53 protein-coding genes and 1 pseudogene (2 of these 54 cut by a window edge) are annotated in these 56,019 nt (G+C 62.1%); 41 read left to right on the forward strand and 13 right to left on the reverse strand.

Annotated features, from left to right (window positions below; genetic code table 11):
* The 5 genes in view from BLU15_RS20740 to BLU15_RS20760 are tightly spaced (at most 22 nt apart) and all read left to right on the forward strand, a layout consistent with a single transcriptional unit that may run on beyond the window.
* On the forward strand, positions 1-803 hold the 3' portion of the coding sequence (locus BLU15_RS20740; protein ID WP_090297669.1) for a sugar ABC transporter ATP-binding protein. The gene continues 703 nt to the left of window position 1, outside the view; 803 of the gene's 1,506 nt are visible here — the last part of the coding sequence; its start codon lies off the left edge, out of view; its stop codon occupies positions 801-803.
* A 7-nt stretch (positions 804-810) separates the two neighbouring features.
* Positions 811-1,752 (forward strand): ABC transporter permease, encoded by a 942-nt coding sequence (locus BLU15_RS20745; protein WP_034801563.1) that lies wholly within the window; start codon positions 811-813, stop codon positions 1,750-1,752.
* Between the two features lie 10 nt (positions 1,753-1,762).
* Positions 1,763-2,797, forward strand: coding sequence for a zinc-dependent alcohol dehydrogenase (locus BLU15_RS20750; protein ID WP_176960319.1), 1,035 nt, complete (start codon positions 1,763-1,765; stop codon positions 2,795-2,797).
* Between the two features lie 22 nt (positions 2,798-2,819).
* A complete protein-coding gene (locus tag BLU15_RS20755; protein WP_090297672.1) occupies positions 2,820-4,316 on the forward strand; it encodes an aldehyde dehydrogenase family protein in 1,497 nt (498 codons plus the stop codon).
* Entirely contained in the window at positions 4,316-5,911 is a 1,596-nt protein-coding gene (locus BLU15_RS20760; RefSeq protein ID WP_090297848.1) for a GMC family oxidoreductase, read from the forward strand. Before BLU15_RS20755 ends, BLU15_RS20760 begins: the two co-directional genes overlap by 1 nt.
* A 52-nt stretch (positions 5,912-5,963) precedes the next feature.
* Here BLU15_RS20760 and BLU15_RS20765 read toward each other — a convergent pair whose 3' ends face one another.
* Entirely contained in the window at positions 5,964-6,782 is an 819-nt protein-coding gene (locus tag BLU15_RS20765; RefSeq protein WP_090297675.1) for an aldo/keto reductase, read from the reverse strand.
* Positions 6,783-6,917: 135 nt separating this feature from the next.
* Here BLU15_RS20765 and BLU15_RS20770 point away from each other — a divergent pair, with 135 nt between their 5' ends.
* Genes BLU15_RS20770 through BLU15_RS20780 form a run of 3 tightly spaced genes read left to right on the forward strand, consistent with a single transcriptional unit; the run spans position 6,918 to position 10,565 of the window.
* On the forward strand, positions 6,918-8,489 hold the full coding sequence (locus tag BLU15_RS20770) for an acyl CoA:acetate/3-ketoacid CoA transferase (protein ID WP_090297677.1): 1,572 nt from the start codon (positions 6,918-6,920) through the stop codon (positions 8,487-8,489).
* Positions 8,486-9,259 (forward strand): enoyl-CoA hydratase/isomerase family protein, encoded by a 774-nt coding sequence (locus BLU15_RS20775; protein ID WP_090297680.1) that lies wholly within the window; start codon positions 8,486-8,488, stop codon positions 9,257-9,259. Before BLU15_RS20770 ends, BLU15_RS20775 begins: the two co-directional genes overlap by 4 nt.
* Positions 9,260-9,305: 46 nt before the next feature.
* Positions 9,306-10,565: a glycerate kinase type-2 family protein gene (locus tag BLU15_RS20780; protein ID WP_090297683.1), complete on the forward strand. Its 1,260-nt coding sequence runs from the start codon at positions 9,306-9,308 to the stop codon at positions 10,563-10,565.
* A 33-nt stretch (positions 10,566-10,598) separates the two neighbouring features.
* On the opposite strand, the gene BLU15_RS20785 is transcribed toward BLU15_RS20780, so the two are convergent.
* A complete protein-coding gene (locus BLU15_RS20785; protein WP_060610162.1) occupies positions 10,599-11,615 on the reverse strand; it encodes an aldo/keto reductase in 1,017 nt (338 codons plus the stop codon).
* 155 nt (positions 11,616-11,770) lie between these two features.
* On the opposite strand from BLU15_RS20785, the gene BLU15_RS20790 reads away from it, so the two are divergent.
* The 8 genes from BLU15_RS20790 (at position 11,771) to BLU15_RS20825 (ending at position 19,924) form a co-directional block, all read left to right on the forward strand.
* Positions 11,771-12,913, forward strand: a complete 1,143-nt coding sequence (locus BLU15_RS20790; protein ID WP_090297686.1) for an acyl-CoA dehydrogenase family protein — start codon at positions 11,771-11,773, stop codon at positions 12,911-12,913.
* Positions 12,910-13,689, forward strand: a complete 780-nt coding sequence (locus BLU15_RS20795) for a 3-ketoacyl-ACP reductase (protein WP_060528847.1) — start codon at positions 12,910-12,912, stop codon at positions 13,687-13,689. The genes BLU15_RS20790 and BLU15_RS20795 overlap by 4 nt, the downstream gene beginning before the upstream one ends.
* Positions 13,690-13,696: 7 nt before the next feature.
* A complete protein-coding gene (locus tag BLU15_RS20800) occupies positions 13,697-14,845 on the forward strand; it encodes a dihydrodipicolinate synthase family protein (RefSeq protein ID WP_090297688.1) in 1,149 nt (382 codons plus the stop codon).
* Between the two features lie 2 nt (positions 14,846-14,847).
* Complete coding sequence (locus BLU15_RS20805) at positions 14,848-15,705, forward strand: sugar phosphate isomerase/epimerase family protein (protein WP_090297691.1); 858 nt, start codon at positions 14,848-14,850, stop codon at positions 15,703-15,705.
* Between the two features lie 32 nt (positions 15,706-15,737).
* On the forward strand, positions 15,738-16,502 hold the full coding sequence (locus tag BLU15_RS20810) for an electron transfer flavoprotein subunit beta/FixA family protein (protein WP_090297694.1): 765 nt from the start codon (positions 15,738-15,740) through the stop codon (positions 16,500-16,502).
* A 22-nt stretch (positions 16,503-16,524) separates the two neighbouring features.
* Entirely contained in the window at positions 16,525-17,466 is a 942-nt protein-coding gene (locus BLU15_RS20815; RefSeq protein ID WP_090297702.1) for an electron transfer flavoprotein subunit alpha/FixB family protein, read from the forward strand.
* A gap of 7 nt (positions 17,467-17,473) precedes the next feature.
* Positions 17,474-19,138: an electron transfer flavoprotein-ubiquinone oxidoreductase gene (locus BLU15_RS20820; RefSeq protein WP_090297707.1), complete on the forward strand. Its 1,665-nt coding sequence runs from the start codon at positions 17,474-17,476 to the stop codon at positions 19,136-19,138.
* Positions 19,139-19,453: 315 nt separating this feature from the next.
* Positions 19,454-19,924, forward strand: a complete 471-nt coding sequence (locus tag BLU15_RS20825) for a GNAT family N-acetyltransferase (protein ID WP_060610992.1) — start codon at positions 19,454-19,456, stop codon at positions 19,922-19,924.
* Positions 19,925-20,028: 104 nt separating this feature from the next.
* On the opposite strand, the gene BLU15_RS39565 is transcribed toward BLU15_RS20825, so the two are convergent.
* Complete coding sequence (locus BLU15_RS39565) at positions 20,029-20,187, reverse strand: hypothetical protein (protein WP_156624186.1); 159 nt, start codon at positions 20,185-20,187, stop codon at positions 20,029-20,031.
* Positions 20,188-20,447: 260 nt separating this feature from the next.
* Here BLU15_RS39565 and gabD point away from each other — a divergent pair, with 260 nt between their 5' ends.
* The gene (gene gabD, locus BLU15_RS20830; RefSeq protein ID WP_090297710.1) at positions 20,448-21,908 is read left to right on the forward strand and encodes an NADP-dependent succinate-semialdehyde dehydrogenase; all 1,461 of its coding nucleotides are present in this window, start codon (positions 20,448-20,450) and stop codon (positions 21,906-21,908) included.
* Positions 21,909-22,000: 92 nt separating this feature from the next.
* Here the strand turns inward: gabD and BLU15_RS20835 are convergent, their stop codons facing one another.
* The gene (locus tag BLU15_RS20835) at positions 22,001-22,987 is read right to left on the reverse strand and encodes a transketolase family protein (protein ID WP_060582016.1); all 987 of its coding nucleotides are present in this window, start codon (positions 22,985-22,987) and stop codon (positions 22,001-22,003) included.
* Position 22,988: 1 nt separating this feature from the next.
* The gene (locus BLU15_RS20840) at positions 22,989-23,876 is read right to left on the reverse strand and encodes a transketolase (protein WP_090297713.1); all 888 of its coding nucleotides are present in this window, start codon (positions 23,874-23,876) and stop codon (positions 22,989-22,991) included.
* Positions 23,877-24,073: 197 nt separating this feature from the next.
* Here BLU15_RS20840 and BLU15_RS20845 point away from each other — a divergent pair, with 197 nt between their 5' ends.
* Both BLU15_RS20845 and BLU15_RS20850 read left to right on the forward strand, forming a co-directional pair.
* The gene (locus BLU15_RS20845) at positions 24,074-25,081 is read left to right on the forward strand and encodes an amidohydrolase family protein (protein ID WP_060605037.1); all 1,008 of its coding nucleotides are present in this window, start codon (positions 24,074-24,076) and stop codon (positions 25,079-25,081) included.
* Complete coding sequence (locus tag BLU15_RS20850; RefSeq protein ID WP_090297717.1) at positions 25,081-25,377, forward strand: NifU family protein; 297 nt, start codon at positions 25,081-25,083, stop codon at positions 25,375-25,377. Before BLU15_RS20845 ends, BLU15_RS20850 begins: the two co-directional genes overlap by 1 nt.
* A gap of 157 nt (positions 25,378-25,534) precedes the next feature.
* On the opposite strand, the pseudogene BLU15_RS40870 reads toward BLU15_RS20850, so the two are convergent.
* A pseudogene (locus tag BLU15_RS40870) lies at positions 25,535-25,855 on the reverse strand (Fic family protein); the annotation flags it as partial.
* A 314-nt stretch (positions 25,856-26,169) separates the two neighbouring features.
* The gene (locus BLU15_RS20860) at positions 26,170-26,373 is read right to left on the reverse strand and encodes a hypothetical protein (protein ID WP_176960320.1); all 204 of its coding nucleotides are present in this window, start codon (positions 26,371-26,373) and stop codon (positions 26,170-26,172) included.
* 583 nt (positions 26,374-26,956) lie between these two features.
* Here BLU15_RS20860 and BLU15_RS20865 point away from each other — a divergent pair.
* Together BLU15_RS20865 and BLU15_RS20870 are read left to right on the forward strand one after the other, a co-directional pair.
* Positions 26,957-27,421, forward strand: a complete 465-nt coding sequence (locus BLU15_RS20865) for a mobile mystery protein A (RefSeq protein ID WP_034798540.1) — start codon at positions 26,957-26,959, stop codon at positions 27,419-27,421.
* 5 nt (positions 27,422-27,426) lie between these two features.
* Positions 27,427-28,020, forward strand: coding sequence for a mobile mystery protein B (locus BLU15_RS20870; RefSeq protein WP_090297719.1), 594 nt, complete (start codon positions 27,427-27,429; stop codon positions 28,018-28,020).
* Between the two features lie 1,090 nt (positions 28,021-29,110).
* Here the strand turns inward: BLU15_RS20870 and BLU15_RS20875 are convergent.
* Positions 29,111-30,040: a LysR family transcriptional regulator gene (locus tag BLU15_RS20875; protein WP_051659442.1), complete on the reverse strand. Its 930-nt coding sequence runs from the start codon at positions 30,038-30,040 to the stop codon at positions 29,111-29,113.
* A gap of 92 nt (positions 30,041-30,132) precedes the next feature.
* Between BLU15_RS20875 and speB the strand changes: the two genes are divergently transcribed.
* The 7 genes from speB to betA all read left to right on the forward strand — a co-directional run bounded on the left by speB (position 30,133) and on the right by betA (position 36,954).
* Positions 30,133-31,104, forward strand: coding sequence for an agmatinase (gene speB, locus BLU15_RS20880; protein WP_060582008.1), 972 nt, complete (start codon positions 30,133-30,135; stop codon positions 31,102-31,104).
* Between the two features lie 4 nt (positions 31,105-31,108).
* Positions 31,109-31,891 carry an SDR family NAD(P)-dependent oxidoreductase gene (locus BLU15_RS20885; RefSeq protein WP_060582007.1) on the forward strand — a complete coding sequence of 261 codons (783 nt, stop codon included), beginning with the start codon at positions 31,109-31,111 and terminating at the stop codon, positions 31,889-31,891.
* Positions 31,888-32,625 (forward strand): SDR family NAD(P)-dependent oxidoreductase, encoded by a 738-nt coding sequence (locus BLU15_RS20890; RefSeq protein WP_090297722.1) that lies wholly within the window; start codon positions 31,888-31,890, stop codon positions 32,623-32,625. Before BLU15_RS20885 ends, BLU15_RS20890 begins: the two co-directional genes overlap by 4 nt.
* Entirely contained in the window at positions 32,622-33,512 is an 891-nt protein-coding gene (locus tag BLU15_RS20895; RefSeq protein ID WP_090297725.1) for a polysaccharide deacetylase family protein, read from the forward strand. The genes BLU15_RS20890 and BLU15_RS20895 overlap by 4 nt, the downstream gene beginning before the upstream one ends.
* A 102-nt stretch (positions 33,513-33,614) precedes the next feature.
* Entirely contained in the window at positions 33,615-33,785 is a 171-nt protein-coding gene (locus BLU15_RS20900) for a hypothetical protein (RefSeq protein ID WP_090297727.1), read from the forward strand.
* 1 nt (position 33,786) lies between these two features.
* Entirely contained in the window at positions 33,787-35,250 is a 1,464-nt protein-coding gene (locus BLU15_RS20905; RefSeq protein ID WP_090297729.1) for a cytosine permease, read from the forward strand.
* Between the two features lie 18 nt (positions 35,251-35,268).
* Positions 35,269-36,954, forward strand: a complete 1,686-nt coding sequence (gene betA / locus BLU15_RS20910) for a choline dehydrogenase (protein ID WP_090297732.1) — start codon at positions 35,269-35,271, stop codon at positions 36,952-36,954.
* 116 nt (positions 36,955-37,070) lie between these two features.
* Here betA and BLU15_RS20915 read toward each other — a convergent pair whose 3' ends face one another.
* Entirely contained in the window at positions 37,071-38,582 is a 1,512-nt protein-coding gene (locus tag BLU15_RS20915) for a MocR-like pyridoxine biosynthesis transcription factor PdxR (RefSeq protein WP_176960321.1), read from the reverse strand.
* Positions 38,583-38,809: 227 nt separating this feature from the next.
* Here BLU15_RS20915 and BLU15_RS20920 point away from each other — a divergent pair, with 227 nt between their 5' ends.
* From BLU15_RS20920 to BLU15_RS20945, 6 genes are all read left to right on the forward strand, one after another.
* Entirely contained in the window at positions 38,810-39,928 is a 1,119-nt protein-coding gene (locus tag BLU15_RS20920) for an ABC transporter substrate-binding protein (RefSeq protein WP_090297738.1), read from the forward strand.
* Between the two features lie 79 nt (positions 39,929-40,007).
* The gene (locus BLU15_RS20925; protein WP_060520830.1) at positions 40,008-40,892 is read left to right on the forward strand and encodes an ABC transporter permease; all 885 of its coding nucleotides are present in this window, start codon (positions 40,008-40,010) and stop codon (positions 40,890-40,892) included.
* The gene (locus BLU15_RS20930; RefSeq protein ID WP_060520829.1) at positions 40,889-41,677 is read left to right on the forward strand and encodes an ABC transporter permease; all 789 of its coding nucleotides are present in this window, start codon (positions 40,889-40,891) and stop codon (positions 41,675-41,677) included. Before BLU15_RS20925 ends, BLU15_RS20930 begins: the two co-directional genes overlap by 4 nt.
* Positions 41,678-41,679: 2 nt before the next feature.
* Entirely contained in the window at positions 41,680-42,738 is a 1,059-nt protein-coding gene (locus BLU15_RS20935; protein WP_060644218.1) for an ABC transporter ATP-binding protein, read from the forward strand.
* A 42-nt stretch (positions 42,739-42,780) separates the two neighbouring features.
* Positions 42,781-43,812 carry a sugar phosphate isomerase/epimerase family protein gene (locus tag BLU15_RS20940; protein WP_060520827.1) on the forward strand — a complete coding sequence of 344 codons (1,032 nt, stop codon included), beginning with the start codon at positions 42,781-42,783 and terminating at the stop codon, positions 43,810-43,812.
* Positions 43,809-44,600, forward strand: coding sequence for an inositol monophosphatase family protein (locus BLU15_RS20945; protein WP_060520826.1), 792 nt, complete (start codon positions 43,809-43,811; stop codon positions 44,598-44,600). The genes BLU15_RS20940 and BLU15_RS20945 overlap by 4 nt, the downstream gene beginning before the upstream one ends.
* A 326-nt stretch (positions 44,601-44,926) precedes the next feature.
* On the opposite strand, the gene BLU15_RS20950 is transcribed toward BLU15_RS20945, so the two are convergent.
* The 3 genes from BLU15_RS20950 to BLU15_RS20960 are packed head-to-tail and all read right to left on the reverse strand — an operon-like array spanning position 44,927 to position 47,130.
* Positions 44,927-45,982, reverse strand: a complete 1,056-nt coding sequence (locus tag BLU15_RS20950) for an HTH-type transcriptional regulator GntR (protein ID WP_234824553.1) — start codon at positions 45,980-45,982, stop codon at positions 44,927-44,929.
* Positions 45,979-46,203 carry a tautomerase family protein gene (locus BLU15_RS20955; protein ID WP_034798561.1) on the reverse strand — a complete coding sequence of 75 codons (225 nt, stop codon included), beginning with the start codon at positions 46,201-46,203 and terminating at the stop codon, positions 45,979-45,981. The genes BLU15_RS20950 and BLU15_RS20955 overlap by 4 nt, the downstream gene beginning before the upstream one ends.
* A 15-nt stretch (positions 46,204-46,218) precedes the next feature.
* Positions 46,219-47,130, reverse strand: coding sequence for an SMP-30/gluconolactonase/LRE family protein (locus BLU15_RS20960; RefSeq protein WP_060644216.1), 912 nt, complete (start codon positions 47,128-47,130; stop codon positions 46,219-46,221).
* A 350-nt stretch (positions 47,131-47,480) separates the two neighbouring features.
* Here BLU15_RS20960 and BLU15_RS20965 point away from each other — a divergent pair, with 350 nt between their 5' ends.
* The 7 genes from BLU15_RS20965 to BLU15_RS20995 all read left to right on the forward strand — a co-directional run bounded on the left by BLU15_RS20965 (position 47,481) and on the right by BLU15_RS20995 (position 55,123).
* Complete coding sequence (locus BLU15_RS20965; protein WP_034798635.1) at positions 47,481-48,605, forward strand: sugar ABC transporter substrate-binding protein; 1,125 nt, start codon at positions 47,481-47,483, stop codon at positions 48,603-48,605.
* Between the two features lie 70 nt (positions 48,606-48,675).
* Positions 48,676-50,217 (forward strand): sugar ABC transporter ATP-binding protein, encoded by a 1,542-nt coding sequence (locus BLU15_RS20970; RefSeq protein ID WP_090297741.1) that lies wholly within the window; start codon positions 48,676-48,678, stop codon positions 50,215-50,217.
* Positions 50,214-51,194, forward strand: a complete 981-nt coding sequence (locus BLU15_RS20975) for an ABC transporter permease (protein ID WP_090297744.1) — start codon at positions 50,214-50,216, stop codon at positions 51,192-51,194. The genes BLU15_RS20970 and BLU15_RS20975 overlap by 4 nt, the downstream gene beginning before the upstream one ends.
* An 11-nt stretch (positions 51,195-51,205) precedes the next feature.
* Positions 51,206-52,177 carry an ABC transporter permease gene (locus BLU15_RS20980; protein ID WP_090297747.1) on the forward strand — a complete coding sequence of 324 codons (972 nt, stop codon included), beginning with the start codon at positions 51,206-51,208 and terminating at the stop codon, positions 52,175-52,177.
* 160 nt (positions 52,178-52,337) lie between these two features.
* A complete protein-coding gene (locus tag BLU15_RS20985; RefSeq protein ID WP_090297750.1) occupies positions 52,338-53,339 on the forward strand; it encodes an alpha/beta fold hydrolase in 1,002 nt (333 codons plus the stop codon).
* Complete coding sequence (locus BLU15_RS20990) at positions 53,326-53,757, forward strand: DoxX family protein (RefSeq protein WP_244546790.1); 432 nt, start codon at positions 53,326-53,328, stop codon at positions 53,755-53,757. The genes BLU15_RS20985 and BLU15_RS20990 overlap by 14 nt, the downstream gene beginning before the upstream one ends.
* 175 nt (positions 53,758-53,932) lie before the next feature.
* Positions 53,933-55,123, forward strand: coding sequence for an MFS transporter (locus BLU15_RS20995; RefSeq protein WP_090297756.1), 1,191 nt, complete (start codon positions 53,933-53,935; stop codon positions 55,121-55,123).
* Positions 55,124-55,217: 94 nt separating this feature from the next.
* Here the strand turns inward: BLU15_RS20995 and BLU15_RS21000 are convergent, their stop codons facing one another.
* Positions 55,218-56,019, reverse strand: the 3' portion of a protein-coding gene (locus BLU15_RS21000; protein WP_090297851.1) for an SGNH/GDSL hydrolase family protein. Its footprint extends 482 nt past the window's final position; only the last 802 of its 1,284 coding nucleotides appear in the window; its start codon lies beyond the right edge, outside the window — the gene reads right to left on this strand; the stop codon is at positions 55,218-55,220.

A 56,019-nucleotide genomic window follows, 5' to 3' on the forward strand; every position in this document is an offset into this window, starting at 1 on the left:
TCCAGCACAAGATGGTCGGTCGCAATGTCGACAAGCAATATTACCGCGAGCATCTGCAAAAGCCGTTCGAGGCCGCAAAGGCACTCGTCGAGATGGACCAGGTGGGCCTTCCTGGCCGCATCCAGGACATCTCGCTCAAGCTGCATGCCGGTGAAGTGCTTTGTCTTGTCGGTACGGAAGGTTCGGGGCGCGAGGCAATCCTCAGGACGATCTACGGCATGCTGACGCCGAGCACCGGCCGTCTGCGCATCAAGGGAGGCGATGCGACCGATCTTTCACCGCGGCACGCGGTTTCTCGTGGCGTCGGCTATGTGCCCCGCGAGCGCAAGATCGAGGGCATTGTTGCTGGCATGAACGTCTACGAAAACATGACGCTTTCGCAGATGAAACACCGCTCGAAAGGTGGTGTGCTGCGCGTCGGCGAGGAGCGGGCGCTTGCCCGTGAATGGATCAAGAAATTGTCGATCAAGGCCCATTCCGAGTTTGCGGATTGTGGCAATCTTTCAGGCGGAAACCAGCAGAAGGTGGTTCTGGCCAAGTGGCGTTCGGCCGGTTCCGACATCATGCTGCTCGACCATCCGACGCGCGGTCTCGACATTGGCGCCAAGGAAGATGTCTACGACATGATCCGCGCCATGAGTGCGGCGGGCGTCGGCATCGTGCTGGTTGCCGACACATTGGAAGAGGCAATCGGCCTTTCGCACACCATCATCGTCGTCAAGGACGGGCGCATCCAGAAACAGTTCGCCTGCGAACCGGGTTCCAAGCCCACGCCCTATGACCTTTTGCACTACATGATCTGAGGGACCAATGGATATTCAGCGCCTCAAACCGCACCTTCCCTGGATAACGCTCCTGGTGCTCGTCGCCGTCGTCGGCATCACCGATCCCGGTTTCCTGCGACCCACGAACCTTCTCGGCATTGCCGGCGACATCGTGCCACTCTTCATCATGGCGCTCGGTCTCACTTTCGCCATCTATATCGGCGGCATCGACCTGTCGGCCCAGTCGATGGCGAACATGGTGACGGTCATCGCCTCGGTTTACCTTGCCTCGCTCGGTGCCTGGGTTGCCGTACTTTGCGTCGTTGCCGGCTTTCTCCTTGGCACGCTATCCGGCTTCGTGACGACACGGCTTTTCGTGCCGTCCTTCATCTCCACGCTTGCGGTCGGCGGCGTTGCGTTCTCGGTTGCGCAGTGGCTTTCGGGTCAGCGCGCGCTCAACATGGACGCCGCTCAGCGCAACGAAACCTTCGGCTGGATGATTGGTCATACTTGGGGCGTCCCCAACGAACTCTTGATTGCCGCGGGGCTCGTGGCTCTCTGCCTCTTCATCGAACGGCGCACGACGCTCGGCCGCGTTTTGAAGGCGGTCGGTGCCGGCGAATTGGCCGCCGCCGCGTCCGGTATCGATGTTGCGCGCTACAAGATCCTTGCATTCGCGATCTCCGGTGCACTTGCGTCCATTGCCGGCCTGCTCTTTGCGGTCAAGCTCTCCGGCGGCGCACCGACGATCGCCAATGGATTCCTGTTGCCGGCAATCGTTGCCGTGCTGGTCGGTGGCACGCCTTTGACGGGCGGTGTCGGCGGCGTGATGAACACCGTGGTCGGCACCTTGATCGTTGCGGTCATCCGATCGTCGATGCTGTATTTCGAGATCGACGCGACCCGGCAGCAGATCGTCTTCGGCGTCGTGTTGATCATTGCCATTGCCCTGACGATCGATCGCGCCAAGCTGCGCACCGTGAAGTAGGAGAGTTGCAATGACGACCATGCGCGCCGCCGTGCTCACTGCCCCGAAACGCTTCGAGGTTCGGGAGGTCGCCTTGCCGATCGTCGGACCGGACGATGTGCTCGTCCGGGTCGCGCGCACGGGCATCTGCGGTACGGACATTCATATCTTCAACGGCCACTACGCGGCTGACCGGATTCCGCTCGTCCCAGGACACGAGTTCAGCGGAACGATCGCCGAGCTTGGCGCCAACGTCCGCCATCTTGCGGCCGGAGCACGCGTGGTGGTCGATATCAACATCGGCTGCGGCAGCTGCTATTGGTGCCGTCGCAACGAGGTTCTGAACTGCGCCGAGGTTACGCAGGTCGGTATCGGTCGGGACGGCGCCTTTGCCGAATATGTAGCGGTTCCGGCGCGACTGGCGATCCCGGTTCAGGCTGACATCGCCGATGCGGTGCTTGCGCTCACGGAGCCGGTCGCCTGCGTCGTTCGTGCGGCGCGTAAGGCGCAGGCGACGTTCGGCCAATCGATCCTCATCTTTGGCGCCGGACCGATCGGAAACCTGCATGTGCAGATGATGCGCCTTGTCGGCGCGGCGCCGATCATTGTCGCCGACCTTTCGCCAGACCGTTGCCGCATGGCGATCGAGGCCGGGGCGGATGCGGCGGTGTCGGATCCAACCGAACTGAAAGCCGTGGTTCGCAAGATGACCGGCGGACGCGGGGCGGATCTCGTGATCGAGAGCGTCGGCAACCGGAAGCTCTACGAACAGGCATTCGATCTTGCGCGACGCGGCGGCCATGTCGCCTTTTTCGGCATCACCCCGCCCGGCGAGACCGTAGCTCTCGACAGCCTGCGAACGGTGTTGGAAGAAGGGAGCCTCAAAGGTTCTGTTGCCGGGATGGGCGAGGATATGCACGACGCACTCACGCTTCTGTCGCATGGCCGGTTCCGCACGCAGGATTTCACCAAGGCAAGCTATCCGCTGGAGGCCATTCAGGAAGCCTTCGAGACGATCGGCGAGCGGCCGCAACACCTGAAGACCCAGATCGCCATCGCGGCGTAAACTATCGAAGTGGAGGTACCAGATGGACCAGACGAAGACGTTTCTTGCTCCCCCGTCCGCAGCGCGCAGCTTCGGGTTCTTCATCGACGGGCAGTGGAAAGAAGGGACCGACCACTTCGAACGCGCCTCGCCAGGCCATGGTACGCCGGTCACGCGCACCGTTCGCTGCACGATCGATGATCTGAACGCGGCGGTAGCTGCGGCGCGCAATGCCTTCGAGGACCGCCGCTGGTCCGGGCTTTCCGGGGCTGCGCGCGCCGGCGTTCTCTTGCGCGTCGCCGAAATCCTGCGTCGCCGCCGGGACGAGATCGCCTATTGGGAGACGCTCGAAAACGGCAAGCCGATCTCGCAGGCGCGCGGCGAGATCGATCATTGCATTGCCTGCTTCGAGGTCGGCGCCGGTGCCGCCCGCCTCCTGCACGGCGACAGCTTCAATTCGCTCGGTGACGACCTGTTCGGTATGGTGCTGCGCGAGCCGATCGGTGTCATCGGCCTGATCACGCCCTGGAACTTTCCGTTCCTGATCCTGTGCGAGCGCGTGCCTTTCATCCTGGCGTCCGGCTGCACCATGGTGGTGAAGCCGTCTGAAGTCACCTCCGTGACCACGCTGCTTCTGGCCGAGGTTTTGGCCGAAGCCGGCCTGCCTGCCGGCGTCTACAATGTCGTCACCGGTTCCGGCCGCTCGATCGGGCAGGCGCTTGCCGAACATCCTGACGTCGACATGCTTTCCTTCACGGGATCGACGGCCGTTGGGCGCTCCTGCGTCCACGCTGCCGCCGACAGCAACTTCAAGAAGCTGGGCCTCGAGCTCGGTGGCAAAAACCCCATCATTGTCTTTGCCGACTCCGACCTTGAGGATGCCGCTGACGGCGCCGCTTTCGGCATCAGCTTCAACACCGGACAATGCTGCGTTTCGTCGTCGCGCCTGATCGTCGAGCGTTCTGTCGCGGCGGAGTTCGAAAAACTCCTGGTCGAGAAGATGAAAAAGATCCGGGTCGGCGATCCCCTGGACGAAGGCACCCAGGTGGGCGCCATCACCACTGAGGCCCAGAACGCCACGATCCTGGACTATATCGCCAAGGGCAAGGCGGCAGGCGCCAAGCTTCTCACCGGTGGCGAGACGATCGATCTTGGCCACGGCCAGTACATCGCGCCGACGCTTTTCTCCGATGTTTCCCGCGACATGGCGATTGCGCGCGACGAGATTTTCGGCCCGGTTCTGTGCTCCATGCATTTCGACACGGTCGAGGAAGCCATCCAGCTCGCCAATGATACGGTCTACGGCCTGGCGGCGAGCGTGTGGACGAAGAACATCGACAAGGCGCTGACCGTGACACGGAAAGTGCGTGCCGGCCGCTTTTGGGTCAACACGATCATGGCGGGTGGCCCTGAGATGCCGCTCGGTGGTTTCAAGCAGTCCGGTTGGGGCCGTGAGGCCGGCGTCTACGGGGTTGAGGAGTATACGCAGGTGAAGTCCGTTCACGTCGAGATCGGCAAGCGTTCGCATTGGATTGCATGATGTCGCAAGGCTATGATTATGTGATCGTCGGAGGCGGTTCCTCCGGTTGCGTATTGGCGGCGCGACTCTCTGAAAATCCGTCGGCGCGCGTCTGCCTCATCGAGGCCGGCGGGCGCGACAGTCATCCGCTGATCCACATGCCCGTCGGCTTTGCCAAGATGACCGCCGGTCCGTTGACCTGGGGACTGAAGACCGCGCCCCAAAAACACGCCAACAACCGTGAAATCCTCTACGCCCAGGCAAAGGTGCTCGGCGGTGGCTCCTCGATCAATGCGGAGGTGTTCACGCGTGGGCATCCTGGTGATTACGACCGCTGGGTCGAGGAGGGGGCTGACGGCTGGGGGTTCAAGGATATCCAGAAGTACTTCCTGCGCTCCGAGGGCAATACGATCCTCTCGGGCACATGGCACGGAACGGACGGCCCACTCGGCGTGTCGAACATTCCCGAGCCGCAGCGCATGACGCGCGCCTTCGTACAAAGCTGCCAGGAACTCGGCATACCCTACAATCCTGATTTCAATGGTCCGCTCCAGGAAGGATCTGGCGTCTACCAGACAACAACCCGGAACAACCGCCGTTGCTCTGCAGCGGTCGGTTATCTCAGGCCGGCCCTGAAGCGCAAGAACCTCACGGTCATGACCGGGGCGCTCGTGCTGCGTGTCGTCTTTGAAGGGCGACGCGCGGTCGGCGTTGACTATCAGGTCGATGGCAAGCGGATGACCGCGCGCGCCGACAGCGAGGTGCTCTTGACCTCGGGTGCGATCGGCACGCCGAAGCTGATGATGCTTTCGGGCGTCGGTCCTGCCGCGGCACTTCGCAGCCACGGCATCGATGTGATCCAGGATCTGGCCGGCGTCGGCGAAAACCTGCAAGACCATTTCGGCGTCGATATCGTCGCGGAGTTGAAGGATCACGACAGCCTCGACAAGTACAACAAGCTGCATTGGTCGATCTGGGCGGGTCTTCAATACACACTGTTTAACTCCGGCCCAATCACCTCCAACGTGGTTGAGGGCGGGGCATTCTGGTACAGCGACAAGACGAGTCCCTATCCGGATCTGCAGTTCCATTTCCTCGCCGGTGCCGGCGCGGAAGCCGGCGTGCCCAGTGTGCCAAAGGGTTCCTCCGGCATTACGCTAAATTCCTACACGCTGCGCCCGAAGTCGCGTGGGACTGTCACTCTTCGCTCAGCGGACCCGCGCGATCTTCCGATGATCGATCCGAACTTCCTTGCTGACCCCGAAGACGTGAAGATCTCGGTCGAAGGCGTCAAGATCAGTCAGGAGATCTTCGCTCAGCCTTCGCTGGAGAAGTACATCAAGATCAGGCACTTCCCGAGCCGGGATGTCCGCACGGAAGCGGACTACATCGCCTATACCCGCCAGTACGGTCGCACATCCTATCATCCGACGTGCACGTGCAAGATGGGGCGCGACGAGATGTCGGTGGTCGATCCGCAACTGCGCGTGCACGGGCTTGACGGCATCCGCATCTGCGACAGTTCCACCATGCCGAGCCTTGTCGGGTCCAACACCAACGCGGCAACGATCATGATCGGGGAAAAGGCCGCAGACATGATCCGCGGCAATGCCTGATCAGGCTGGCCGATCGTAAAAAAAGGGCGGCTCGTGGGCCGCCCTTTTTCTATCAGTCCCATTCAGGAACCCAGGGAAGTTGTCCTGGTTTGATGATGCGGTAACCGGTGGCCGTCAGCGCGTCGATCCTTTGCATGTCGATCGACGAGAGAGTGAAATCCATGATCTCGAAGTTCGCGCGGATGTTTGCCGGCTTGGTGGACATGGTATTGAGCGGAACGCCTTTCTGGATAATCCAGCGCAGCGCCACTTGTGCTGCGGACTTGCCGTAGGTCTCGCCGATCTCGGAAAAAAGGCCGTGTTTGAAGATCTCTCCACGGGCGATCGACGCATAGGAGGTGATCGGGATTCCTGTTTCCGCGGCGGCCGCGAGCAGTTTCTCCTGGTTGAGAAGCGGGTGGAATTCCACCTGATTGGTCACGAGCGGAACGTCGATGATGGATCGCGCTTCCCGCATCATAGCCGCCGTGTAGTTCGACACGCCGACAGATCTCGTCAGCCCTCGTTCCAGAGCGGATCGAAGCATGCGCAGCGAGGGGGCGATCTCTCCGTTGGCCGGCGGCCAGTGCAAGAGAAGGACGTCGACGCAATCGGTCTTCAGGGCTCGAAGGCTCGCCTCGACCGAGGGGAGAAACGTCTCGTCCGTGTAGTTGTCCGGATGCACTTTCGTGGTGATGCAGAGTTCAGAACGGGGAACGCCGCATTCCGCCAGTGCTTCGCCGGTGTCAGCCTCGTTCCCATACATCTGCGCCGTATCGAAGGCACGATAGCCGACGTCGATAGCGGCCTCGATCGCTCGTCGCAGTTCGTCCCCCTTCAGCGGGTACGTTCCAAAGCCGCGCTGAAAGTTCTTCTGGAAGTAGATATTCATGCCTCCCCCTTGGTCGATTGCCGAACTGGCGTCGAATGCCGGTCATTCGAAAATCGCGCCGGCCGGCTTGTCTTGTCGCGAATTAACATATAACTAGTTAGTTACTTCAGGCAATGAAAAACGGAGGATCAGGCGATGAAGAAGGTGAAGAGCGCGCAGGAGGCGGTGCGGCTCATCAAGGATGGCTCGGTCGTCGCCGTGAACTCTTCGTCCGGCCTTTGCTGCCCCGATGCGGTGTTGAAAGCGCTCGGCGAGCGCTTTGACAGCGAAGGCCATCCGCGCTGCCTCACCTCCATTCACCCGATCGCCGCCGGCGACTTTTTCGGGACGCGCGGCGTCGATCACATCGCCAAGCCCGGAATGCTGGTGAAGATCATCGGCGGCTCCTATCCCTCCGGGCCAAGCAACGCCGAGCCGCCGCTCATCTGGCAAATGATCCTGAAGGAGGAACTCGCCGCCTTTAACGTGCCCTCCGGCATCGTCTTCGACATGCTGCGTGAAGGTGCTGCCAAGCGTCCGGGCGTGCTGACGAAGGTGGGGATGGAGACCTTCGTCGATCCCGAACAGGATGGCTGTGCCATGAATGACCGGGCGCGGGCGGAACCGATCGTCAAGCGCGTGTCGTTCGAGGGCGAGGACTGGCTGCATTTTCCGGCCATCCGCCCCGATGTGGCGATCATTCGCGCAACGACCGCCGATGAGAAGGGCAACCTGACCTTCGAACAGGAAGGGGCGACGCTCGGCGCGATGGAAATGGCACTCGCAGCCCGCAATTCCGGCGGTCTTGTGATCGCTCAGGTCAAGCGCGTGGCGGCAAGTGGCACCCTTCGTCCCCACGATGTGCGCGTGCCCGGCATCCTCGTCGACATCATCGTTGAGGCGCCGGATCAGCTGCAGACGACGGCAACGCCCTACGACCCGGCGATCTCAGGTGAGCTCTTCCGGCCGCTCGAGACGTTTCGCACGCCGGCGCTGGACGTCGGCAAGGTGATTGCTCGACGTGTGGCGCAGGAGCTCGAGGATGGCTGGGCAGTCAACATTGGCTTTGGCATATCAGCCAACGTGCCACGGATACTCATCGAGGAAGGGCATCACGGCAAGGTCACCTGGGTGATCGAACAGGGAGCCGTCGGCGGTGTTCCATTGCTCGACTTCAAGTTCGGCTGTGCATCCAACGCCGAGGCCTTCGTCGCCTCGCCGCATCAGTTCTGTTACTTCCAGGCGGGCGGATTTGACTGCTCGCTGCTGTCCTTCCTGGAAATCGACGCCGAGGGCTCGGTCAATGTCAGCCGTCTTGCGGCCACCCCGCACCGCACGGCCGGCGCCGGCGGCTTCGTCGACATCACCTCGCGCGCAAAGAAGATCGTCTTCTCCGGCAACTTCAATGCCGGCGCCAAGATGCGCGTCGAGGATGGCCGGCTGGTGATCGACAAGGAGGGCCGCATCGCCAAGTTCGTGCCGAAGGTCGATCAGGTGAGCTTTTCCGGCAAGCGCGCCCGGGCTCAAGGGCAGGACATCAGCTACGTCACGGAGCGCTGCGTCATCCGTCTCGACAGCGAGGGGCTCGTTGTTACCGAAGTTGCGCCGGGTCTCGACCTTCAACGGGACGTGCTTGATCAGGCGGCAACGCCCCTTCGGGTTTCAAAGACGCTGAAGCGGATGGACGGCGCCCTGTTTCGCCCTGAAGCCATGGGGCTTTCGTTGTGAGTGATCCGCGGATTGAACTGGTCGTCACTGATCACGTCGCGCGGCTGACGCTCCGTCGTCCGGAGAAGCTGAACGCGATCGACGCGGACATGGTGGAGGTGCTTGTTGAGGCCTGCCGCGCCATCGAGCGTTCGAATGCGCGGGTGGCGATACTCTCGGGCGAAGGCGAAAGATCCTTCTGCGCCGGCGGCGACATCGATGCGTGGAGCAGCCTCGACGCCGACATGTTTTCCCGTCGCTGGCTGCGTGATGGCCACGACGCCTTCGATGCGCTGGCGCGCCTTTCCGTGCCGCTAATCGCCGTCTTGAACGGGCATGCGCTGGGCGGCGGACTTGAACTTGCAGCCTGTGCCGACCTGCGCATAGCCGAGGCGCATGTGAAGATTGGCCAGCCCGAGCCGGGTCTCGGCATCATCCCCGGATGGTCGGGCACGCAACGCGCCTCTCGCCGGTTCGGAGCCCAGCTGGTGCGACGCATGGCGCTTTTCGGCGAGGTCTACGGTGCCGGGGAGGCGCTGTCGCTCGGGCTTGTCGACAGGGTGGTTGCAAAAGGCGAGGGGCTTGCCGCAGCACAAGTCGCTGCCGAGCGGGTGCTGCAACGTTCGCCGCGGGCGACGGAACTCACCAAGATGCTGATCAATGCGGCCGAGGGTGAAGAGAGCGAACGCGTGGTTGAGACGCTTGCTGGCGCGGTGGCAGCAGCGTCGAGCGACCTGATGGAGGGCCTTGCGGCCTACCGTCAGAAGCGTTCGCCAAAGTTCAACCGATAGGTCGGCGCCGTTTTCCCGGTGACCCGGCCCTTGATGGCGGTGTCTCATGAAATCTGACGATAAAGAATTCCTCGCAGACCTCTTTCGCGCTGCGATCGAGGCTGCGGACGCGGAAAATGCCCTGCGCGCCCATCTCCCGAGCCAGCCACGCGGACGGACCGTCGTCATTGGGGCGGGCAAGGGGGCGGCCCAGCTCGCCGCCGCTTTCGAAAGGCTCTGGCGCGGTCCGCTCGAAGGCGTTGTCGTCACGCGCTATGGTTATGCCGCCCCGTGCACGCGCATCCGCGTACTTGAGGCCTCCCATCCCGTGCCCGATGCAGCCGGATTGCAGGCAACGGATGCGCTTTTCGAGGCTGTGCGCGATCTTACCGAAGATGACCTTGTCGTTGCGTTGATCTGCGGTGGCGGTTCGGCCCTGCTGCCGTCTCCGCCGGGCCAGCTCACGCTGGAAGAGGAGGTGCTATTCAACCAGACCCTGCTTGCAAGTGGCGCGCCGATCTCTGTCATGAACGCCATCCGCAAACAGGTCTCGGGTATCAAGGGCGGTCGTCTTGCGGCCGCCTGCCATCCAGCAAAGGTCGTCACCTTGGTGGTGTCGGACGTGCCGGGTGACGATCCGGCGCAGGTTGCCAGCGGGCCGACCATCCCGGACATGACGGATCGCGCGCTGGCGCGGAACCTGGTTAAGACCTGGGGCATTGCCCTTCCGGCGCGGGTTGCCGCATGGCTGGACGGCAACGAAGGTCTGGCGCCTCTCCCAGGCGATCCGGTCTTTACGAGGAACGAGGTCCGGGTGATCGCGTCTGCGAACCTCTCGCTGGAGGCCGCCGCCGCCCGCGCTGCGTCACTTGGCGTTCCCGCGGTCATCCTCTCCGATTCGATCGAAGGGGAGGCCCGCGATGTCGCGCGCGTTCACGCGGCCATTGCGCGTGAAGTCGCCGGTCGCGGCCGGCCGTTCTCGCGCCCTGTCGTCATTCTTTCGGGTGGAGAAACCACCGTCACGATCAAAGGCGGCGGCAAGGGCGGGCGCAACACGGAGTTTCTGCTTTCCCTCGCTCTTGCGGCCGACGGGATCGGCTTCTCCGCAATCGCCGCCGATACCGATGGCATCGATGGCTCGGAAGACAATGCCGGCGCCTTTGCCGACGGGCAGAGCATGGCGCGCTTGCGCAACCTGGGGTGCGATCCTTCGGCCCTGCTTGCCGACAATGACGCCTGGACGGCCTTCCATCATCTCGGCGACCTGTTCGTTCCCGGGCCGACCGGAACCAACGTCAACGACTTCAGGGCAATCCTGATCCGCTAACCCGCGCCGTTGCCGGCGCGGGTTCGGCGTTGCTCAGGCCGGAACGGGCGCGTCGTCGCGCAGGAGGCCCTTGTGCTTCAGGTCCGCCCAGAAATCTGTCGGGATCGGATGCGAGAACCAGGCCAGGTTCTGCTCCAGCTGTTCGATCGTGCGCGTACCCGCCATGAAGGATGGAACGGCGGGATGGGCGACAACAAACTGCAGCGCGGCTGCGGCCAGCGGCACGTTATAGGCAGCGCAGACGGCTTCGATCCTTGCAACTTTTTCAAGGATTTCGCGCGGTGCCGGCGCATAGTTGTACTTCGCACCTTCCCTGGCGCCGGTCGCGAGGATCCCCGAATTAAACCCGCCGCCCACGACAACGGCGGCGCCGCGCTCCTGGCAGAGCGGCAGAAAGCTATCAAGCGCATCCTGTTCGAGTAGCGTATAGCGCCCCGCCAGCAGGAAGCAGTCGAAGTCGCGACGCAGCAACGCTTGCTCGCAGACCTGCCATTCATTGACGCCCACACCGATGGCCTTCACGACCTTCTCGGCTCGCAATCTTTCCAGCGCCCGCCAGGCGCCGTCCATCGCCTGCTCGAACACTTCAGGTTGCTCGCTGCCGCGCGTGAAGACGTCGATATCGTGGATGAAACACATGTCCATGCGCTCCAGTCCCAGTCGTTGCAAGCTGTCCTCGAAAGCCCGCATCGTCCCGTCGTAGCTGTAGTCAAAATGCATCGTGAAAGGTGCGGCATTCGTCCAGGGGGCAAAATCGATCGTGTCGCGCCGCGCCGGGCGCAAACGCCGGCCCACCTTGGAGGCGAGCACGAAGTCGTCACGTTCCTTCCAGCGCAGCGCATGACCCGTGCGCAGCTCGGCGAGGCCATGGCCATACATCGGGGCGGTGTCGAAGAAGCGGACGTCAGCCTCCCAGGCGCGCGCGAACATTGCTTCCGAGGTCGCCTCGTCGATCTCGCGAAAGATGTTGCCGAGGGGTGCCGTTCCGAAACCGAAGGCGGTCACCTCCAGCTCCGTCCTTCCGAATTTTCTCTTTTGCCCAGGGTGCATGTTTTCCTCCATAAGTAACTGAATGGTGAATAGTATGCATGGCCCTAAACGGCTGTGCAAGCAGCATCCTTTTCGGCCTCCAAGTTTTTCGTCTTGACGACATCCGGCTTCAGAATATATGTAACTAGATAGTTACTATAGATGAGGCGAGGCAGATGTATCTCACCGAAACGCAGGAGCAGGTGCGCGACATGGCGCGTGCCTTTGCCGACGAAATGATCCGCCCGATGGCAGAGGAGCTCGATCGCGAAGAGCGCTTCCCGGTGGGGCTTTACGATGAAATGGCAAAGCTCGGCCTTTTTGGCATCGGCGTGCCGGAAGAACTCGGCGGGCCGGGGTTCGATACGCTCACTTACGCACTTGTCATGGAGGAGCTGAGCCGCGGCTACGCATCCGTTGCCGACCAGTGCGGCCTGATCGAGCTCATCTCGACCTTGCTCGTCCGCCACGGGACCGAAAGCCAGCAGGCGATGTTGCCGGATATCCTCGGCATGCGCGCCAAGGTCGCCTATTGCATCACCGAGCCGGAAGCCGGCACGGACGTTTCGGGCATCCGCACCACGGCAGATCGTGACGGCAACGGCTGGCGGCTCAATGGCGGCAAGATCTGGATCCACAACGCGCCGGTCGCTGACTACGGCTTCGTACTGGCCAGGACCGACAAGGAAGCGGGAAACCGCGGCATGTCGATCTTCATCGTCGACCTGCACGCGGCGGGTGTCGAAAAGGGGCCCAAGGAACACAAGATGGGACAGCGGGCGAGCCAGGTCGGCGCGCTGAATTTCGACGACGTCAAGCTTTCGGCCGACGCTCTCTTGGGCACGGAAGGCCGCGGCTTCCACATGATGATGTCGGTGCTCGACAAGGGTAGGGTCGGCATCGCGGCGCTCGCCGTCGGTATCGCCCAGGCGGGGCTCGAAGCGGCGCTCGACTATGCCGGGACACGCAAGCAGTTCGGCAAGGCCATCGCTGATTTCCAGGGTGTGCAGTGGCTCCTTGCCGACATGGCGAAGGACATCGAGGCTGCCCGTCTGCTCGTCCATTCGGCCGCTTCCAAGATCGATAGCGGCGCCGACGCCACCAAGGCCTGTTCGATCGCCAAGTGCTTTGCCGGTGATGTGGCCGTGCAGCGGACGGCCGATGCAGTGCAGGTCTTTGGCGGCTCCGGCTACATTCGCGGGTTCGAAGTCGAACGCCTCTACCGCGATGCGAAAATCACGCAGATCTATGAGGGCACGAACCAGATCCAGCGCATGATCATCGCGCGCGAACTCCTGAAGAAGGGCGCACGGGCATGACCGGGTCTGAGCCTCGCCCCGTCGCACTGGTGACCGGTTCCTCGCGCGGGATCGGGCTTGCCGCCGCAGAAGCCCTGGCGCGGGAAGGATTTGCGGTCGCGCTCAACGGACTGCCGGATGATGCGGAGCTGCCGTCAGCAGTCGAGCGGATCGCCGCTTACGGTGTCCCGGTCATGGCTGCGGCCTTCGATGTCAGCGCGATTGCCGGCCACGATAGCGCGCTCGCAGCGATTGAAGCCGAACTGGGCCAGATCACGACGCTCGTCAACAATGCGGGTGTCGGCGTTCTCAGGCGCGGCGACATGCTGGAGGTGTCGGAGGAAAGCTGGGATCGCTGCTTCGCCGTCAACACCAAGGGCATGTTCTTTCTGAGCCAGGCCTTTGCCCGGCGTCTTGTCGCCCGTAGCAAGGGCGCGCTCTTCCATTCGATCATCAATGTCACCTCGTCGAATGCCGTCGCGGTGGCCGAGCAGCGGTCGGAGTACTGCGCGTCGAAGGCGGCAGCCGCGATGGTCTCCAAGACGCTCGCCGTCCGGCTTGGACGGGAAGATGTCGCCGTCTACGACGTCCAGCCTGGTCTGATCGCCACGGAGATGACCGCACCCGTCATCGACGCCTATCGCGAGCGGGCGGAGGAGGGGCTCACGCTCTTCCCGCGCGTCGGAAGGCCCGAGGAAGTCGGTGCCCTGATCGCATCGCTTGCGGCGGGGCGTCTTCCCTACACCACCGGAATGACGATCCCGGCTGACGCCGGCATGCTCGTCCCGCGCTTTTGAGGTCCCCATGAAAATCGCGCTTCCCGATACTGATGGACGCCTGTCCGACTATGCCCTCAGCGGCACGCCGATCGCGGCTGCGACACTTGGCAGGAACCCGGCGCGTGTCGTCTATTCCGCGGCTCACGTGGTCGCCGACCCGTTCACAGCCAGCGATCCGTCCGGCCGCGCCGCCGTCGACTGGGAAAAAACCATGGAGTTCCGCCGCTATCTCGCGGGCCTCGGGCTCGGCATCGCCGAGGCGATGGATACGGCGCAGCGCGGCATGGGCCTCGACTGGCCGGGCGCTCTGGAACTGATCCGCCGCACGCGGGAAGAACTGCCGGACGCCGTCGTCGCCAATGGCTGCGGCACTGATCATCTCGACCCGGCGACCGTCACCAGTATCGAAGATGTTCGGAGAGCCTATCTGGAACAGGTCGAGGCGATCCAGAAGGTCGGCGGGCGACTTATCCTCATGGCGTCTCGTGCCCTGGTGCGGGTCGCTGAGCGACCGGACGATTACGTCAAGGTCTACTCCGATGTGCTAGCCGCCTGTGACGCGCCTGTGATCCTGCACTGGCTGGGCGAGATGTTCGATCCGCAGCTCGCCGGCTATTGGGGCAGCAGGGATTTCGACCCGGCGATGCAGACCGCGCTTGCCGTCATCAACGCAGATGCAGCCAAGGTCGACGGCATAAAAATCTCCCTTCTCGACAAGGAGAAGGAAATCGTCATGCGCCGCCTGCTGCCTGCCGGCGTTAAGATGTACACGGGTGACGACTTCAACTATCCCGAACTGATCGAGGGCGACAGCGAAGGATTTTCGCATGCCTTGCTCGGTATATTCGACCCCCTGGCCCCGGCTGCGGCTTACGCGGTGGAGAGGCTTGGCGAAGGGGATCGCGCAGGCTTTCGCGCAACGCTTGATCCGACCGTGCCGCTTGCGCGGCTGATCTTCCGGGCACCGACGCAGTACTACAAGACCGGAGTCGTCTTCCTTGCCTGGCTGAACGGCTTTCAGGATCACTTCGTGATGTTGAATGGCGCGCAGGCCATGCGGCCACTGCCTTACTTCGTCGAGCTGTTCAGGCTCGCTGACCAATGCGGGCTCTTGCGCGATCCGGCGCTTGCCGTGGATCGGATGAAGAAGCTGCTTGCGCTCTATGGAGCGTAGCCATGCGTGATTTCACCACCGACCATTCCGCCCTGGCGCTGAACACCGCCAGCCTCGGGCACAACCTCGATGGCCATGGGGCGGGCTGGTCGCCCGAGCGCATTATCGACGCCTGTGCGGAACGCGGCTTCGGCTCGATCGTCTTCTGGCGCCGCGAGATCGGCTCGCGCGCGATTGAAATCGGCGAACGAGCGCGGGCATGCGGCCTCTCGATTGCCGGTCTCTGCCGCGCACCGTTTCTCGTCGGTGCGGAAGCTGTCGATCGGCAAAGGGTCATCGACGAGGCGAAGTCATCGATCGACATGGCAGCAGGGCTCGGTGCATCGGTGCTGACGATCGTCGTCGGCGGCGTGCATCCGGGAACCAAGGGCACGGGCGAGAGCCTGAAGATCGTCGCCGATCGCGTCGGCGAGATTGCACCCTATGCCGCCGGCCTCAACGTCAAGCTGGCGCTCGAGCCGCTCAATCCTGTTTATGCGGGGAACCGGTCCTGCCTGACGACGCTGCGCGATGCCGTCGATATCTGTGACGTGGTCGGCGCGGCCAATCTCGGCGTCGCCATAGACGTCTACCATGTGTGGTGGGACAGCGAGATCCAAGCCCAGTTGCAGCGCGCGGGCGCCGCGCGGATCTTCGGCTATCACCTCTGCGACTGGCTTGCCGACACGCGCGACGTGCTTCTCGATCGCGGCATGATGGGCGATGGGGTCGCTGACCTGAAGACGCTGCGACGGAGCGTCGAAGACGCGGGTTATGCGGGTCCCTGCGAGGTCGAGATCTTTTCCGCAAACAACTGGTGGAAGCGGGACCCGAGCGAAGTCCTCGACGTGATGGTCGAACGCTTCCGCACAATCTGCTGACGATTTGGCTGCTGACGATTTGGGAGGCAAACATGAAGATCCTGGTCACCGTCAAGCGGGTCGTTGACTACAACGTCAAGATCCGGGTGAAGGCAGACGGTTCGGGCGTCGAACTTGCGAACGTGAAGATGTCGATGAACCCCTTCGACGAAATCTCGGTCGAAGAAGCGCTCAGGCTGAAGGAAGCCGGCAAGGCTGAGGAAGTCGTCGTCGTTTCCGTCGGTCCGGCCAAGGCCGAAGAGACGCTGCGCACGGCGCTCGCCATGGGTGCTGACCGCGCCATCCTGGTTGAGACCGAAGACCAGGTCGAGCCGCTCGCTGTCGCCAAGATCGTCAAGGGTGTGGCCGAGGCTGAACAGCCGGGCCTGATTATCGTCGGCAAGCAGGCGATCGACGACGATTCGAACCAGACCGGCCAGATGCTGTCCGCTCTGCTCGGCTGGGCGCAAGGCACCTTCGCCTCCAAGGTCGAGATCGGCGACGGCAAGGCGCCAGAGTGCACAGCAAGGGTGACGCGCGAAGTCGACGGCGGCCTGCAGACCATCGACATCAAGCTGCCGGCCGTCGTCACCACCGACCTGCGCCTGAACGAGCCGCGCTACGCCTCGCTGCCGAACATCATGAAGGCAAAGAAGAAGCCGCTCGACAAGAAGTCGCCGGCCGACTTCGGCGTCGACACCGCTGCCCGCCTCAAGGTGCTGAAGACCGAGGAGCCGTCGGGCCGCAAGGCCGGCATCAAGGTCAAGTCGGTCGCCGAGCTCGTCGAAAAGCTTAAAGTCGAAGCCGGCGTCCTCTGATTTAAGGAAGGGAGATTTTATCATGGCCATTCTTCTTCTGGCTGACCACGACAGCAACCACCTTTCCGACCAGACCGCCAAGGCGCTGAGCGCCGCTTCGAAAATCGCCAGTGGCACTGGAGCCGATGTGCATGTGCTGGTCGCCGGCGCCGGCGCCAAGGTTGCAGCCGAGCAGGCCGCCAAGCTGGCCGGCGTTGCCAAGGTGCTCGTTGCCGACGACGCGTCGCTTGCCAACAACCTGGCAGAGCCGCTCGCTGCCTTGATCGTCTCGCTCGCTGGCAGCTACGACACGATCGTTGCCGCCGCCACCTCGGTCGGCAAGAACGTCATGCCGCGCGTCGCAGCTCTGCTCGACGTCTCTCAGGTCTCGGAAATCATCGAGGTCGTCTCGTCGGATACCTTCAAACGTCCGATCTATGCCGGCAACGCCATCCAGACGGTGCAGACGACCGAAGCCAAGCGCGTCATCACCGTGCGCACCGCCTCCTTCGCGTCCGCCGCGGAAGGCGGCTCGGCTGCGATCGAGAGCGTCTCGGCCGCCGCCAACCCCGGCGTTTCCTCCTTCGTCGCCGACGCCCTGTCGTCGTCCGACCGCCCGGAGCTGACGTCTGCCAAGATCATCATCTCCGGCGGTCGTGCGCTCGGCTCGTCGGAAAAGTTCAGGCAAGTGATCCTGCCGGTTGCCGACAAGCTCGGTGCTGCCGTCGGCGCTTCGCGCGCTGCGGTCGATGCCGGTTACGCGCCGAACGACTGGCAGGTCGGCCAGACCGGCAAGGTCGTTGCCCCCGATCTCTACATCGCCTGCGGCATCTCCGGTGCCATCCAGCACCTCGCCGGCATGAAGGACTCGAAGGTCATCGTCGCCATCAACAAGGACGAAGAGGCGCCGATCTTCCAGGTCGCCGACTACGGCCTGGTTGCCGATCTCTTCGACGCTCTGCCGGAACTCGAAAAAGCACTTTGAAGCGAACATGTCCAAGATGAGTGATCTGCCCGAACGCGAGAGCATGGAGTTCGACGTTGTGATCGTGGGTGCGGGGCCGGCGGGTCTTGCCGCGGCGATCCGGCTGAAGCAGGTCAATCCGGAGCTGTCGGTTGTCGTGCTCGAAAAGGGCGCCGAAGTCGGTGCGCATATCCTGTCGGGCGCCGTCGTCGATCCCATCGGCATCGACCGGCTGCTGCCGGACTGGCGCGACGAGGCCGACCATCCGTTCAAGACCGAAGTGACGGACGACCACTTCCTGTTGTTGGGACCCGCCGGCTCGATCCGCCTGCCGAACTTCCTGATGCCGCCGCTGATGAACAATCACGGCAACTACATCGTATCGCTCGGCAACGTCTGTCGCTGGCTGGCGACCAAGGCGGAGGAACTCGGCGTCGAGATCTATCCGGGTTTTGCCGCCACCGAAGTGCTCTACAACGACGAGGGTGCCGTCATCGGCGTTGCCACCGGCGACATGGGCATCGAGCGCAACGGCGAACCGGGCCCGAACTTCGCCCGCGGCATGGCGCTGCTCGGCAAATACACGCTGATCGGCGAGGGCGTGCGCGGTTCGCTCGCCAAGCAGCTGATCGCCAAGTTCGATCTCTCCAGGGACAGCGACGTCCAGAAGTTCGGCATCGGTCTCAAGGAACTCTGGCAGGTAAAGCCCGAAAACCACCGCCCGGGTCTGGTGCAGCACTCCTTCGGCTGGCCGCTCGGCATGAAGACCGGTGGCGGTTCGTTCCTCTATCACCTCGAAGACAACATGGTCGCCGTCGGCTTCGTCGTGCACCTCAATTACAAGAACCCCTATCTCTTCCCGTTCGAGGAGTTCCAGCGCTTCAAGACGCATCCGGCGATCCGCGGCACGTTCGAGGGCGGCAAGCGGCTTTCCTATGGCGCGCGTGCGATCACCGAGGGCGGTTACCAGTCGGTGCCGAAACTGTCGTTCCCCGGCGGCGCGCTGATCGGCTGTTCGGCCGGTCTCGTCAACGTGCCGCGCATCAAGGGCAGCCACAATGCGGTACTTTCAGGCATTCTAGCGGCCGAGAAGCTGGCGGCGGCGATCGCCTCCGGCCGCGCCAATGACGAGCCGATCGAGATCGAACGCGGCTGGCGCGACAGCGCCATCGGCCAGGACCTGAAGCGGGTGAGAAACGTCAAGCCGCTATGGTCGAAGTTCGGCACGGCGATCGGCGTCGGGCTCGGCGGTCTCGACATGTGGACCAACCAGCTGTTCGGCTTCTCCTTCTTCGGCACGCTGAAGCACGGAAAGACCGATGCGCAGTCGCTCGAACCCGCAGCGCAGCACCAGAAGATCGACTATCCGAAGCCGGATGGGGTCCTGACCTTCGACCGGCTGTCCTCGGTGTTCCTGTCGAACACCAACCACGAGGAAGACCAGCCGGTCCATCTCCAGGTGAAGGACATGGAGCTGCAGAAGCGCTCCGAGCACGACGTCTATGCCGGTCCGTCGACGCGCTACTGTCCGGCCGGGGTCTACGAATGGGTGGAGAAGGACGGCAGGCAAGTCTTCGTCATCAACGCGCAGAACTGCGTGCACTGCAAGACCTGCGACATCAAGGACCCGAACCAGAACATCAACTGGGTGCCGCCGCAGGGTGGCGAAGGCCCGGTCTATCCGAACATGTAATGGTCGGATGGCGGGCGGCATGGCCTGCGTGGACAGGGCCGGGAGCGAGACCAGAGATTTCTCCGCAGAATGCCGCCTGATGGACTTATAGGACGGTGCCCTGATATCAAGACTGGCGTCTATACGCCTTGTGGTTATAGTCACGGTTGGATAGCGTTGCTTTCACCCTCAGGAGAATGCCTATGATTGCCTTCGTATCGCTTCCGACATCGCTGGCCGCAGCGGCGAGCGGAATGGCAGTCTTGTCCTCGAGCAGAGGATAGTCAGCGCTCCCGTTCGGCTTTGAATACCTTTGGGTTTGTCAGAAAGCCGAAAATGATCACTGAAGTAACGAAAGATGATTTCGATGCGATGCTTGCCGGCTTCGCACGAGAAGGGCTCTATCTTGCGCCCGACGTTGTAATCGCACCTCCGGAAGTGCTGGTCATGCTCCGCAGCCTTGCCGACGACGTTGGGCAACGGTTCGCGCCCGCGGCTTGGTGGATCGTGAATGAAGGCGAAGTCGTCGGCCTTTGCTCCGTCATCAGAGTTCCCCATGAAAGAGACGTTCATATCGGTTATGGCATCGCACCGACGCGTCAAGGGCGGGGCTTTGCTACACAGGCCGTAAGCCAGATACTCTCCTGGGCGCGGAGCGATCCACGGGTCGCTCAGATTTCGGCTGAGACGGGCGTCGAAAACATCGCGTCGCAACGCGTTCTGGAGCGAAATGGCTTCCTGCGTGTCGGCCAACGTGTCGATGCCGAAGACGGCCTCGTCATCTGCTGGCGTGCAATGACAGAGTAAGGTAGCCGAACCGAAGCTTCGGGGCGCCGCCCTGGAGCGTCGGTCGCTTCAGCAGCCTGTTCACGGTGCAGATTTGCCGCCGGACCGCCGGGAGAGCTTTCCCTTCAGATGAACCCGAAATCGACGGATGCGTTAAATTCCCGCCGGTCGTACGGATAGGTGTAGCAGGTGTACCAGATGCTGCCCTGACCGAGCAAAACAATCACTCGTTCAAGAAGGGTCATCCGGTATTCGCTCTTTCGAGCCGGTATAGTCGTCGGCATGTTGCTGGCATCCTCCCAATTTTTGATCTGGCGAGCTTCAGTGTGCGGCCTCCATTTTCCTCATGGCGCGACGGATTTCTCACCTGCGTTGATCTTACTGACTATCCGGCTCGCAAATCACGCACGGAATGCCGAAGAGAGCTTTCAGGATTTTCGATGAAACAAGGCCGCCGAAATCCTCAAAACTAAAGGCAGCGCCGTGCGCCGCCCGGATTGCCGGAGGTGTGTTTCGGAAGCTCCAGGAGATCGTCGGAGGACCAATGCTCTCACACTTTAAAGACCCATCATTGTTTCGCCAGGCAGCCCTCGTTGGCGGCGAGTGGATCGAGGCGGACGCGGCAAACGCGATCGAGGTGAACAACCCGGCGACGGGCGAAATCATCGGCCGGGTGCCGAAGCTCGGCGCCAAGGAAACCAGGGCTGCGATCGAGGCCGCGCGCGTCGCCCAGAAGACCTGGGCAGCGCGCACGGCCAAGGACCGCGCCGGCGTGCTGCGCAAGTGGTTCGAGCTGATGATCGAGAACAAGGACGATCTCGGCCGCATCCTGACGCTGGAGCAGGGCAAGCCGCTCACTGAGGCGACCGGCGAGATTGTCTACGGTGCAAGCTTCGTCGAGTGGTTTGCCGAAGAGGCGCGCCGCATCTATGGCGACCTGATCCCCGGCCACCAGCCCGACAAGCGCATCCTGGTCATGAAGCAGCCGATCGGCGTCGTCGCGGCAATCACGCCCTGGAACTTCCCCAATGCGATGATCACCCGCAAGGCCGGCCCGGCCTTTGCCGCCGGCTGCGCCATGGTGTTGAAGCCGGCTGCCCAGACGCCGTTCTCGGCGATCGCCATCGCCATCCTGGCCGAGCGTGCAGGCCTGCCGAAGGGCCTGTTCAGCGTCATCACCGGTTCTGCCCGCGAGATCGGCGCCGAGATGACCTCGAACCCGGTCGTGCGCAAGCTCACCTTCACCGGCTCGACAGAAGTGGGGGCCGAACTCTATCGCCAGAGTGCCGCCACCATCAAGAAGCTCGGGCTGGAACTCGGCGGCAATGCGCCGTTCATCGTCTTCGACGATGCCGATCTCGATGCCGCAGTCGAAGGCGCGCTGACCGCCAAGTTCCGCAACAACGGCCAGACCTGCGTGTGCGCCAACCGCATCTATGTGCAGGACAAGGTCTATGATGCCTTCTCCGACAAGCTCGCCAAGGCGGTCGCCAAGCTGAAGATCGGCAACGGTCTCGACGAAGGCGTGATCCTTGGCCCGCTGATCGACAAGGCGGCGCTGGAAAAGGTCGAGGAGCACATCGCCGATGCGACGTCCAAGGGCGCACGCGTCATCCAGGGCGGCAAGCGTCACACGCTCGGCGGCACCTTCTATGAAGCGACCGTTCTGGCCGACGTCACCCAGGCGATGGCCGTTGCACGCGAAGAAACCTTCGGGCCGGTCGCCCCGCTCTTCCGCTTCACCGACGAGGCGGATGTCGTCGAGCAGGCAAACGACACCGAATTCGGCCTCGCCTCCTACTTCTACGCCAAGGACCTGGCGCGGGTGTTCCGGGTCGCCGAAGCGCTGGAATACGGCATGGTCGGCGTCAACACCGGGCTGATCTCGACGGCGGAAGCGCCGTTCGGTGGCGTCAAGCTTTCCGGCCTCGGCCGCGAGGGCTCGCGCTACGGCATCGAGGAGTTCACCGAGATCAAATATGTCTGCCTCGGCGGCGTTGCCTGAAACGAGACAAGGAAAAGACCGCGGAGCTCGAGCCCCGCGGTCTTTCAAGTAGAGTGGTCTTTAGAGCCAAACGTCACGCGCGCTGCGGCTTTTTACGCGCGGCCTTCGAGCAGCCTCGTGGCGCGCGCCTCAATGCCTTTCGCGTCGAGCTCGTAGTGCGCATAGAGATGGGTCGGCGGCGCAATCAGGCTGTACTCGTCGTAGATACCATGCCGGGTCAATTTGACCGGCAGGCCCTCGCTTGCCAGCACCTCGGCGACCGCACCGCCCAGTCCTCCGAGCACATTGTGCTCTTCCACCGTTAGGATTCGCGGGCTTTGACCGGCGGCTTCTAGGATGGCGTCACGGTCGATCGGTTTCACCGTCGCCATGTCGAGGAAGCCGACGCTTGCGCCTGCGGCCCGCAGCGCGCGGGTCGCTTCGAGGGCGGGGTGGACCGTGGAGCCTGTGGCAATGATCATGAGGTCCGTTCCCGAATAGTGCGAAATCGCCTTGCCGATGGTGAACGGCTGGCGCTGCGCATAGACCTCGGGATCGCGTCCTCGCTGGATACGGATATAGATCGGATGAGGATAGTCGTTCGCAGCCTTGATCACTTCCTTCAGCTGATTGCCATCGGCCGGCGCGATGACCGTGAGGTTGGCGATCGAGCGCATGATGGCGAGGTCTTCAGTCGCATGATGCGAGGTGCCGTAAAAGCCGAGCGAAATGCCGGCGTGGTGGCCGATCAGCCGAACCGGCAGTTTGGAATAGGCGACGTCCATGCGGATCTGCTCGCAGCAGAGCAGTGCGAGGAAAGATGCGAAGGTTGCGACATAAGGTTTCATGCCGACAGCGGCCATGCCTGCTGCGGCCGACACCATGTTCTGCTCCGAGATCCCGAACTGAACGAAGCGATCGGGATGGAGCGCGTGGAACTTCGCAAGGCCGTTCGAATATTGCAGGTCGGCGGTGCCCGCGACGATCGGCTCGCCCGCAGCGACGAGTTCGATAAGAGCGTCCGAGAGTGCATCGAGGCCGGGTGTCACGGCATTGAGCTGGCGGTATTGCCAGGACTTGTCGGAAAGCGGCTTGTTCATCTCAGATCTCCATCGCTTCGATTTCGGCAATTGCGCGCGCAGCATCCGAAGGGTCGAGATAGCCGAGGTGCCAGCCTGGTTCGGTTTCCATGTAGGAGACGCCCTTGCCCTTGACCGTCTCCGCAATAATCATCACGGGGCGTGTCCGCTCGCGATCGGCCTTGAGCGTGCGAAGCAAGGTTGCGACTGCCGCCACATCGTGGCCGTCAACGACATGGGTCTCCCAGCCGAAGGCCTGCCATTTCTCGACAATCGGCTCGACGCCGATGATGTCGTCGACCGATCCGTCAAGCTGGTAACCGTTGCGATCGATGATGCCGATCAGTTTTCCAAGCCCGTTGTGCGCGCCGAAGAGGGCAGCCTCCCAGACCTGACCTTCCTGTAACTCCCCATCGCCGATCATCACGTAGGTGTAGAAGTCCTTGCCCAGCATCCGGCCGGCAAGCGCCATGCCGCAACCAGCCGAAAGGGCGTGGCCGATCGAGCCCGAGCTGAAATCAATGCCGGGCACCTTCGTCATATCAGGATGATCGCCCAGCGGATTGCCGAGGCGGGTATAGCCGTCGAGCACGTCACGATCGATGAAGTCGAGGTCGGCGAGAAGGGGAAAGAGCCCGACGGCCGCGTGCCCCTTGCCCATCATGAAACGGTCGCGATCCTCCCATTTCGGTTCGCCACGTCTGAGGTCCATCGCGTCGTAATAGAGCGCCGAGAACAGCTCGGCTGCGGAAAAGACCGAGGTGTAATGGCCGACTTTCGCGATCTCGATCAGCCTGATTGTCTCGAGGCGACAGAATTTGGCGCGGTCCTTGAGGAACGCGATTTCCTCGTCAGTCGGTCTGAGGCTGTTTCGGCCCCCGGTTATTTCGATCCTGCCTGGTTGGGTCACGTGCTGTCCTCGTCCTCAAGGTGGGTCGCCCCACGGAATGCTTGATCACGAGGTCTGTTTTAGCTTTAGAAACGCGCGGCCGCCCGCACGAATAGCTGAAAACAATCTTCAACTATTCCAAAGAAATGAACGGGTTGGCTCATGTTACCTAGTGAGGGACGCAAGTGAAGGCGGCGGTTTTCTCAAGGAGGTAAACAATGAAAGACGGGATGTTTGTTTTCGACGCGGCGGTCCATACCCAGGACTTCGGCGACAACCAGATCAAGCCGGGAAGCGACGGCAGACGTGTGAAACTGCTGCGCTCGCAGATCGCCGGCTTCATCAATTTGACGGGTCGCCGAGGGCCGCCGCCGGAAACGGAAACCTTCTCCAACCCCGATCTTGAATGGGGCAACAAGATGCTCTTCGAGAACTCCGACACCGATATGGCAAGCGCCTGCTCCGTGCCGCTGTTCTCGCACTGGCGGGCCGGGCTTGGTCCGGTCGAACTCAGCGATGCCTTCGCCAAGTCGAACCCGAAACGCGTGGTACTCACCGGTGGTGTTGACCCGGCCTATCACGGGCTTGATTTTGCGCTCGAAGAGATGGAGCGCCAGGTCAGGGAACTCGGCGCCGTTAGCATGAAGTTCTATCAGTACCAGCGCCGTGGCTGTTCATGGCGCGCCGACGATCGCGACATCGCCTATCCGCTCTGGGAGAAGGCGATCGAGCTTGGCATCAAGATGGTGCAGTTCCACAAGGGTTTTCCGCTGGAACTCGGCCCGGTCGAGGCCTTCAAACCCAACGACATCCAGTATGCCGCCGCGGACTTCCCCGAGCTGAACTTCGGGATACATCACCTCGGTGATCCCTATGTCGACGAGACGATCTCGATCGCCAGCCGTTTTGACAACATCTACCTGATCCTGCCGCTCTGGTTTAACCAGTACTACCTCCAGCCCTGGAAGATGCTGGCACGCCTCGGCGAAGCCTTGCTCTATGTCGGCTCCGACCGCATCTGCTACGGCTCCGAGGCCTTCATCTGGCCGCATGTCCAGACCTACATCGATACGCTCGCCAATCTCGAAATGCCGGAGGAGCTGCAGGAGCGCTACGGCTATCCGGAGATCACCCGGGAGATGAAGGAAAATATCCTCGGCAAGGCCTTTGCCCGCGGCATGGGCATCGACATCGAGGCCAAGAAGATCGAACTGGGGCTGGTCTGATGACGGCCCGCTCTGCCATATCGACGGATGCGCTCGAAGCTGCTTTTGCGCGCATCCGCCCCCTGATCCTTGGCCATGGCGGCGATATCGAGATCGCCGATATCAGCTCGGACGGCGTCGTGAGCATCAAGCTCGTTGGCGCCTGCAAGGCCTGCCCCAACATGGCGATGACCTATGTCGGGCCGATCCGCACCTATCTCATGGAAGTGGACGGCGTTGCGGAGGTCCGCTGCGAACAGGTCAATGCAAGCATCAAGACGCTCGATCGACTTGCCCGTAGGCTTTCACAACTATAGAATTCAAGGGCGCGCTCGCGCGAGAGCGCGACAGGGTTGAACCACCAAAAAACGCTGTCCGCGATCTCAATGACTCCATGTGACGCAAGGCGGACGCTTTGCTATGGAATGTTCCTTCTGTGCGTCCAAGGTCGCATAATGTATCGACAGGAACGCTTTAGCCGCTTGCTCCCTCGCTCAGTATTTCCATGTACGCGCGATAGACGAAGACTCGGCCACGCCGTCGACCTGTTGCTTCTTCGACGATCCCAAGTTTCTGGAGTTGGTCTAGAGCTGCGTTGACGGTGGGCATGGTTAGTCCGCTCCGTTTCATCGCCGTGGGGGCGGTCAGATAAGGGCTGGTGCGCATGGCTTCGTGGATCTGGAGGACTGACCCCGTACGCTCAGACTCCCTTACGATGCGTTCGCGGTCGCCGTCGAACAGTCGTGCAATTTGATTGGCAGTCTCAAAAGCTTGTTCCGCTGTTTCGGCGATTCCATGTCGGCGGTAATTCGCTTGTTGGAAAGCGGATGGTCAAGAAGCAGCAGACGCGATGGTCGCTCCACGGCGCTCACATGCTCACGCAGGTCCGGACGACCGCGTTGAACGGCGGACTTCGCGATCGCTTCAGGGCACCATTCCGACAGCCAGACCCGAACGTGCCTTCGATATTCAAACCCAAGCCACCCCCTTTGCGCCGCCGGACCCTCGAGAAGTTACCGGTCTCCAAAGGGGCAATCTCAATTAACTGCCAACTCTTAAATTTAGTGCCAGGCTATCTTGTTGAAACTATTGCTGTCGGAGTCTTGCGGTTAAATGCAAAACGACATGGGCGCTTTGTAGCCGCTATAGGCATTGATCCCTTCGGTCGCACCAAGGTCGCCGGAGCGGATCTGCGGCATCTTCGGCAGTAGATCGGTGATTATCTTGGCCACGCTGCTCTTACCCATCCTTGCAAGCGGTCTGGCGATCCGTTCCTCGGCGACGTAGTGAGCGGGCAGGGCTTTTGCTGTCATTTGGACGGCGCAACATCGGCCCCGTGCGCAGTCATGACCCGGAGGTAGTCTTTTCCAAGAGCCCCGTCGTTGTAGTCGCACCAGTCTTGATATTGGACCATACTGACCATCCCTGCGCGAAGAGTTCGCGACGCGTTCTAAGAAGGTGGCGGTTCCAGCGGCTCGAAACTGGTGGTCGAGCATCTGAACCAAACGGTTCCGCACAATCAAGCAGCTCTCAAAAGTTTGCTGCCGTCAGCAGGCGGAAATGTCGCTTCATCGGAAACGCAACAGGCCCGTTATCAGAAAAACGCGCATGACGTGTAGACCCTCCAATCCCATTGCAAGGTCGAGATGCGGTCCGCGAGCCGGCGGTGGAGCTCGTAGCGTAGAAATAATCAGCGGTAAAAGGCGCCATGCAGCTGTTGATGTCGGGTTGGAAAGCCGGCAAGCGTTCACTGCGACCAGAGAGTCACGTTGAAATTGCGGCCACTGCTCATGGATATATGATCAAGGATGGGAATATTGATTATCTTTATATGTTCTATTAAGCTGACCATGATCATTTATTTGTGATAATTTTCTTCTTTATGGACATAAATATATGAACAGAAAGCAAGCCGCGCTCGCGCGAAAACAGTTGGAAAGACGTCTCGCGCCCGTGCGAGAACTCAAAATCATCTCGCCGCCTCGCGGTTGGATGAAGGCCATCCGGGAAGCTCTTGGTATGACCACCCGACAACTTGCCCACCGCATGGGAGCGGCTCCGTCTCGCATACCGGCCATCGAGAAGGCCGAGGTTTCCGGAGCGACAACAATCAAGACCCTTCGTGAGGCCGCTGCGGCAATGAACTGCACGTTCGTCTACGCTTTCGTGCCGATAAAACCGCTCGACGATATCCTTTACGAGCGTGCCGCCGAAAAGGTGGGCGAGGATATGACGAGGCTCGACCACACCATGCGGCTGGAGAATCAGGCGCTGCTTAAGTCGGACCTGGAGGCAGAACGTCGGCGGCTCGTGGAATCCCTGCTTACCGACGCTGCACGGCGCCTTTGGGATGAGGATTGAGATCCATGGCTGAAGATCCTCTATTCGAGCACGACGACGAGGCAAACACCCCTCTACCCCCTGAGGAGCGGGAGCGGCTCATCCCTTCCTACATCACCTTGCGGCACGAGTTGAATGAGGCCGAGCAAGTCAATATCGGCGAGGGCCTGCGGTGGGCAACGTCGCGAAAAAGGGACGTGCTCGACCAGGCTTTTCTTTGTGAGCTGCATCGCCGCATGTTTGGGGACGTTTGGGACTGGGCTGGGGACTACAGAACCACGCCTCGCAATATCGGTATCGATGCCTATCGCATCTCAGTGGCAGTCAGGCAGGTGGTCGACGACGTACGCTACTGGGTCGAACAGGAAACTTTTCCGCCCGACGAGATCGCCGTGCGGTTCAGTCATATGCTCGTGGCCATTCATCCCTTTCCGAACGGGAACGGCAGATTTTCCCGGCTGGCTGGTGATCTGCTGGCACGTCGGCTTGGCCGGCCGCCCTTTACCTGGGGCAGAGCTGATCTGGTGGATGCGGGCGAGACCCGCGCTCGTTATGTTGCGGCCCTTCGGGCGGCTGATAACCACGACATAGGACCGTTGCTGGCGTTCGCCCGCTCTTGAGGTTCGAACGGGGAGTTAGCCAACCGAACTGAACCGAGGAAGACGATATGAAGACATTCACGCAGTCGCAGTGTCGGGCGAAATGAAAAACTGATCCCCTGGAGGTGCGGACGAATTCTTGGACTAACAGGAGATAGTTCATGTATTCGTACGAAGACCGCATGAGAGCCGTGCAGCTCTACATCAAGCTTGGCAGACGCGTGAAGGCCATGGCGGACGCGCTGGGGATACACAAGACGGGCTGACAGATCAGAGATCGCGCACCTTGCCCGGCACGGAAGCGCCTGCCGTGGACAACATCGTGTCCAATACCAAACAACGAGGAAAACCCTCTTCGGCTTTCGAGCCATCGATCAGAAATTTGCCTGAGGCGGGCGGGAGAACGCATCCCGTCCTACCCGCTTATGGGGCGTGAGCCGTCTGTGATTGCCCTGCCAGATGGAATCGAAACCCCGGAGCGTCAGCTTCGAGTGCTGCTCAAGCATGTTGTGCCGCATGGCTCGGGCAATAGCGCGCGAAAGCGTTCTGTCATACGTTCGCTCGCCCGGTCCGGCCGGCACGCCGAGCCTCGAACTGTAGAGCGCGTCGTCAGCTTATGGGCAATGCGCTCGCCTTCATCGAATGCAGCAAGCTGGCATGCCGTCGAGTTTGCGTGCGGGGTTATACCGATGGATGCCGCCATTGCTCTTGGCACCGCCATGGCGACCGTTGCGCTGTCCGACAGAATGGCGACACCTTCGCCGATTACCTGCATGACTGCATTATGTCCGACATTCCGACCACGAGGCGCTGATCATCGAGGACGATCTGGGCAGCGAGTTTCGCTATCGGGGCGGTCCGATTCCACCGCTGAAAGCGCTCGATCAGGCCAGCCAGGTCATCTATATCGGCGCCTTCAGCATGACGCTGCTGCAATCCCTGCGCGTCGGGTACATGATCATGCCGAGGGCGCTAGCGGGAAAGGTGCCGCCGGCTGATTCAGGTTCGCTATGGGCGTTGCCGCAGTTCACCGAACAGATCGTTACCACGATTGAGTCGTCCGACACATCCAATCCGCGTGTCGAGGATCACCCCGAAATCGCCATCGAGTCTAGCCGGGGCGCGCGCTTGCGAGGATCGCCTGGGCAAGCGTCTCGGCGGCACGCGAGGGCTTGCTGCGGGGATGGGCGATGTGGAACATGTCCTCGAACGTCATGCGCTCGGGGGCGAGCAGCCGCAGGCGACCGTTGCGTACCCATTCGTCGGCGTAGTGGTCGGGCAAGAAGCCGATATAGGCGCCGGAGAGGAGCAATAGCAGCGTGCCCTCCATGTGCGGCGTGGCCGCCGCCCAGTGGAAGTTTACCCCACAGATCGTCTCGGTAAGCATGTAGGTGCGACCAGCAAAAGACTGCGCTTCCAGAACTGCGTCGGTGAGCGCATCGTCGGGCAGGTCGAATAGCGGGTGACCCTGCGCGCAATAGAGTTTCTGCACCTCGGAAAAAACGGGCTGCGTGCGCAAATGCGGCGTCGCGCTGCCGACCGTCGGCATCAGCACGATCTGATAACCACCATTTAGAAGGCCCTGATGCAGCACCTGCGGCGCGGCGACGTCGATCTCCAGATGCACACGCGGCGCCTGTCGGTGGAAGGCGGCGAGTGCCCCCTGGAGATCGAGATCCCGGTTGGTGATCATCGCGTCGACCGTGCCGAAGGTCAGGCTGCCGGTCAGTTCCCCTTGCGCCTCGCCGACACGGCTCTGGAACTTTTCCAGCGAGCCGAAAAGATCCAGCGTCGCCTCATAAACGAGGCGTCCCTCGTCGGTCAGAAGGAAACCGCTGCGCCCGCGGCTGCACAGGCGTAAGCCCAGCCGCTCCTCAAGGTGGCGCATATGGGTGGAGATGGTCGCCTGCGTCATCCCGAGTGATGATTGCGCGGCGGAAAACCCCCCATGCTGCACGACGGAGGCAAAGACACGCAACAATCTCAACTCTGCATCGCCGAGCGACAGATTGAGGATGCGATGGCGAACCTTGTTGATCATTCATTGATTAAGTCACAACTAAACATCCAATCATAGATATTTTTAAGCGTATCGACCTTCCACACACTCCCTTCATCCTGAGGAGGAGAGACATGGCGGGTAATTCCTATGAAACCGGGCGGCTGAACCTGCCGTTCGTCGGCATCTGCACCTTCGGCAAATATCCCTACCAGCCGGACTGGGATGCGATCGATGCGGATGTGGCGATCCTCGGCGCGCCGTTTGACTGCGGCACGCAATGGCGCGCCGGCACCCGCTTCGGGCCGCGGGCCATCCGCGAGGCATCGACGCTGTTTTCCTTCGGCCATGGGGGCGCCTACGATCACGAGGACGACGTCACCTACCTGCCGAGCGATAAGGTTTCGATCGTCGATATCGGTGACGCCGACATCGTCCACACCGACACGATGAAGAGCCATGCCAACATCGAATTCGGCGTGCGCAAGATCCTGGCCGCCGGCGCGCTTCCGGTGGTGCTCGGCGGTGACCATTCGGTCAACATCCCCTGCATCAACGCGTTTGAAGACGACTGTGCTGAACACGGCCCGATCCATATCGTCCAGATCGACGCGCATCTCGACTTCGTCGACGAGCGCCATGGCGTTCGCTACGGTCACGGCAATCCCATGCGCCGGGCCGCCGAGAAGCCCTATGTCTCCGGGCTCTCGCAATTCGGCATCCGCAACGTTTCCTCGACGGCCAAGGAAGGCTACGAGGATGCGCGATCAATGGGCTCGGATATCCTGTCCGTGCGCCAGATCCGCGCGCTCGGCACGGAGAAGGTTGCTTCGCGCGTGCCGGCCGGAGCCCGCTACTACGTCACGATCGATATCGACGGCTTCGATCCCTCGATTGCGCCGGGCACCGGCACGCCGTCCCATGGCGGCTTCATCTATTACGAGGTGCTGGAGATCCTCTCGATACTCGCCAGGCGCGGCACCATCGTCGGCATCGACCTGGTCGAGGTTGCGCCGGATTACGACCATTCAGGCTCGACCTCGATCCTCGCCGCCCAGGTGCTGATGAACCTCATCGGCCGCGTCATGCACGCCAAGAGAGGCTGAGACCATGGGTCGTATCGCTTACGATTTTTCCGGCGAACACGTGCTGGTGACGGGCGCCAGCCGCGGCATCGGCCGCGCCGTCGCGGAAGGTTTTGCCGCCGCCGGGGCAGAGGTCACAATTCTTTCCTCCGGCCGTGGAATTTACGAGGCCGCCCGCGAGATGTCTGAACGCTTCGGCCGCAGGATCGCGGCGCTCGAATGCGATATCACCGACAGTGCTGCCGTTAAGGCAACGCTTTCGCCGCTTGGTCGCATCGATGTGCTCGTCAACAATGCCGGGCTCGAGCGCATTACGCCGGTGACCGACGAAGACGATAGCGTAGAAGACACGTTCCGACGCATCACCGATATCAACACCAACGGCACCTTTTATGTGACCCGCCATGCGCTGCCTCACATGCGCGAGGGGGGCCGCATCGTCGTCACCGCGTCGATCTGGAGCCGTGTCGCGGTGCCGGAGTTCTCCGCCTATATCGCCTCCAAGCACGCCAATCTCGGCTTCACCCGGGTGATGGCCAAGGAACTTGGGGGACGAGGCATTCGCGTCAATGCCGTCTGCCCCGGCTGGGTTCGCACCGAGGCGGCGATGCTGTCGCTGAAGAACATGTCGCTGCGCACCGGGCGCAGCGAGGAGGACCTGCTGGACGAGATCGTGGGAGCCCAGGTCCTGCCGGGCCTCCTGGAGCCGGAAGACCTCGCTGCACCCTATCTCTTCCTCGCTTCCGATGGCGCAAGGGACATGACGGGCCAGGCGCTGATGCTCGACCGCGGCGAGGTGATGGCATGAGTGCGCGCGTTCTTGTCACCGGCGCCTATCGCGGTATTGGGGCTGCTTGCGCCCTGGCGTTCGCAGCGACAGGAGCTCGGGTTGCGCTTGCCGATATTCGCAAACCGGACGAGACGGCGATTTCGGCCGTACAGGCAGGGGCTACGGAAACCCTGACGCTTGCCTGCGATGTCTCAGACGAAGGTTCGGTCGCCACCATCGGCGAGGTGGTGCAACGGACGTTCGGCGGACTGGATATCGTCGTCCACTGCGCCGGCGTCATTCATGAAGCGCCCTTGCTTGAAACGCCCGTTGCGGATTTCGACCGGGTCATCGCCATCAACCTGCGTGGCAGCTTCCTCGTCGGCAAGATGGCATTGGGGCTGATGGGGGGAACGGCTGAGGAGCCCGCGCGGCTGATCATGATTGCCTCCGACATGGCCTATTACGGCCGCGAGACCTTTTCGCCCTATGTCGCGTCCAAGCACGGCGTGCTCGGTCTGGTGCGTTCCTGGGCAAAGGAATTTGCGCCGCGCGTGCTGGTCAATGCGATCTGCCCCGGTCCGATCGATACCGAGATGCTTGGGGCGGCGAACATGAGCGCCGAATGGCGTGCCAGGGAACTGGCGATACCGCTTGCGCGCTTCGGCAAGCCCGAGGAGATCGCCGAACTCGCACGGTTTCTCGCCGGCTCCGGCGGGCGCTACTTCACCGGCCAGGGGATCGGCAGCAACGGCGGGAGCATCATGCCATGATCGCCAATCCCATTCCCTGGCCGAACGGCGCCAAATGCGCCGCCTCCATCACCTTCGACATGGATGCCGACAGCCTCGTCCATATCGCCCATCCAAAGGATGGCCACAGCCGCGTATCGGCGATCTCGATGCTGCAATACGGGCCGAAAGTCGCGATCCCGCGCATTGTCGAGAGCTATCGGCAACTGAGCATCAAGCAGACCTTCTTCGTGCCGGCCTGGTGCATCGAGCAATATCCGCAGGCGATCGAGGCCATTCTGGAAGGCGGCCACGAGCTGGCGCATCACGGCTTCCTGCACGAGCACCCCCGCGAACTTTCGGACGAGCAAGAGGCGCACTGGCTCGACCGCGGCATCGAGGTGATCGTGAAGGCCAGCGGCAAGCGACCGCGTGGCTGGCGGGCGCCGCTTTACAACTTTTCCCACCGGTCCGCTGACCTCCTGGTGTCGCGGGGCTTTGCCTACGACGCCTCGTTGATGGGTGACGACATTCCCTATCTGCTTGAATGCGACGCCGGCACCCTCGTCGAGCTGCCGTCGCACTGGGGCCTCGACGATTGGCCGCAATATGTCCAGTCGATGGACCTCGACTGCATGATGCCAATCCGCGCGCCGGAGCAGGGCTTTGCCGCCTTTTCGCAGGAGTTCGAGGCGGCCTATCGCCACGGCGCGCTCTGGGTGCCGGTCGTGCATCCCTTTGCCACCGGCCGGCTTGCCCGCTGGGAGGTGGTGCATCGCTTCCTCGAACAGGTTCTCACGCGCGGTGACGTCTGGTTCGCGCCGATGGAGGAGATTGCCGCCCATGTGCGGCGTGTTGTCGAAAACGGCAGCTGGTCGCCGAGGATTGACCGACTGCCCTTCTATTCCGAGCCCGTCACGGCTCGGTAGCCGGCAGCGGGTTTATCCGCTTCCGGAGATCGGCGGCTGATGGAGCCGCAATGGACTTCGCGGAAAGACGCCAGAAGGCGCGACGCGAAAAGGGGAACGACGATGGAAAACAACGATATCGCCTGGCAGAGCGAACTGGCGCGGCGCGCCCGCATCTATGAAGATATCGAGGCAGGCGACCGCTTCGAGGGCACGATGACTGTGCTCGACTACACCGGCATGACGGTATTGACGCTCCTGCTGGTCGTCGGCTTCTGGCTCTGGGGGGCTTGAGATGACCGATCATGCCGCACTCGAACATATCTCCACTTTGAAGACGGAACAGGAAGAGGCCGCCCGCAATCGTGCTGCCGCCGAGCGCGGCGATGCGCCCCTCTTGCCGTCTGAACGGCTCTGGGGCTTCTGGGAGTTCACCTATGCCAATTCGGCACTGGCGATTGCCACCTGGGCCTTTCTGATCGGCGGCTCTGTCGGCCTCTTCGTCGGGCCGAAGGAGGGTATCGCCGCCATTATCATCGGCAACATCGTCGGCGTCGTGCTGACGGCGCTCGCCACCACCACCATGACCGGCCGCTACGGCGTCGAGCAGTTCGTGGCGCTGCGCAGCCAATTTGGTTACAACGGCAGTCGCGTCGTCTATGTGCTCGCCGTCGTCATTCTCACCATGGGGTGGCTTGCGGTTCTCGCGATGATGTTCGGTCGCTCGATCGACGGGCTGATGGCGCTGAGCGCCGGTGAGGCCGCCAATCCGACGGGCGCGAAGATGATCATCGCCGCGATCGGCGCAATCCTGCTCACCTGGTTCATCGTCGCCAAGGGGCCGACCTCGATCAAGTTCTTCAACATGGTCGTGTCGCCGGCGCTGGTCCTCTTGATGGTGGCGATGCTCTACCTCATCCTCAGCCATCATTCGATCGGCGAGCTTCTGGCCTTGCCGGCCCTTGCGCCGCCTTTCGAGGACAAGACGCTGAACTTCATCGTCGCGGTCGAGGTCAATCTGGCAGCCGGCTTCTCCTGGTGGCCTTATATCGGCAATCTGGCGCGGCTGACGAAGAACGAGCGCACCGCCTTCTGGCCCAATGTTCTCGGTATCTTCGGGGCGGCAGCACTCGGCGAAATTGTCGGCCTGCTTGCAGCAGTCGCACTCGGCGAAAGCGATCCGACGATCTGGATGACGAAGATCGCCGGTCCGATGATCGGCATCGTCGCGCTGCTTTTCGTCGCCTTCGCCAACATGACCTCGATGGCAAACATCCTCTACACGTCGATCGTCGGCCTCAGGCAGGTCGGAACCGCATCGGTTCGCGCCATTTCCTGGGGCGCAATCCTGTTCCTCTTCTGCCTCATCCCGTTCGGGCTCGTGGTCTTCTACCCGCAGATGTATGACGGCTTCTTCATCTTCCTCGTCTGGACTTCGGCGCTGAATTCCGCGCTCGCCGGCATCGGGATCGCCGACTACTTCTTCCTGCGTGGCCAGAAGCTCGACATGCGCAGCCTGCACGGACCGCAGGAAAACGGACCCTATCGGTTCTGGGCGGGCTTCAACCCCATCGGGCTCTTTGCCCTTGCGGTCGGCTTCATCGTCTATGTCGCCGTCTTCAATCCGCAGACGCTGGCAAGCCTGCCGGCCTTCAAATACCTGACCGCCTCCGTGCCGTCCTGCCTTGCCGCAGGCGCCACCCACTACGTGCTCACGCGGCTTTTTGCCCGTGGCCGTGGTTGGGGCCAATACCCGTAACGCCTGGAGAAGACCGCCATGAGCGACACCTACGACTACATCATCATCGGCGCAGGATCGGCCGGCTGCGTGCTCGCCAACCGCCTTTCGGAGGACCCGTCGACCAGGGTGCTGGTTCTTGAATTCGGCGGCAGCGACAAGTCGATCTTCATCCAGATGCCGACGGCGCTTTCGATCCCGATGAACGGAACGAAGTACAATTGGAAATACATGACCCTGCCGGAGCCCGGTCTCGACGGCCGGCGCGTGCATTGCCCGCGCGGCAAGGTCATCGGCGGCTCGTCCTCGATCAACGGGCTCGTCTACATGCGCGGCCACGCCAGCGACTTCGACGAGTGGGAGGAACTGGGTGCGCGCGGCTGGCGCTACGCCAACTGCCTGCCTTATTTCCAGCGCGCCGAAAGCTGGCAGGACGGAGGCGACAGCTATCGCGGCGCCTCAGGTCCGCTTGCGACCAATGCCGGCAACGGGATGAAGAACCCGCTCTACGGCGCCTTCGTCGATGCCGGCCGCGAGGCGGGTTACATCACCACAGACGACCCGAACGGGCACATGCAGGAGGGCTTCGGGCCGATGCACATGACCGTCAAGGACGGCGTGCGCTGGTCGACGGCCAACGCCTATCTGAAGCCGGCGATGGAGAGGCCGAACCTCACGGTCATCACCCATGCGATGACGCGGCGCGTGCTTGTCGAAGGCAAGCGCGCCGTTGGCGTCGAGTACGAGCTCGGCGGCGAGCGTCATGTCGCGCGCGCCAACCGCGAGGTGCTGATTTCCTCCGGGCCGATCGGATCGCCGCACCTGTTGCAGCGCTCCGGTATCGGGCCAGCCGCCGTGCTGCAGAAGGCCGGTGTTCCCGTGCTGCACGATCTGCCAGGGGTCGGCGAGAACCTGCAGGATCATTCCGAGGTCTACATCCAGTATGCCTGCAAGGAGCCGATCACGCTCAACGGCAAGATGGGGCTCTTCAGCAAGGCTTTGATCGGGGCCGAATGGCTCTTGTTCAAGAAGGGGCTTTCGGTCTCCAACCACTTCGAAAGCGGCGGCTTCATTCGCTCCGACGCGTCGCTGCAATGGCCGGATATCCAGTTCCACTTTCTGCCGGCCGCCATGCGCTACGACGGTAAGAAGCCGCTCGACGGCCACGGTTTCATGGTGCTGACCGGTCCGAACAAGCCGAAGAGCCGCGGCTATGTCCGGCTACGCTCTCCGGAAGCCCATGAGCAACCGGATATCCTTTTCAATTATCTCGACCGCGAGGAGGACCGCGAGGGCTTCCGCCGCTGCCTGCGGCTGACGCGCGAAATCATCGCCCAGCCGGCCTTCGACCGCTTCCGCGGCGAGGAAATGGCGCCGGGCAAGGATGTTCGAAGCAACGACGAGATCGACGCCTGGGTGCGCGAGACAATGGAGAGCACTTACCACCCTTGCGGCTCCTGCCGCATGGGTGAGGACGGAATGGCAGTCGTCGACAGCGAGCTCAAGGTCCGCGGCATCAACGGGCTGAGGGTGATCGACAGTTCCGTCTTTCCGTCAGAGCCGAACGCCAACCTCAATGCGCCGACAATCATGCTGGCGGAACGCGCCTCCGACATGGTGCGCGGCAAGCCACTGCTTGCGGCTTCCAACGCCGCAGTCGGCGTCGCCCCCGGCGTTGGCGTCACCCAGCGCAGTGGAAAGCCGCTTCGCGCCGTCCGGCAATAATGATCCTTGGAAAGGGCGGTGCGTCATGTTGCGCGGTATCGGTTACGTGGTCGCCCGGCGGCTTCGCGGCGATGACGAGGACCCAGAGGATTGGGCCATGGCGGTCGAAAGGCTCCTCAATCGCCTGATCGCCCGATGCGGCCTTGCGATCGGGCGATCGCATCGGCCAGCCGGAAAAGAAGAGGCCTCATTCGATCCGCCGGAACGCCGGCATAGCCCAAAATGAGCGCAGCCGGCTGAGGTGTCGCGATCGTGTAGTCGGACAGGGGATAGCATTGCAGTCCGGCATCGAGCACGGCGCGGTGGGAGGCCTGGTCTTCCCGGTCGCCCTCCAGCCAGGCGAGTGCATTGAGCCCGCTTTCGGAGCAGTCGATGCGGGCAAGTCCGGCAAGCGCATCCCGCCCGGCTAACATGAAAGCCTCGCGGCGCTCGGCGTAAAGGCCGCGCATCCGGCGCAGATGGCTGGCAAAGTGACCGCCGCCGATAAACTCGGCGAGTGCGAGCTGGGTTTCCACCGGGACGCTGCGGTGGATCAGCCCCGAGAGCGTGCGAAATGTCCCGACGAGTTGGGGTGGCAGGACGAGAAAGCCAACGCGGATGCCCGGATAGAGCGCCTTACTAAAACTGCCCGCGTAGATCACCCGGTCGTCGCTGTCGATGGAGCGCATCGAAGGCAAAGGCGCGCCGTCGTAGCGGAATTCGCTGTCGTAGTCGTCCTCGATGATCCAGGCGTCGCTCGCCCGCGCCCATTCGAGCAGGGCAAGCCGGCGTGGCAGCGATAGGGTGATGCCGAGCGGGTGGTGGCGCGACGGCATGACGAAGGCGAGGCGCGCGTCGGGATAGCGAGCCATCGCAGCCTCGACATCCATGCCGTCTGCATCGACATCGGCCGGACACAGCCGCAGCCCAAGCGTGCGAAACAGGTTGCTGGTGGTCACCGGCCCGGGATTTTCGAACCAGATCCCGTCGCCAGGATCGGCAAGCGCCAAAGCCGAAAGCGTGAAGGCGGCGTGCCCCCCGGGCGTGATGACGATCTGTTCGGGATCGCAAGGATCGCGCCGGTGCAGGGCCAGATATTCGGCGATCCTCTGGCGAAGCACCAGTTCGCCCGCGACGTCGCCATAGCCCATGGCCACGGCCTTGCCGCCGCGCGTCACGGCGTTCCAGCATTTCCTCCACACAGCGAAGGGAAACCGGTCGAGCGCCGGACGGTTGGGGAGGAAAGGCCTGTCTTCCATTTGGCCGATATCGGCCGACATCCGGCATGACAAGTCGCCAATTCGCGATAGCCGCGGCGGCGCGCGGTCGGCGACATCGTGGCGGGTGGGCCTCGACAGCGGCTTTGCCGGTTGGCGCGGCAAGGCGGCCGAGACGAAAGTACCGGCACCCTGTCGTGCCTCCAGATAGCCCTCCGCCTTCAAGTTATCGAGCACCCGCACCAGCGTCTGGCGCGACAGTCCCAACTCCTCGGCAAGGATTCGGCTTGCAGGGAGCCGTGTTCCGGCGCGCAGGTGCCCTTTCAGGATCGCCATGCGCAATTGGTCCTGCACCTGGCGGAATTTCGGCAGGGCGACTGCCGCGTCGAGGCGAAGGAAAGGCAGGATTGGCCCTTCAAGCTGTTTGACCACCGGTGCGCCTCCAAAAATTGGTACAGTAGAATGCACCATAATGGACGTTTCTTCGTCGTCCAATTGTTACATCCTGTCCCTACACGAAAACGCACCGATGCAGCCCTTCGCAGGACGCAGACAAGGTGCGGGGGAACCGGGAAAGGCGGCGGTGCCGACGACCGGATGCAAGGACAAAAAGCAGCCATCGCCCACGATCCGTCGTCGACGGTCAACAGGAGGAATTCATGAACAAGCTTCTATCGCGTGCAACCAGTCGCGCCTTCGTCTCCACACTCGCCCTGGCGGCGGCCCTGCCGGGTCTTGCCCAGGCTGAGGCATCGCAAGAGCTGGTCGCTGCCGCAACGAAGGAAGGCATGTTGACCGTCATTGCGCTTCCGCACGACTGGTGCAACTACGGAGACGTCATTGCCGTCTTCAAGGCGAAGTATCCGGGCATCGAAGTCAACGAACTGAACCCCGACGCCGGTACCGCCGACGAGCTCGAAGCCATCCGCGCGAACAAGGGCAACACAGGTTCGCAGGCGCCTGACGTCGTCGATCTTGGCCTGGCTTTTGCGCCGGCTGCCGCCAAGGAGGGCCTCCTTCAACCCTACAAGGTGGCGACCTGGGACGAAATTCCTCAAAACATCAAGGACGAGCAAGGCTATTGGTACGGCGACTACTACGGCGTCATGGCCTTCGGTGTGAACAAGGATCTGCTTGATACTGTACCGGCCGACTGGTCGGATCTGTCGAAGTCGGAGTACTCTGGGGCTGTCGCACTCACCGGCGATCCACGGTCTTCGGCACAGGCCATCCTGGCGCTGATGTCGGCAGGCATCTCGCGGGGCGCCAAGCCTGGAACGGAATCGGGCGGCAAGGGCCTGGAGCTCTTTGCGGAACTGAACAAATCCGGCAATTTCGTGCCTGTGCTCGGCAAGGCCGGCACGATCGCGCAGGGGCAGACCCCGATCGTCGCCGCCTGGGACTACAATCTGTTGGCCTGGCGTGACGCGTTGAAGGGCAACCCGCCGATGGACGTCGTCGTACCGGCAAGCGGTGTCGTCGCCGGGGTCTATGTTCAGGCAATCTCGGCCTACGCGCCACACCCGAACGCCGCCAAGCTCTGGATGGAATATCTCTATTCCGACGAAGGCCAGACCGGTTGGCTGAAGGGCTACTGCCACCCGGCGCGCTTCAATGCCATGTTGAAGGCTGGCAAGTTCCCGCAGGAGCTGCTCGACAAGCTGCCGCCTGCCGAAGCCTATGAAAAGGCGATCTTCCCGACGGTCGACGAGCTTTCCGCCAACAAGACGGCGATCGTCGAGGGTTGGGACAAGGTGGTCGGCGCCAACGTGAAGTAATCCTCCGCTTGAGAGAGAGGCTTCACTGGTCGTGACGCCTCTCGCCCCCTTTGGCGCAATTTTCCCAGGGACAAATCCGATGACGACAAGCGTCGCATCCCTGCCGGCCGTCTTCCGGCCACGACAGGTTCTCAGCTGGTTCGGGGTCGCCCCCTTCTTCGTCTTCGCCACGCTGTTCCTCATCCTGCCCACGCTCAACATCGTGCTCGGCGCGTTCCGCAACGCTGAGGGACAGATGACGCTGGAGAACCTCGGCAAGCTTCTTGCGCCATCCATACGATCGGCCTTCTGGATCTCGATCGAGCTCAGTCTGCTGACAGCGGCGCTCGGGTGTCTGTTCGGCTTCCTCATTGCCGCTGCCATCACGCTCGGCGGCCTTCCGCGCCCCCTTCGCAATGCCATCCTGACCTTCTCAGGCGTCGCTTCGAATTTCGCCGGCGTGCCGCTCGCCTTCGCCTTCATCGCAACCCTCGGCCGCCTTGGTTTCGTGACGATGCTGCTGCGCCACTGGTTCGGCATCAATCTTTATGGCGCCGGCTTCAACATCGTCTCCTTCCTCGGACTGGCGCTTACCTACCTCTATTTTCAGATCCCGCTGATGGTGCTGATCATCACGCCGGCACTGGAGGGGCTGCGCCGCGAATGGCGAGAGGCGGCCGAAAGTCTCGGCGCCAACGGTTTTCAGTACTGGCGCCTGGTGGCGTTGCCAGTGCTCTGGCCCTCGCTTCTCGGCACGCTGGCTTTGCTTTTCGCCAATGCCTTTGGAGCAGTTGCGACCGCCATTGCGCTGACCGGCTCATCGCTCTCGATCGCGCCGATCGTCCTGTTCGCCCAGATCCGCGGTGACGTGCTCAATGATCCGCATCTGGGTTATGCGATCGCCTTTGCCATGATCCTTCTCACCGCCATTGCCAACGCAATCTATATCCTCCTGCGCATGCGCGCGGAAAGGTGGGTCAAATGAGGGAAAGGCGCGTCTGGTCCTGGCTCGCCGTCGCTTTGGGTGGGCTCTATTTCCTCCTTCCGCTCGTCGGCATGTTTGACTTCTCCATGCGCATGCAGCGCGATGGCTACAGCTTCGAAGCTTACCGCGTCGTGCTGGCCGATCCGCAGTTCCAGCAAACCTTCGGCTACTCCGTCGTTCTGGCCTTGCTCACGATCGTTCTTGGAATCCTGCTCATCGTGCCGACGGCCTATTTTGTCCGGCTGCGGTTTCCCGGGTTGCGCCCCGTCGTCGAGTTCCTGACGCTGCTGCCACTGGTCATTCCGCCGATCGTCATCGTCTTCGGCTACATCCGCATCTACAATACATCCTCCGTCCTGCCGCTCACAGGAAGCTGGTGGGGTACCAATCTCCTCCTTCTGTTCGGCTATGCGACACTGTCGCTGCCCTACATGTATCGCTCCGTCGACACGGGCCTGCGCACCATCGATGTCGGCAGCCTGACGGAGGCGGCCCAGAGCCTGGGGTCCGGCTGGACGCGGATCCTTGCCGTCGTCATCCTGCCAAACGTCTTTGTCTCGGTGCTATCCGGCGCCTTCCTGACCTTCGCGATCGTCATCGGCGAATATGTCTTTGCCGCCTTGCTCAACGTCGGCTCGTTCGGCCCTTACATGGTCTGGATGGGTGGCAACCGCGCCTACGAACCCTCGGCGCTCGCCGTTGTCGCTTTCGCCATCACCTGGGCCTGTATGGCCCTGATCCAGCTTGTCACCCATTTCTCCAAATTCTCCACCGTGAGGCGTTGACCATGGCTTTTCTAGATATCCATCACCTGGAAAAATCCTTTGGCCCGACCCGTGTCGTCAAGGATTTCAACCTCGACATCGAAAAAGGGGAGTTCGTCTCCTTCCTCGGCCCGTCTGGCTGCGGCAAGACCACGGTATTGCGCATGGTCGCCGGCTTCGAGACGCCGACATCAGGCGCGATCAGCATCGACGGACGGGAGGTGACAGGGCTTGCCGCCAACCGGCGCAATATCGGCATGGTGTTCCAGTCCTATGCACTTTTCCCAAATTTGACGGTGGCGGAAAACATAGGCTTCGGCCTCAAGGTCGCGGGTGAGGGCAAGGCGGCCATTGCACGGCGCGTCGGTGAAATGCTGGATCTGATTGGCCTGCCTCAACTCGGGGGGCGCTATCCGTTCCAGCTCTCCGGCGGCCAGCAGCAGCGTGTGGCGCTTGCGCGCGCACTGGCGCCGCGCCCGCAAGTGCTGCTGCTCGACGAGCCGCTATCGGCTCTGGACGCGAAGGTTCGCATTAGCCTGCGTGACGAGATCCGTCGAATCCAGCGCGATCTCGGCATCACCGCCATTTTCGTGACGCATGACCAGGAGGAGGCGCTGTCCATTTCGGATCGCGTCGTGGTCATGCACCAGGGCGTCGCCGACCAGGTCGGCACGCCGTTCGAGATCTACAACCGGCCGGCGACGCGCTTCGTTGCGCAATTCGTCGGTACGCTCAATCTTCTCGACGCCGACGTGTTGGATGCGACCACCGGCAAGGTGCGGCTTGGTGGTGTCCCGGTGGCGCTGGACCAGCCGCTTAATGGTCGGCCCGGCGAGCGCATCAGCCTGGCGATGCGTCCAGAATCGGTCGAACTGGGGCGCAGCGACTGCGATCGCGTCGTCCTTTCCGGCGAAATTGCAGCAGTGCATTTTCTCGGTTCAGTGATCCGCATCAAAGTGGCGGTCGCGGGCCAGTTCGTTTCGCTCGATACGTTCAACCAGCCCGACAGGCCGCCGCCCTCGGTTGGCACCACCGTAGAGGTCAGCCTGCCGCATCGCGATCTTCTGGTGCTTGCCGCCTGATGTTCCCTCAGCTTTGAAGTCGCCTGTGAAGGAGCCGGCTCTTTGACCGAAACGACGTTTGACGATCTGGCGTCGCCGGACTGGCGCGCAAAAATTGCCACCCTTTCCGGCCCGGCCCGCGCCCGGCTGGCGGAGCGGGCGCGCAACGCGCCGCTGTTTGCGCACGCCTATGCCTTTCATCTCAACATGCGTTTTGGCGGAGTGACACCGCTGCAGCTTGCCGAATTCGCCTATGAGCAGCGGCTCGTCGGCCTCAAGGTCCATGTCGAGGACGGCGAGGCAGCCAGTCTCGCCGGTATGTCAGACGCAGCGCTTTCTGAATATGGTGCCGCAGTCGAGCAGTTCGGACTGGAGCTCCATATCGAGACCAGCACGACGCAGGAGACAGGTCTCTTTGATGCGGTACGTATCGCGCTTGCCACTGGCGCGACGTCGCTGCGTTGCTATCCGCGCTACGAGGGACGCGTCTCGGAAATTGTCTCACAAACGATTGCTGATCTGCGACGATTGGAGACCTTCGATCCCGAGGGGCGGCTTCGCTACACGCTCGAACAGCACGAGGACCTGAAGTCGGAGGAGCTGATCGGCATCGTAAAGGCTGTCGCCAATCCGCGCCTTGGCCTGCTGTTCGACTTCGGCAACATGATCAATGCCTATGAGCTGCCGTTGCCGGCGCTTGCCGCACAGGCACCCTATGTGACCGAAGTGCATGTCAAAGACTGCCTCGTCCAGCAAGATCGCGACGGCTGGGCGCACCTCGCCTGCCAAACTGGCACCGGCCATCTGCCGCTGCATGCGATGTTCGTGGACCTGCTTCTGCTTGGCCAGGACCGTGCGCAGGTCTTAAGCTTCGGGCTCGAGGAAGAGGAGGGCTATTTCGCGCCCGCCCTGCGCTTCCCCTCGGAGGAAAGCGACCCGTTCATCGCGGCTCGCTCCGCGAGTTTCACGGACATCGGGACCACCGACCTTGGCGCGCGGCTGCGCCAAGAGGCCATCGCCGCTCATCGGCAGCTCGAAACCGTAAGAACCATGCTCAATCAGATTGCTGCCGAAGCTTTGAGGATAGAACGATGACCCATGAGCCTGACTGCCCACCGCCCTACATGGCACTTGCGCACGCCATGGCCGATGCCGCTGCCAGCGTCATCCGTCCGCACTTCCGCAAGCGTGTTGTCGTCGACGCCAAGGCAGACTCCAGCCCCGTCACCATTGCCGACCGCGACGCCGAGGCCACGATGCGGCGCATGATCGAGGCGCAGTTTCCCAACCACGGGATCAGGGGCGAAGAATTCGGCGCATGCCGAACGGATGCCGAATGGGTGTGGGTGCTCGACCCGATCGACGGCACGAAGTCCTTCATCTCCGGCTCGCTCGCCTTCGGCACACAGATCGCATTGCTCCATCGCGGCAAACCTGTCCTCGGCATGATCAATCAGCCGATCACCGGCGAACGATGGTTCGGCATAGGCTCCTCCGCGACCCTTAATGAGGAGCCGATCCGCACCAGCGAAAAGACCGCGCTCGGCGAGGCGATCCTCTACACCTCGGCCCTTGAGCAGTTCGACCGCGCGCGCCACGAGCGCTTCGATGCCTTGACTGCCAAGGTACGCTTCACCCGCATATCTCACGATTGCTACGCGGCCGGGCTGCTGGCGCTGGGCGGCATCGACCTACTCGTCGAAAGCAATGTTTTCGACTACGACATCCTGCCACAGATGCCCATTATTCTGGCTGCAGGCGGCATCGTGACCGACTGGGATGGGCAGCCTCTTGCGGATGCGACACGGTACGACACCGTGTTGATGGCTGCAAACGCCGACCTCCATCGAGCCGCGGTGAAGATCCTTAGCCGGCTAGGATGAAATCCAGACGAACGGGCCGCTTAATCAATTGCCTGATCGTCGCGCTCGGCTTCAGCACCACCCATCCTCGACAATCATTGTCGCGAACAAAGCGCAGTTAGGCCGAACTCGACGTTGCCGTAGCCGTGCTCGGTGAACATTCCGCACATCGGCACTAAAGCTCAGTTCATGGTGGCAATTTGCGGACGCTTCAGTGGGCGGTAGCTAGCCGCCCGACGATACCACCAAGGCCTCAGCCTTCGAAGCAGAGGTATTGACGAGGCGATGAGGTGTCTGCGGCAAGTTTCCGGATGTTCCGATCCGCTCGGTTCCAGCGCGGTGCGTTGTCATTGCATCGTACTTTCACGTATCTTGAGCTCGAAGCCCAGGTCAACGATTGGCGATGCGATTGGCAGGCCAGCCAGTCGATCAAGCACCATCTGTACAGCCTGTCGGCCGATTTCATAGCGCGGCGTGCGGATGCTGGTGAGCGACGGATAGGCGACGTGCATCATGTCGAGGTCGTTGAAGCCGCAAATTGCCATGCGGTGCGGCACGGCGATGCCTGCCCTTTGGCATTCAAACAGCACGCCCATGGCCAAGTCATCATTGTTGCAGAAGACGGCGTCGAGATCGGCGACCTTTGCCAATGCGTCGGCCAGGAGCTGCCCGCCGAGCGAGACGCGAGACGGCGTCAACGTGGTTGTCACCAGCTTGGGATCAAAGGACTGTGCGGCCTCGAGCGCCGAGCGGTAGCCGGCGAGGCGGCGCTGCGAGCGTGGATCCATTCGGGCGCCGATGAAGCCGATGCGGCGATATCCCGCCTCGATCAGATGATTGGTGGCCACCTTGCCGCCATCGAAGTGGGAGAAGCCGACCAGCATATCGACCGGATCCTCGCCATATTCCATGATCTGCACGATGGGGCAATCCGCGCTCTCGAGCAGTTTGCGGGTCGTTTCGGTCTGGTCGATACCGGACACGATCAACGCCGATGGCCGCTGGCCCAAAAACATCCGGATCAGCCGTTCCTCTTCCCGTGGAGAGTAGTGGGTGTTGCCCATCTGGATCTGCAGCGGGCCGTCGCCGAGCCCGTCATAGATGCCTCGAAGGGTGTCGGCGAAGACGATGTTCGTCAGCGACGGCACGAGAACGCCGATCACATCGGCTCGCGCGGACGCGAGCGCGCGAGCATTGGGATCGGGCGCATAGCCAAGCTGGATCACCGCCGTATCGATCTCGGCGCGCAGTTCGGCCGAAACGAGCGATGGGTCGCGCAGCGCGCGCGAGACGGTGATCGCCGCGACGCCGGCCAGTTTGGCGACGTCGGCGATCGTCGGCCTGCCACTGCCGCGCCGGCTTGCCTTGCGGCCCTGGTCTCTGGAGACGATGTCGTCCGTCACGTCGATCCCTGCCGGTTGCGCGCGCGCAAGGTCTCCACATCGGTGTTGCCGACATACCAGTTCCTTGCGTCGACCTCATCGAAGACGACGGAAATTTCACGCTCGGCAAGCCCGGTCGCTTCGGCAATCGCCGTTACGACCTTGCTTGCGATCGCAGCTTTCTTGACCGAAGGATCGTCGCCGAGGACCTCTCGTACGATGGTGATCCGCACGAACGGCATGATTGACCTCCTGCCTCAGTAGAGACGTGCGCCGTTGACCATCAGCCGAACGGCATAAAGCGAACTGGTTGCGCAGATGTAGAGGATGTTTCGCTTGGGCCCGCCGAACACGCAGTTGGCGGTGTTTTCAGGCACTCTGACCTTGCCGAGCAGGGTGCCGTCCGGGTGATAGCAGTGGATGCCGTCGCGGGCACTTGTCCAGATCCGGCCTTCGTCATCCAGACGGAAGCCGTCAAACAGCCCGGCGGTGCAATCGGCAAAGACCTCGCTACCCGACGCGGTACCAGTTTCATCAACATCGAATACACGCATATGCGCTGGAAGATCAGGGCCGTGCGTCCGTCCGGTGTCGACGACGTAGAGCCGTCTTTCGTCAAGGGAGAAGGCAAGGCCGTTCGGCCGCACCATGTCTTTAATGACGGCAGTGACCGCGCCCGTCGCCGGGTCGACGCGATAGACATGGCAGGCGCCGATTTCGCTTTCGGCCTTGTGGCCTTCGTAATCGCTCTCGATGCCGTAGGCAGGATCGGTAAACCAGATCGACCCGTCGGAGCGCACGACGACATCGTTCGGTGAGTTGAGCCGCTTGCCGTTCCAGCGATCGGCGATGGTTGTGATGCTGCCGTCATGGTTCGTGCGGGTCACGCGGCGGCCGCCGTGCTCGCAGGTCACCAGGCGGCCCTGCCGGTCGGTGGTGTTGCCGTTTGAAAAGTTCGACGGCTGCCGGAAGACGCTCACATGCCCATCGGTCTCGTCATAGCGCAGCATCCGGTCGTTGGGGATGTCCGACCAGACGAGATAGCGCCCGGCGGCGAAATAGGCCGGCCCCTCGGCCCAGCGACACCCCGTATAAAGCTGCTCCACGCGGGCGCTGTGGTTGACCAGCCGGGCAAAGCGCGGGTCTACGATCTCGAAATCCTCGGCCATAGGGCTCCCTCATGCGGCAAAGAACGTATTCTTGAGCGTCGCGATATGATAGCGCTATCATTGCGGAAGGAAATAGGCTTCCTTCCGAGACGTCGAAATCACGCTGATTTCGATCTTAAACCGGTGATATTCGGTCCTCCGTAATCCGCAAATGTTACTTTACAATCGCATGTGGTAGCGCTACCTAATTAAGAGACAGCGGTGTTTTCGGGAGGAGACCAGAGCGCCTCGTCAATGGTGAAAGCAGGCATCCAGCGTGCCGGTGCCGCAGGAGTTCGTGCCGCTCGAGGGTGAGTTTCATCCCCGGGCTGGAGAACAAACAAGTGGCGCGCCAATGGGAGGGAATGTCGATGGTCAAGTCACTCGCTGGCGGCATCGTTGCCGCCACTGCCTTTTTCATGCTGGGATCTGCTGCCTATGCAGATCCGGAAATCGTTTCAGGGCCTGCAGCCGAGCCGGAATGTTTCGCGCCGTGGTCGGCGGATACGAAATTCTTCAAGTTCCCGAAAAAGGACGGCCCGTATCGCATAGCACTTGCCAACGGCTACATCGCCAACACCTGGCGTATCCAGATGGTGCAGACCGCCAAGGCCTATGCCGCTCAACCCGACGTCGCAGCCAAACTGAAGGAGTTCAAGGTCGTTTCGACGGGCGAGGATGTGCCGGCCCAGATCTCGGCGATCAACAACTTCATCGACTCCGGCTATGACGCGATCGTCGTCAATGCCCAGAATCCGACGGCGTTTGCGCCGGTCATCAAGCGGGCGAAGGAAGCTGGCGTGGTGCTGGTCGCCTTCGACAACATCCTCGACACCGAGGACGCCATCAACGTCAACGTCGACCAGAAGGGGCTCGGGCAATTGTGGGGCGACTGGCTCGTCAAACATCTGCCTGATGGCGGCAAGGTGCTTGAGGTGCGCGGTGTCGCCGGCACGTCTGTCGATACCGACAGGCACGACGGCATCCATGAGAAGCTCCAGGCGTCGGGCAAGAAGTTCGAGGTCGTCGAGGTCATGGGCAAATGGGACGACGGCGTCGCCCAGAAGGTGACTGCGGACGCAATCGCAACCAGCGGCCCCTTCGACGGCATTACCGGGCAGGGCGGCGACACCGGCATCGTTCAGGCGATGATCGACGCAAAGCACCCCTTCGTGCCTTTCGGCGGCGAAACCGAAAACGGATTTCGCAAGTTCTGTGCGGCACATGCCGCCGACGGCCTGAAATGCTCGTCGGCTGGAACCGGACCCGCGCAAGTGGCCGTCGCCATCAAGACGGCGATTGCCGCGCTCGAGGGTCAGGTGGTGCCGCAGTCGGTCAAATTGCCCTTGGCCATCGTCGAAGATCCGAACTTCAAGGAAGGCCAGGATTATTTCCAGGCGGAGTCCGACAATTTCTTCGTCGGCAATTCGTTCCCCACCTGCGGGATCAATTTCTCCGCCCAGGAGATCATGAAGCAGAGCAAGGATAACCAGTAGTTCGATCAGGATCAGGGCACCGCACAGCTGTGCAGTGCCCTGTCGTCAACAACGGTTTCCGGAGAGCGCAATGGAAAGCGGCGCACCGCTCTTTCGCATGGAAGGCATATCGAAACGCTACGGCGGGGTGCGGGCGCTTGAAAATGCCGAACTGTCCGTCAGGACCGGCGCCATTCACGCCGTTCTTGGCGAGAACGGTGCCGGAAAGTCGACGCTCATCAAGATCATGGCGGGCGTTGTGGCCGCCGACGAGGGGCAGATGACGCTCGATGGACAGCCCGTGACGTTTGCGTCACCGGCCGCCGCCAACGCCGCCGGCATCGCCTGCGTCTTCCAGGAGCTGTCGCTGATCCCGGAACTCAGCGTCGCCGACAACATCGTCATTTTCAATCCGCCGACCCGGTTCGGCATGATCGACCGCAAGGCCCAGCGGCGTCTGGCAGAAGAGGCGCTGGCGCGTGCCGGTGCTACAGACATCCACCCTCTGGCGCTGGTCAAGGACCTGCCGCTGTCGCGCCAGCAGATCGTCGAGATCGCCAAGGCGCTCGCGCGCAAGCCACGCATCCTCATTCTCGACGAGGCAACGTCGGCACTGACGGCGGCCGATGTTTCCAAGGTCTTTGCCGTGTTGAAGCGGCTGCGCTCTGAGGGGCTGGCGCTTGTCTACATCTCGCACCGGATGAACGAGATTGCGGAACTGGCAGACGATTGCACCGTGTTTCGAAACGGCAGCAAGGTTGCAAGCTACGCGGCAGGAACAAGGAGCGACAGCGAGGTCATCGAGATGATGATCGGTCGTGAATATCATAGCGTCTATCCACCCAAGCCGGGCCCGCTTGCACCAGCGGCACCCGTCCTTGAGACGCGAAATCTGTCCTGGGCGAACCGCCTTCACGACATCTCGTTTTCATTGCGTGCAGGCGAAATCGTCGGTCTCGGCGGGCTGGACGGGCAGGGACAGCGCGACCTCCTCCTGGCGCTGTTCGGGGTCTTGCGCGGGCTGCGCGGCACGGTTCTCGTCGACGGCAGAGCGATCAGCATCGGCAGCCCTGCGCAGGCGCGCCGGCACGGCATCGGCATGGCGCTCATTCCCGAGGACCGCAAGACCGAGGGGCTGATGCTGCCGATGACGGTGCGTGACAATCTCTCGCTCGCCTCTCTCGACCGGCTGACGCGTGGCGGGATCATCGATCGCCCCAAAGAAGAGAGCGCTATCGACCGGATGATGACGTTGCTGTCCATCAAGGCGGGGAACATTGACGCGCCGGTCGGGGCGCTTTCGGGCGGCAACCAGCAAAAGGTCGTCATTGCGAAGTGGCTGATGCGGCAGCCGCGCATCGTCCTTCTCAACGACCCCACGCGCGGCATTGACGTCGGCACCAAACAGGAGATCTACCAGCTCTTGCGGCGTCTGGCGGACGAAGGGGCGGCTATCCTCTTTTATTCGACCGACTATGCCGAACTCATCGGCTGCTGCGACCGGGTCCTCGTGCTCTATGACGGGGCGGTAAAACGGGAGTTGGCGGGCCCTGAGATAACGGAGCGCGCGCTGATTGCGAGCGCACTCAACATTCCGTCCGCAGACCCAAGCCACCGGGAGCCCATCCAATGAACGACTGGCGGTATCGACTGACGGAACACCGGGGCACGCTGGCGGCGGTTGCGATCTTCGTGGTGATGTTCATCATCTACACAGCGAACCATCCGGCCGGCTTCACCGCCAACGTTATCCAGACGGCCGCCAACAAGGGCGTGCTGCTTGCCTTTGTCGCGATGGCTCAAACCATGGTGGTGATCACCGCCGGCATCGATCTCTCGGTCGGCATGATCTTCCTTCTCACCAACTGCCTGGCCTCGTGGCTGGTCGTTGGCTCGCCGCTTGAGACGGCCTTCGGCGTCTTCGTCGTCCTGAGTGTTGGGGCCTCCTGCGGCGCGATCAATGGCGCCATTGTCATCTATGGGCGGCTGCAGCCGATCGTGGCGACGATCGCAACTGGGGCGGTCTATTTCGGCTTTGCCCTGTTGCTGCGGCCTTTTCCCGGCGGATCCGTCAACGAGGGGCTCGCGGATGCCCTGACCGGCCGGATTTTCGCAGTTGTGCCAGCGAGCCTCGTCGCGCTTGCAGCGGTTGTCGTCGTGATATGGGTGCCCTTCAGCCGGTCGGTCTATGGGCGTGCAGCCTATGCCGTGGGCTCCTCCGAGACGGCCGCCTACATGTCCGGCATGCCGATCCGCCGCGGCAAGTTGCTCGCCTACACGCTTGCGGGCCTGGTCGCCGCACTCGGGGGGCTGTTTCTCACCTTTTTTACCTATACCGGCGACGCAGCACTCGCCAGCGGCAACGCCTACACGCTGTTTTCGATCGCAGCCGTGGTGCTGGGAGGCGTTTCGCTGTTCGGCGGCAAGGGCAGCGCCATCGGCGCGGTCTTCGGTGCGCTGGCATTCCGCACGATCGGCGACCTGTTGTTCGTTTTCGATCTCGATCCACTCTGGCAACCGCTGTTCCAGGGACTGATCCTGATGGCGGCCATCAGTCTCGGGGCCCTTGCGCTCTTCAGGGTGCGCAATAGATTGGAGTGGTTCCTGTGAGCGAGACTGCAATGACTGGCGCAACCGGACGCAAATCGACCTTCATACGCAATCTCGACCCGGCGGTGGTCACTGCGTTCGGCTGCATCCTGCTGCTGCTTGTGCTCGGCAGCCTCTATTCGCGCAGCTTCCTGTCGCCGGAGTATCTGCTGCAGCAATTGAAGGTGGCGTCCTTCCTCGGCATCATCGCCACCGGCATGATGCTCGTCATCCTGCTCGGCCAGATCGATCTTTCGGTGCCGTGGACCGTTGCCACGGGCGCGATGATGGCCTGTGCGGCCGCGGCCTACGGTCCGGTCGGGACAGCGCTTGCCATTCCCTTCGGCGTCCTGTGCGGCATCGGCATCGGGCTCATCAACGGCGTCGGGGTTGCCTATCTGCGCATCCCCTCGATGATCGTGACGCTGGCGACCAATGCCGTCGCCCAAGGGGTGATGGTGGTCTATACGGGCGGGTTCTCGCCACAGGATTCCGCCACTACAGCCATGCGCTATCTCGCCACCGGCGCTCTGGTTCCCGGTATTCCGAACGTGGTTTTCATCTGGGCGCTGATCGGCGCGGCGATGGTCTTTCTTCTGCGTCGGACGGGCTTCGGGCGCGCGGTCTACGGCATCGGCAATCGCGAGCGCGCGGCCTATCTCTCTGGCATCAACACCCGCCGCATCGTCATGATTGCCTTTGCCGCCTCGGGCGGGCTTTCGGCGCTTGGCGGGGTGCTGCTCGCGGGCTATGCCTCGAAGGCAGCGCAATCCATGGGTGACGCCTATCTTCTTCCGGCCATAGCGGCGGTCGTCCTTGGAGGAACGTCAATCCTCGGCGGGAAGGGATCCTATCTCGGCACGGTGGCGGGCGTCATTCTGATCACGCTCCTGCAATCGATCCTTTCTGTTACGCAGATGCCTGAAGCCGGGCGCCAGATCATCTACGGTGTGGTGATTATCCTGATGCTTCTGCTCTATGGTCGCGCGCCGGCGAGCCGGTAGGAATGCGGGCTCGCGACATGTCACTCGGCATCGCACCTTGACGCTCCGCATCGCCGAGAACAGTGTTCGACGCTGTCGCGAACGACACCGGACTAGAGTCCAAAACCGATTGCGCTTCTCGCACGTATATTCATGGAGGTCGCTATTCTTCAGGAGCAACATGAAAGCGCGCGCAAGATTTCAGGTAGTCCTAAGCCTGCTGATTTTGATCGGGACCATTTTCGAGCCGCTCAGGGCGATCGCGGACGAGGCGCGCCCGGTTCGCATCGATGTCGGCGGCTTCAGTCTGAACAGCGTACTTCTTAAACCCGGCAAGCAGACGAGCCTGCCGCCGATCGTTTTCATCCACGGTGCCAGCGCCAGTCTTTACGACCCGATGTATGCCTTTCGCGGGAAGCTCGAAGGAAGAGCGACGCTTTTGTTCGTCGATCGGCCGGGACATGGCGGCTCGGATGTCGGCGGACCTGAAAACATACTGCCTGACGGACAGGCGGACGCCATCGCAAGTCTTATGGCAAGGCGCGGGATCCCGAAGGCGATCATTGTCAGCCACTCCTTTGGCGGCGCGATCGCAGCGGCCCTTGCCGTGCGTCATCCCGAAAGGGTTGTCGGTCTCGTCTTCCTGTCGCCAGCCGTCTACCCCTGGAACGGCGGCGTCGCCTGGTATTATGACGCAGCAGCCGTTCCTGTGTCGGGTGCGCTCTTCAGCACTCTGATCGCCCCGCCAATCGGCCTTCTTGCGATCGGCAGCGCGACCCGCGCGACATTTGCGCCGAACAAAATGCCGAAAAACTATCTGCGTGGAGCCCGGACCCTGCAGGCCCTCAGGCCCGCAGCCTTCCGGCACAATGCCCAGGAAGTGGCGGCACTCAACGACTGGACCCGGACGGCAAGTCGGAAATACCGCAAGATCAAGGCGCCGACGGTCATCATCACCGGTGACGTCGACAGGATTGTCTCACCCAATGTGCATGCACGGCACCTGGCCCGGGATATCCGCGGCGCGAGGCTTATGGTCGTGCACAATCTCGGGCACAAGTCGGACTATGTCGCAAGCGATCTGGCCGTCGCGGCGATCGAAAAGATCAGTGGCCGGAAAGTCGATCTGAGCGCCGTAGCAAGGACGATCGAAGAGCGGATCGCGGCAGATGGCGAGCGTTGATCTCTGGCGGTTGAGGTGCAGGGCCGGCATGGTCGCGCTCTATGGAACGGCGGGCGTTCTGCACGTGGCCTTTCCAGCGCCCTTTGTCGCCATCACCCCTTCGTGGGTGCCTGACGCGCCAGAGGTGATCTTGCTGACAGGACTTTGCGAGATCGCAGGAGCGATCGGTCTGCTGATCCCGGCTCTTCGCAAATATGCCGGCATTGCGCTCGCCCTTTATGCGGTGCTCGTCTTTCCGGCCAATATCAAGCATGCACTGGACAGCCTGAGTGCGCCGGAAGTCGCTCCTTGGCAGTGGCTGTATCACGCCGTCAGGCTGCCGCTGCAACCGGTCGTCGTCTGGCTCGCTGTCTTTGCAGGAGGTGTCGTGACCTGGCCTCTGCGGTGCAATCGGCCGCGACGGCAAGCGGGTGGCTGACGGCGCAGTGCTCGCATAGGTGGCCGAGAGGGGCTTCGGGCTCGGGCGCCGACGTGCTAGTCAAGCTGCCATAGGGATAACCGAAGCTCTGCCTCGAAACCCGACATGTCCATTCCATGTCGGGGCGATCGCTGGTTCGTGCCCGCATGGGTCATCATGCAGGGAGAACGTGCGCATGAACCCTATCGTTGTCTTGCTCGCATTTGCGACATTTGCCACAGGAACCGCTGAAAACATCATAGTCGGCATCGTCTCCGATGTCGCCGGCGAGCTTGGCGTTTCGATCGCGCTTGCCGGGCAGTTGACGGCCGTTTTTTCGATCGTGTTTGCCTTGACGGCGCCCTTGGCGCTCGTCCTTACGATGAAGATCGAGCGCAGGCGCCTTCTTCTTTGTGCCCTGGGCCTGTTCGTCGTTAGCAATCTCTGTGCGGCAGCGAGCTCCAATTTCGCAACGCTTGTCGTCGCCCGCATCGGCATGGCCATGGCGAGCGCGACCGTCTGCCTTCTGGCAACGATGTTGGCGACCGAGCTGGTCGCGAAAGACATGAAAGGTCGAGCCATCGGCATCATTTTCATGGGGATCAGTGGCTCGCTGGTTCTCGGCGTTCCCGCGGGAATTTTCATCTGCGGACTTATCGGCTGGCGGGGCGTCTTCATCGCACTGTCCCTGCTGGCCGGCTTGGTGTGGTTGGCAAGCTGGCGGCATGTTCCGGTCTCCGCTCGCCGTAAAGCCGCCCTTCCAAGGTATCTGGACCACCTGCGAAAGCCGCCTCTCGTTGCGGGCCAGTTTGTCTCCATTCTGATGATTGGCGGGCACTTCGTGCTGTTCGCCTTTCTTGGCCCCTACCTCGTTGAGATTGCCGGCGTTGCCGCGGAAAACATCGCGATAGCCTTTGCGGTCCTTGGTATTGCCGGCGTGAGCGGTGGCTATCTCGGTGGTTGGCTTGCCGACCGGTTTTCGCCGCGCAACGTCCTTTTGCTCACGCCGACGGTCTACCTGCTCGCCCTTGTCACGATACCGTTGGTCGAGGGCAGCTCATGGGTGATGTTCAGCGTGCTGATGATCTGGGCCTGCATCAGCTGGATGATCTCGCCGGTGGTACAGAGCTTCTTGATCTCAGCCGGGCCGGAGACGGCCGATACCGGCATAAGCCTGAACCTGTCGACAATGCACATCGGTGTAGGGCTCGGGACGGCAGTTGGGGGGATCGCGCTTGCAAACCTTTCAGTCCACGCCCTGCCGTGGGTTGGCGCGATCATTGCGGCGCTTGCCGTGGTCGCGAGTTTCTGCGCGTTCTGGTCGTCGAGGTTAGCAGAAAGACCACGAGAATGCATTCCAGGCCAAGCCAAAAGTCCTGCCGCATAAATCGGAACTCATGGGATTTTGGAGTATCGCCTAAGGATTTGGTCCTCTGTGGGCCGCGTTCAGCGCGTGTTGAGACGAGCCATGGCCATTCACGTCAAAACAGCTGGCTCTGTGGAGGCATGACCTGACGCAACTCGGGGCTTGAAAACTGCATGCTTGATGGTTGTCTTGACGGACCAACCTGCAGGTTGAGCCCAAGCCGGAGATCTTGCATCGGCGTCTTCAATTTGATCGGAGGTGTCCTCAACACGCCCGACCACGCCTCCCACGGAAAGGGTGCGAGGTTTCCATCGCCGAGATCGAACGGAGCGAGCGCCTGCGACACCAGGCCCTCCGCCGCACCATCTTCCAGGATCAGCGAAATGTCCCGCCAGTCACCGTGCGCGGGCACTTCCACCTGGACGCTTGCCTGCACCCAGGTGCCCGCCGGCAGCGGACTAACGAAAGCGTCCGGCAGGAGATCCACGCGGCACCCTTCGATCGCCACACCGACCTCCTGCCAGTTCGCCATGCGGTCGGGCTGGCAGATGATCCGGCTTGCAGTCGTTCGACCGTGAGAAACGGCCAATCCCTCGGCCAACGGTCCGTTCCCGGCAAGAAGAGGATTTGGCAGGATGTTGCCGATCGGGTTGTTGACTGCATCGAAACGGTCGTCCTGCGCCCATATTCGAGGAGCGGGTGGAGCGAGGAAGCCACTAAGATAGGCTGCCAACGCCTTGCCGACCGCGTAACCGCCCGGAACCGAAAAGTGCGTGCCGTCGTCGGAGAAACCATCGTGTGGCGCCCCATCGGCAGAATAAGGGTCCACCCAGACGGAATTCCAGTCGAAGACGTGGCAGTGCGGTCTCATGGCTGCAAAGGCGAGGCTCTTCTGGTTGATCCAGTGTGCTTTTGCC

It is taken from the genome of Ensifer sp. YR511, assembly GCF_900103045.1.
In the GTDB taxonomy this organism is placed as follows: domain Bacteria; phylum Pseudomonadota; class Alphaproteobacteria; order Rhizobiales; family Rhizobiaceae; genus Ensifer; species Ensifer adhaerens.

Bases quoted from the DNA above. Each gene is read 5' to 3' on its own strand.
- BLU15_RS20745 (WP_034801563.1), top strand. From the start codon at position 811: ATGGATATTCAGCGCCTCAAACCGCACCTTCCCTGGATAACGCTCCTG.
- BLU15_RS20750 (WP_176960319.1), top strand. From the start codon at position 1,763: ATGACGACCATGCGCGCCGCCGTGCTCACTGCCCCGAAACGCTTCGAG.
- BLU15_RS20755 (WP_090297672.1), top strand. From the start codon at position 2,820: ATGGACCAGACGAAGACGTTTCTTGCTCCCCCGTCCGCAGCGCGCAGC.
- BLU15_RS20760 (WP_090297848.1), top strand. From the start codon at position 4,316: ATGTCGCAAGGCTATGATTATGTGATCGTCGGAGGCGGTTCCTCCGGT.
- BLU15_RS20765 (WP_090297675.1), bottom strand. From the start codon at position 6,782: ATGAATATCTACTTCCAGAAGAACTTTCAGCGCGGCTTTGGAACGTAC.
- BLU15_RS20770 (WP_090297677.1), top strand. From the start codon at position 6,918: ATGAAGAAGGTGAAGAGCGCGCAGGAGGCGGTGCGGCTCATCAAGGAT.
- BLU15_RS20780 (WP_090297683.1), top strand. From the start codon at position 9,306: ATGAAATCTGACGATAAAGAATTCCTCGCAGACCTCTTTCGCGCTGCG.
- BLU15_RS20785 (WP_060610162.1), bottom strand. From the start codon at position 11,615: ATGCACCCTGGGCAAAAGAGAAAATTCGGAAGGACGGAGCTGGAGGTG.
- BLU15_RS20790 (WP_090297686.1), top strand. From the start codon at position 11,771: ATGTATCTCACCGAAACGCAGGAGCAGGTGCGCGACATGGCGCGTGCC.
- BLU15_RS20795 (WP_060528847.1), top strand. From the start codon at position 12,910: ATGACCGGGTCTGAGCCTCGCCCCGTCGCACTGGTGACCGGTTCCTCG.
- BLU15_RS20800 (WP_090297688.1), top strand. From the start codon at position 13,697: ATGAAAATCGCGCTTCCCGATACTGATGGACGCCTGTCCGACTATGCC.
- BLU15_RS20805 (WP_090297691.1), top strand. From the start codon at position 14,848: ATGCGTGATTTCACCACCGACCATTCCGCCCTGGCGCTGAACACCGCC.
- BLU15_RS20810 (WP_090297694.1), top strand. From the start codon at position 15,738: ATGAAGATCCTGGTCACCGTCAAGCGGGTCGTTGACTACAACGTCAAG.
- BLU15_RS20815 (WP_090297702.1), top strand. From the start codon at position 16,525: ATGGCCATTCTTCTTCTGGCTGACCACGACAGCAACCACCTTTCCGAC.
- BLU15_RS20820 (WP_090297707.1), top strand. From the start codon at position 17,474: ATGTCCAAGATGAGTGATCTGCCCGAACGCGAGAGCATGGAGTTCGAC.
- BLU15_RS20825 (WP_060610992.1), top strand. From the start codon at position 19,454: ATGATCACTGAAGTAACGAAAGATGATTTCGATGCGATGCTTGCCGGC.
- BLU15_RS39565 (WP_156624186.1), bottom strand. From the start codon at position 20,187: ATGCCGACGACTATACCGGCTCGAAAGAGCGAATACCGGATGACCCTT.
- gabD (WP_090297710.1), top strand. From the start codon at position 20,448: ATGCTCTCACACTTTAAAGACCCATCATTGTTTCGCCAGGCAGCCCTC.
- BLU15_RS20835 (WP_060582016.1), bottom strand. From the start codon at position 22,987: ATGAACAAGCCGCTTTCCGACAAGTCCTGGCAATACCGCCAGCTCAAT.
- BLU15_RS20845 (WP_060605037.1), top strand. From the start codon at position 24,074: ATGAAAGACGGGATGTTTGTTTTCGACGCGGCGGTCCATACCCAGGAC.
- BLU15_RS20850 (WP_090297717.1), top strand. From the start codon at position 25,081: ATGACGGCCCGCTCTGCCATATCGACGGATGCGCTCGAAGCTGCTTTT.
- BLU15_RS20860 (WP_176960320.1), bottom strand. From the start codon at position 26,373: ATGACAGCAAAAGCCCTGCCCGCTCACTACGTCGCCGAGGAACGGATC.
- BLU15_RS20865 (WP_034798540.1), top strand. From the start codon at position 26,957: ATGAACAGAAAGCAAGCCGCGCTCGCGCGAAAACAGTTGGAAAGACGT.
- BLU15_RS20870 (WP_090297719.1), top strand. From the start codon at position 27,427: ATGGCTGAAGATCCTCTATTCGAGCACGACGACGAGGCAAACACCCCT.
- BLU15_RS20875 (WP_051659442.1), bottom strand. From the start codon at position 30,040: ATGATCAACAAGGTTCGCCATCGCATCCTCAATCTGTCGCTCGGCGAT.
- speB (WP_060582008.1), top strand. From the start codon at position 30,133: ATGGCGGGTAATTCCTATGAAACCGGGCGGCTGAACCTGCCGTTCGTC.
- BLU15_RS20885 (WP_060582007.1), top strand. From the start codon at position 31,109: ATGGGTCGTATCGCTTACGATTTTTCCGGCGAACACGTGCTGGTGACG.
- BLU15_RS20890 (WP_090297722.1), top strand. From the start codon at position 31,888: ATGAGTGCGCGCGTTCTTGTCACCGGCGCCTATCGCGGTATTGGGGCT.
- BLU15_RS20895 (WP_090297725.1), top strand. From the start codon at position 32,622: ATGATCGCCAATCCCATTCCCTGGCCGAACGGCGCCAAATGCGCCGCC.
- BLU15_RS20900 (WP_090297727.1), top strand. From the start codon at position 33,615: ATGGAAAACAACGATATCGCCTGGCAGAGCGAACTGGCGCGGCGCGCC.
- BLU15_RS20905 (WP_090297729.1), top strand. From the start codon at position 33,787: ATGACCGATCATGCCGCACTCGAACATATCTCCACTTTGAAGACGGAA.
- betA (WP_090297732.1), top strand. From the start codon at position 35,269: ATGAGCGACACCTACGACTACATCATCATCGGCGCAGGATCGGCCGGC.
- BLU15_RS20920 (WP_090297738.1), top strand. From the start codon at position 38,810: ATGAACAAGCTTCTATCGCGTGCAACCAGTCGCGCCTTCGTCTCCACA.
- BLU15_RS20925 (WP_060520830.1), top strand. From the start codon at position 40,008: ATGACGACAAGCGTCGCATCCCTGCCGGCCGTCTTCCGGCCACGACAG.
- BLU15_RS20930 (WP_060520829.1), top strand. From the start codon at position 40,889: ATGAGGGAAAGGCGCGTCTGGTCCTGGCTCGCCGTCGCTTTGGGTGGG.
- BLU15_RS20935 (WP_060644218.1), top strand. From the start codon at position 41,680: ATGGCTTTTCTAGATATCCATCACCTGGAAAAATCCTTTGGCCCGACC.
- BLU15_RS20945 (WP_060520826.1), top strand. From the start codon at position 43,809: ATGACCCATGAGCCTGACTGCCCACCGCCCTACATGGCACTTGCGCAC.
- BLU15_RS20955 (WP_034798561.1), bottom strand. From the start codon at position 46,203: ATGCCGTTCGTGCGGATCACCATCGTACGAGAGGTCCTCGGCGACGAT.
- BLU15_RS20960 (WP_060644216.1), bottom strand. From the start codon at position 47,130: ATGGCCGAGGATTTCGAGATCGTAGACCCGCGCTTTGCCCGGCTGGTC.
- BLU15_RS20965 (WP_034798635.1), top strand. From the start codon at position 47,481: ATGGTCAAGTCACTCGCTGGCGGCATCGTTGCCGCCACTGCCTTTTTC.
- BLU15_RS20970 (WP_090297741.1), top strand. From the start codon at position 48,676: ATGGAAAGCGGCGCACCGCTCTTTCGCATGGAAGGCATATCGAAACGC.
- BLU15_RS20975 (WP_090297744.1), top strand. From the start codon at position 50,214: ATGAACGACTGGCGGTATCGACTGACGGAACACCGGGGCACGCTGGCG.
- BLU15_RS20980 (WP_090297747.1), top strand. From the start codon at position 51,206: ATGACTGGCGCAACCGGACGCAAATCGACCTTCATACGCAATCTCGAC.
- BLU15_RS20985 (WP_090297750.1), top strand. From the start codon at position 52,338: ATGAAAGCGCGCGCAAGATTTCAGGTAGTCCTAAGCCTGCTGATTTTG.
- BLU15_RS20990 (WP_244546790.1), top strand. From the start codon at position 53,326: ATGGCGAGCGTTGATCTCTGGCGGTTGAGGTGCAGGGCCGGCATGGTC.
- BLU15_RS20995 (WP_090297756.1), top strand. From the start codon at position 53,933: ATGAACCCTATCGTTGTCTTGCTCGCATTTGCGACATTTGCCACAGGA.